54 protein-coding genes (1 of these 54 only partly in view) are annotated in these 56,283 nt (G+C 61.2%); 25 read left to right on the top strand and 29 right to left on the bottom strand.

The genetic code is table 11. The features are described from left to right. The 3 genes from CAF73_RS27360 to CAF73_RS27350 all read right to left on the bottom strand — a co-directional run. Positions 1–225, bottom strand: the 5' portion of a protein-coding gene (locus tag CAF73_RS27360; protein ID WP_085705057.1) for an NAD(P)-dependent oxidoreductase. 600 nt of this gene lie to the left of the window's left edge; the window shows 225 of its 825 coding nt (coding positions 1–225); the start codon lies at positions 223–225; the stop codon falls past the left edge of the window. A gap of 149 nt (positions 226–374) precedes the next feature. Next, positions 375–1,670 carry an OprD family porin gene (locus CAF73_RS27355; protein ID WP_085705055.1) on the bottom strand — a complete coding sequence of 432 codons (1,296 nt, stop codon included), beginning with the start codon at positions 1,668–1,670 and terminating at the stop codon, positions 375–377. Positions 1,671–1,842: 172 nt separating this feature from the next. Next, positions 1,843–2,793 (bottom strand): polysaccharide deacetylase family protein, encoded by a 951-nt coding sequence (locus CAF73_RS27350; RefSeq protein ID WP_085705053.1) that lies wholly within the window; start codon positions 2,791–2,793, stop codon positions 1,843–1,845. A gap of 200 nt (positions 2,794–2,993) precedes the next feature. Here CAF73_RS27350 and CAF73_RS27345 point away from each other — a divergent pair, with 200 nt between their 5' ends. Both CAF73_RS27345 and CAF73_RS27340 read left to right on the top strand, forming a co-directional pair. Beyond that, positions 2,994–4,649 carry an MFS transporter gene (locus tag CAF73_RS27345; RefSeq protein ID WP_085687569.1) on the top strand — a complete coding sequence of 552 codons (1,656 nt, stop codon included), beginning with the start codon at positions 2,994–2,996 and terminating at the stop codon, positions 4,647–4,649. Next, entirely contained in the window at positions 4,646–5,788 is a 1,143-nt protein-coding gene (locus tag CAF73_RS27340) for an HlyD family secretion protein (protein ID WP_085698153.1), read from the top strand. Before CAF73_RS27345 ends, CAF73_RS27340 begins: the two co-directional genes overlap by 4 nt. Positions 5,789–5,790: 2 nt before the next feature. Here CAF73_RS27340 and copD read toward each other — a convergent pair whose 3' ends face one another. The 3 genes from copD to CAF73_RS27325 are packed head-to-tail and all read right to left on the bottom strand — an operon-like array spanning position 5,791 to position 7,496. Beyond that, positions 5,791–6,648: a copper homeostasis membrane protein CopD gene (gene copD / locus CAF73_RS27335; RefSeq protein ID WP_085705052.1), complete on the bottom strand. Its 858-nt coding sequence runs from the start codon at positions 6,646–6,648 to the stop codon at positions 5,791–5,793. 3 nt (positions 6,649–6,651) lie between these two features. Continuing rightward, complete coding sequence (copC, locus tag CAF73_RS27330; RefSeq protein WP_085698155.1) at positions 6,652–7,014, bottom strand: copper homeostasis periplasmic binding protein CopC; 363 nt, start codon at positions 7,012–7,014, stop codon at positions 6,652–6,654. 47 nt (positions 7,015–7,061) lie between these two features. Beyond that, positions 7,062–7,496: a GNAT family N-acetyltransferase gene (locus CAF73_RS27325; protein ID WP_085698156.1), complete on the bottom strand. Its 435-nt coding sequence runs from the start codon at positions 7,494–7,496 to the stop codon at positions 7,062–7,064. 147 nt (positions 7,497–7,643) lie between these two features. Between CAF73_RS27325 and CAF73_RS27320 the strand changes: the two genes are divergently transcribed. Further along, complete coding sequence (locus tag CAF73_RS27320) at positions 7,644–8,264, top strand: TetR/AcrR family transcriptional regulator (protein WP_007952885.1); 621 nt, start codon at positions 7,644–7,646, stop codon at positions 8,262–8,264. Positions 8,265–8,400: 136 nt separating this feature from the next. On the opposite strand, the gene preA is transcribed toward CAF73_RS27320, so the two are convergent. The 3 genes from preA to hydA all read right to left on the bottom strand — a co-directional run bounded on the left by preA (position 8,401) and on the right by hydA (position 12,668). Then, positions 8,401–9,675, bottom strand: a complete 1,275-nt coding sequence (gene preA / locus CAF73_RS27315) for an NAD-dependent dihydropyrimidine dehydrogenase subunit PreA (protein WP_085705050.1) — start codon at positions 9,673–9,675, stop codon at positions 8,401–8,403. Next, positions 9,676–11,043: an NAD(P)-dependent oxidoreductase gene (locus CAF73_RS27310; protein WP_085705048.1), complete on the bottom strand. Its 1,368-nt coding sequence runs from the start codon at positions 11,041–11,043 to the stop codon at positions 9,676–9,678. 185 nt (positions 11,044–11,228) lie between these two features. Continuing rightward, positions 11,229–12,668: a dihydropyrimidinase gene (gene hydA, locus CAF73_RS27305; protein ID WP_085705046.1), complete on the bottom strand. Its 1,440-nt coding sequence runs from the start codon at positions 12,666–12,668 to the stop codon at positions 11,229–11,231. 621 nt (positions 12,669–13,289) lie between these two features. Between hydA and CAF73_RS27300 the strand changes: the two genes are divergently transcribed. Continuing rightward, entirely contained in the window at positions 13,290–14,774 is a 1,485-nt protein-coding gene (locus CAF73_RS27300; protein ID WP_085705044.1) for an NCS1 family nucleobase:cation symporter-1, read from the top strand. 155 nt (positions 14,775–14,929) lie between these two features. Further along, positions 14,930–16,213, top strand: a complete 1,284-nt coding sequence (locus tag CAF73_RS27295) for a Zn-dependent hydrolase (protein WP_085705042.1) — start codon at positions 14,930–14,932, stop codon at positions 16,211–16,213. 93 nt (positions 16,214–16,306) lie between these two features. Here CAF73_RS27295 and CAF73_RS27290 read toward each other — a convergent pair whose 3' ends face one another. Beyond that, positions 16,307–16,516 carry a hypothetical protein gene (locus tag CAF73_RS27290; RefSeq protein ID WP_085698163.1) on the bottom strand — a complete coding sequence of 70 codons (210 nt, stop codon included), beginning with the start codon at positions 16,514–16,516 and terminating at the stop codon, positions 16,307–16,309. A 348-nt stretch (positions 16,517–16,864) separates the two neighbouring features. On the opposite strand from CAF73_RS27290, the gene CAF73_RS27285 reads away from it, so the two are divergent. The 3 genes from CAF73_RS27285 to CAF73_RS27275 all read left to right on the top strand — a co-directional run bounded on the left by CAF73_RS27285 (position 16,865) and on the right by CAF73_RS27275 (position 20,005). Further along, positions 16,865–18,355, top strand: a complete 1,491-nt coding sequence (locus CAF73_RS27285) for a helix-turn-helix transcriptional regulator (RefSeq protein ID WP_085698175.1) — start codon at positions 16,865–16,867, stop codon at positions 18,353–18,355. Between the two features lie 186 nt (positions 18,356–18,541). Then, on the top strand, positions 18,542–18,784 hold the full coding sequence (locus CAF73_RS27280) for a DUF1652 domain-containing protein (RefSeq protein ID WP_085698176.1): 243 nt from the start codon (positions 18,542–18,544) through the stop codon (positions 18,782–18,784). Positions 18,785–19,351: 567 nt separating this feature from the next. Beyond that, positions 19,352–20,005, top strand: coding sequence for a trimeric intracellular cation channel family protein (locus tag CAF73_RS27275; RefSeq protein WP_256574816.1), 654 nt, complete (start codon positions 19,352–19,354; stop codon positions 20,003–20,005). Between the two features lie 45 nt (positions 20,006–20,050). Here CAF73_RS27275 and CAF73_RS27270 read toward each other — a convergent pair whose 3' ends face one another. The 4 genes from CAF73_RS27270 to CAF73_RS27255 all read right to left on the bottom strand — a co-directional run bounded on the left by CAF73_RS27270 (position 20,051) and on the right by CAF73_RS27255 (position 23,663). Then, on the bottom strand, positions 20,051–20,818 hold the full coding sequence (locus CAF73_RS27270) for an SDR family oxidoreductase (RefSeq protein WP_085687598.1): 768 nt from the start codon (positions 20,816–20,818) through the stop codon (positions 20,051–20,053). 38 nt (positions 20,819–20,856) lie between these two features. Continuing rightward, a complete protein-coding gene (locus CAF73_RS27265) occupies positions 20,857–21,924 on the bottom strand; it encodes a phosphotransferase family protein (RefSeq protein WP_085698178.1) in 1,068 nt (355 codons plus the stop codon). A gap of 217 nt (positions 21,925–22,141) precedes the next feature. Next, positions 22,142–23,110: a 2-hydroxyacid dehydrogenase gene (locus CAF73_RS27260; protein WP_085705038.1), complete on the bottom strand. Its 969-nt coding sequence runs from the start codon at positions 23,108–23,110 to the stop codon at positions 22,142–22,144. A 169-nt stretch (positions 23,111–23,279) separates the two neighbouring features. Next, positions 23,280–23,663, bottom strand: a complete 384-nt coding sequence (locus CAF73_RS27255) for a tautomerase family protein (RefSeq protein ID WP_085705036.1) — start codon at positions 23,661–23,663, stop codon at positions 23,280–23,282. A 271-nt stretch (positions 23,664–23,934) separates the two neighbouring features. Between CAF73_RS27255 and CAF73_RS27250 the strand changes: the two genes are divergently transcribed. From CAF73_RS27250 to CAF73_RS27245, 3 genes are all read left to right on the top strand, one after another. Next, positions 23,935–24,129 (top strand): hypothetical protein, encoded by a 195-nt coding sequence (locus tag CAF73_RS27250; RefSeq protein ID WP_085705034.1) that lies wholly within the window; start codon positions 23,935–23,937, stop codon positions 24,127–24,129. Positions 24,130–24,179: 50 nt separating this feature from the next. Further along, positions 24,180–24,350 (top strand): hypothetical protein, encoded by a 171-nt coding sequence (locus CAF73_RS30320; protein ID WP_170929732.1) that lies wholly within the window; start codon positions 24,180–24,182, stop codon positions 24,348–24,350. Positions 24,351–24,605: 255 nt separating this feature from the next. Further along, complete coding sequence (locus tag CAF73_RS27245; protein WP_085705032.1) at positions 24,606–25,886, top strand: serine/threonine transporter; 1,281 nt, start codon at positions 24,606–24,608, stop codon at positions 25,884–25,886. Positions 25,887–26,176: 290 nt separating this feature from the next. On the opposite strand, the gene acnB is transcribed toward CAF73_RS27245, so the two are convergent. Continuing rightward, the gene (gene acnB / locus CAF73_RS27240; protein WP_085705030.1) at positions 26,177–28,786 is read right to left on the bottom strand and encodes a bifunctional aconitate hydratase 2/2-methylisocitrate dehydratase; all 2,610 of its coding nucleotides are present in this window, start codon (positions 28,784–28,786) and stop codon (positions 26,177–26,179) included. Between the two features lie 468 nt (positions 28,787–29,254). On the opposite strand from acnB, the gene CAF73_RS27235 reads away from it, so the two are divergent. Then, positions 29,255–29,725, top strand: coding sequence for a DUF1289 domain-containing protein (locus tag CAF73_RS27235; RefSeq protein WP_085610662.1), 471 nt, complete (start codon positions 29,255–29,257; stop codon positions 29,723–29,725). A gap of 125 nt (positions 29,726–29,850) precedes the next feature. On the opposite strand, the gene CAF73_RS27230 is transcribed toward CAF73_RS27235, so the two are convergent. Continuing rightward, positions 29,851–30,714 (bottom strand): universal stress protein, encoded by an 864-nt coding sequence (locus CAF73_RS27230; protein ID WP_085705028.1) that lies wholly within the window; start codon positions 30,712–30,714, stop codon positions 29,851–29,853. Between the two features lie 159 nt (positions 30,715–30,873). On the opposite strand from CAF73_RS27230, the gene CAF73_RS27225 reads away from it, so the two are divergent. From CAF73_RS27225 to CAF73_RS27215, 3 genes are all read left to right on the top strand, one after another. Next, complete coding sequence (locus CAF73_RS27225; RefSeq protein WP_085698185.1) at positions 30,874–31,482, top strand: tRNA-(ms[2]io[6]A)-hydroxylase; 609 nt, start codon at positions 30,874–30,876, stop codon at positions 31,480–31,482. Positions 31,483–31,622: 140 nt separating this feature from the next. Further along, a complete protein-coding gene (locus CAF73_RS27220) occupies positions 31,623–32,330 on the top strand; it encodes a winged helix-turn-helix domain-containing protein (protein WP_085705026.1) in 708 nt (235 codons plus the stop codon). Beyond that, a complete protein-coding gene (locus CAF73_RS27215) occupies positions 32,331–33,617 on the top strand; it encodes an ATP-binding protein (RefSeq protein ID WP_085698187.1) in 1,287 nt (428 codons plus the stop codon). 49 nt (positions 33,618–33,666) lie between these two features. Here CAF73_RS27215 and CAF73_RS27210 read toward each other — a convergent pair whose 3' ends face one another. Next, positions 33,667–34,566: a bestrophin family protein gene (locus CAF73_RS27210; RefSeq protein WP_085705024.1), complete on the bottom strand. Its 900-nt coding sequence runs from the start codon at positions 34,564–34,566 to the stop codon at positions 33,667–33,669. A gap of 29 nt (positions 34,567–34,595) precedes the next feature. Continuing rightward, positions 34,596–35,594, bottom strand: a complete 999-nt coding sequence (moaA, locus tag CAF73_RS27205; RefSeq protein ID WP_085705022.1) for a GTP 3',8-cyclase MoaA — start codon at positions 35,592–35,594, stop codon at positions 34,596–34,598. Between the two features lie 356 nt (positions 35,595–35,950). Here moaA and CAF73_RS27200 point away from each other — a divergent pair, with 356 nt between their 5' ends. From CAF73_RS27200 to CAF73_RS27185, 4 genes are all read left to right on the top strand, one after another. After that, entirely contained in the window at positions 35,951–38,275 is a 2,325-nt protein-coding gene (locus CAF73_RS27200; RefSeq protein WP_085705020.1) for an FdhF/YdeP family oxidoreductase, read from the top strand. Positions 38,276–38,384: 109 nt separating this feature from the next. Then, positions 38,385–39,800, top strand: coding sequence for a cytochrome ubiquinol oxidase subunit I (locus CAF73_RS27195; protein WP_085705088.1), 1,416 nt, complete (start codon positions 38,385–38,387; stop codon positions 39,798–39,800). A gap of 17 nt (positions 39,801–39,817) precedes the next feature. After that, positions 39,818–40,834, top strand: coding sequence for a cytochrome d ubiquinol oxidase subunit II (cydB, locus tag CAF73_RS27190; protein WP_085705018.1), 1,017 nt, complete (start codon positions 39,818–39,820; stop codon positions 40,832–40,834). Beyond that, entirely contained in the window at positions 40,821–40,976 is a 156-nt protein-coding gene (locus CAF73_RS27185; protein ID WP_085698192.1) for a DUF2474 domain-containing protein, read from the top strand. The genes cydB and CAF73_RS27185 overlap by 14 nt, the downstream gene beginning before the upstream one ends. An 81-nt stretch (positions 40,977–41,057) precedes the next feature. Here the strand turns inward: CAF73_RS27185 and CAF73_RS27180 are convergent, their stop codons facing one another. After that, on the bottom strand, positions 41,058–41,909 hold the full coding sequence (locus CAF73_RS27180; protein ID WP_085705016.1) for a CAP domain-containing protein: 852 nt from the start codon (positions 41,907–41,909) through the stop codon (positions 41,058–41,060). A gap of 200 nt (positions 41,910–42,109) precedes the next feature. On the opposite strand from CAF73_RS27180, the gene CAF73_RS27175 reads away from it, so the two are divergent. After that, positions 42,110–42,730: a cell wall hydrolase gene (locus CAF73_RS27175; RefSeq protein ID WP_085698194.1), complete on the top strand. Its 621-nt coding sequence runs from the start codon at positions 42,110–42,112 to the stop codon at positions 42,728–42,730. Here the strand turns inward: CAF73_RS27175 and CAF73_RS27170 are convergent. Beyond that, complete coding sequence (locus tag CAF73_RS27170; RefSeq protein ID WP_085705014.1) at positions 42,727–43,614, bottom strand: LysR family transcriptional regulator; 888 nt, start codon at positions 43,612–43,614, stop codon at positions 42,727–42,729. The genes CAF73_RS27175 and CAF73_RS27170 overlap by 4 nt on opposite strands. A 103-nt stretch (positions 43,615–43,717) precedes the next feature. Here CAF73_RS27170 and CAF73_RS27165 point away from each other — a divergent pair, with 103 nt between their 5' ends. Further along, a complete protein-coding gene (locus CAF73_RS27165) occupies positions 43,718–45,118 on the top strand; it encodes an MFS transporter (RefSeq protein WP_085705011.1) in 1,401 nt (466 codons plus the stop codon). Here CAF73_RS27165 and CAF73_RS27160 read toward each other — a convergent pair. The 4 genes from CAF73_RS27160 to CAF73_RS27145 form a co-directional block, all read right to left on the bottom strand. After that, positions 45,063–46,478, bottom strand: a complete 1,416-nt coding sequence (locus CAF73_RS27160) for a heavy metal sensor histidine kinase (RefSeq protein ID WP_085705009.1) — start codon at positions 46,476–46,478, stop codon at positions 45,063–45,065. The genes CAF73_RS27165 and CAF73_RS27160 overlap by 56 nt on opposite strands. Then, positions 46,475–47,146 carry a heavy metal response regulator transcription factor gene (locus CAF73_RS27155; RefSeq protein ID WP_085698198.1) on the bottom strand — a complete coding sequence of 224 codons (672 nt, stop codon included), beginning with the start codon at positions 47,144–47,146 and terminating at the stop codon, positions 46,475–46,477. The genes CAF73_RS27160 and CAF73_RS27155 overlap by 4 nt, the downstream gene beginning before the upstream one ends. Positions 47,147–47,158: 12 nt before the next feature. Beyond that, entirely contained in the window at positions 47,159–47,416 is a 258-nt protein-coding gene (locus CAF73_RS27150) for a DUF2790 domain-containing protein (protein ID WP_085698199.1), read from the bottom strand. Positions 47,417–47,563: 147 nt separating this feature from the next. Continuing rightward, positions 47,564–48,277 (bottom strand): murein L,D-transpeptidase catalytic domain family protein, encoded by a 714-nt coding sequence (locus tag CAF73_RS27145; RefSeq protein ID WP_007950579.1) that lies wholly within the window; start codon positions 48,275–48,277, stop codon positions 47,564–47,566. 151 nt (positions 48,278–48,428) lie between these two features. Here CAF73_RS27145 and CAF73_RS27140 point away from each other — a divergent pair, with 151 nt between their 5' ends. Beyond that, the gene (locus CAF73_RS27140) at positions 48,429–50,042 is read left to right on the top strand and encodes a murein L,D-transpeptidase (protein ID WP_085705007.1); all 1,614 of its coding nucleotides are present in this window, start codon (positions 48,429–48,431) and stop codon (positions 50,040–50,042) included. 3 nt (positions 50,043–50,045) lie between these two features. On the opposite strand, the gene CAF73_RS27135 is transcribed toward CAF73_RS27140, so the two are convergent. Both CAF73_RS27135 and CAF73_RS27130 read right to left on the bottom strand, forming a co-directional pair. Further along, positions 50,046–50,561 carry a DoxX family protein gene (locus CAF73_RS27135; RefSeq protein WP_085705005.1) on the bottom strand — a complete coding sequence of 172 codons (516 nt, stop codon included), beginning with the start codon at positions 50,559–50,561 and terminating at the stop codon, positions 50,046–50,048. A 57-nt stretch (positions 50,562–50,618) separates the two neighbouring features. Next, on the bottom strand, positions 50,619–50,822 hold the full coding sequence (locus CAF73_RS27130; protein WP_007950576.1) for a hypothetical protein: 204 nt from the start codon (positions 50,820–50,822) through the stop codon (positions 50,619–50,621). A gap of 362 nt (positions 50,823–51,184) precedes the next feature. Between CAF73_RS27130 and glsB the strand changes: the two genes are divergently transcribed. Then, positions 51,185–52,093 (top strand): glutaminase B, encoded by a 909-nt coding sequence (gene glsB, locus CAF73_RS27125; RefSeq protein WP_064379522.1) that lies wholly within the window; start codon positions 51,185–51,187, stop codon positions 52,091–52,093. Positions 52,094–52,162: 69 nt separating this feature from the next. Then, on the top strand, positions 52,163–53,665 hold the full coding sequence (locus tag CAF73_RS27120; RefSeq protein ID WP_085705003.1) for an aldehyde dehydrogenase family protein: 1,503 nt from the start codon (positions 52,163–52,165) through the stop codon (positions 53,663–53,665). A gap of 48 nt (positions 53,666–53,713) precedes the next feature. Here CAF73_RS27120 and CAF73_RS27115 read toward each other — a convergent pair whose 3' ends face one another. The 3 genes from CAF73_RS27115 to cynS form a co-directional block, all read right to left on the bottom strand. Continuing rightward, complete coding sequence (locus tag CAF73_RS27115; RefSeq protein WP_085698204.1) at positions 53,714–54,373, bottom strand: carbonic anhydrase; 660 nt, start codon at positions 54,371–54,373, stop codon at positions 53,714–53,716. A gap of 12 nt (positions 54,374–54,385) precedes the next feature. After that, positions 54,386–54,622: a DUF2790 domain-containing protein gene (locus tag CAF73_RS27110; protein ID WP_085687643.1), complete on the bottom strand. Its 237-nt coding sequence runs from the start codon at positions 54,620–54,622 to the stop codon at positions 54,386–54,388. Between the two features lie 84 nt (positions 54,623–54,706). Beyond that, the gene (gene cynS, locus CAF73_RS27105) at positions 54,707–55,171 is read right to left on the bottom strand and encodes a cyanase (RefSeq protein ID WP_085698205.1); all 465 of its coding nucleotides are present in this window, start codon (positions 55,169–55,171) and stop codon (positions 54,707–54,709) included. Positions 55,172–55,291: 120 nt separating this feature from the next. Between cynS and cynR the strand changes: the two genes are divergently transcribed. Continuing rightward, the gene (gene cynR / locus CAF73_RS27100; protein WP_085705001.1) at positions 55,292–56,170 is read left to right on the top strand and encodes a transcriptional regulator CynR; all 879 of its coding nucleotides are present in this window, start codon (positions 55,292–55,294) and stop codon (positions 56,168–56,170) included. The last annotated feature ends 113 nt before the right edge of the window (positions 56,171–56,283 follow it).

Genomic DNA, 56,283 nt, shown 5'->3' with positions numbered 1-56,283 from the left:
ATCCACGCCTTCGACCAGTTGATGCACGGCGGTTTTGTCGGCGAGGTCGCAGAGCACGATTTCTTCCCGGTCATCGATGGCCGGGGCGAGGGCGGCGATGTCCGACAGGCGCAGCACGTTGGCATACGGGCGCAGGCGTTCACGCAAGACTTTGCCCAGGCCACCGGCGGCGCCGGTCAGCAGCAGGCGATTGAACGGAGTTGGGGCGGTGGAGGTGGGCGTCATGGCAATCCCTTACGCGTTGTTATTAGGGTTGTTGTAGGTTGTCGTATGACTGCGCTGAAGTATCGGTAGGGTTTCCGGAACTTGTCAACGCGACTTTCGGTGTAAGTGACAGAAGGCGGATGCACTCTCCGTTCACGCCATGCCGCTGTTTACAACAACGAAATCGGGTAACTGATGAAGATCCGGTTCTCATCGAATTCATTGGTGCTGAAGTCCCGGCGAATCGTCGCGTTGCGCCATTTGACGTTGAGATTCTTCAGCGGACCGCTCTGAACGGTGTAGGCCAGTTCCGACTCGCGACCCCATTCCTTGCCATCGGTGATGGTGCCGGTGTGCACGTTGTCACCGCTGATGTAGCGGTTCATCAACGTCAGCCCGGGGACGCCGAGAACAACGAAGTTGTAGTCGTGGCGAATCTGCCAGGAGCGCTCCTTCGCGTTGTCGTAACTGGCGTTGTAGCTGTCGTTGGCCAGAGTGCCGCCACTGGTGCCGTTGACGCGCATCCAGGCATCGTCGCCACTGAGCTTTTGCAGGCCTATGTAGAACGTGTTGCCGCCGTACCTGGCCGAAAGCAGGGCGAACGCGGTTTTGTTGTCGAGATCGCCGGCCTGAGCGCTGCCGTCTTCCTTGCCGGTGAAAAAGCCGAGGTTGGCGCCCAGTGTCCAGTCGCCCAGGGGCTGGCTGTGGCTGAGGTTGAAATACTGCTGCTGGTAGATGTCGCTGAGTTCGGCGTACCACACACCGACAAGCGTGCGTTTGTCGTTGAAGGTGTATTCGCCGCCGCCGAAGTTGAAGCGGTCGGAGGTAAATGCGCCTCGGCCGTTCATCGACATGTCTTCCATGCTTGCATCGTTGCGCGGACTGTTGCCGCGGAACTGGCCGCCGTAAAAGGTCAAGCCATTGATTTCGGTAGACGTGACCTGGCCACCGCGAAAGGTCTGCGGCAGGGAGCGGCCATCGTCCGAGCGCAGGATGGGCAGTACCGGCATCCATTCACCGACCTTCAATTCGGTCTTCGACACTTTGGCCTTGAGTGCCACGCCCAGGCGCCCGAAATTGTCCGCCGGGCGGCCATCATCGTGGATCGGCAATAACTGCGTACCTCCGGTACCTTTGCCGCCATCGAGTTTCTGCGAGTACAGCCCCAGTACATCCAGGCCAAAGCCGACAGTGCCCTGCGTGAAGCCGGATTTGGCGTCGAGAATGAAGTTCTGTGTCCACTCTTCAGCCTTGCCTTGCGGATAGTCCGGGTTGACGAAATTGCGATTGAAGTAGGCGTTACGCAGGTTCAGCGTGGCTTTGCTGTCTTCGATGAAGCCCTCGGCATCGGCGCTCATCGGCAAGATGAGGGCCAGACCGCTGCAGCCGATCAAACTCAGGGTGGAACGCGGGCGGGGGACAGAAAAACGGGACGTGCGGACGGAATTGCGGACGAGTGTGCTCACTGTGACGCTCCCTGTTTCGTTTGTTGTTTTTATTATTTGTTATACGTCGTCGTACAACATGGTTGCGGATATTTGCGAGGTTTTCCGGAAATGTCAACAGGTCGTTGTACGATGACTTTGCGTGAGCGGGCAGCCCTCCAAACGCTGTGAGGAGGGCTGCTTTCGACCGTTTTTACTGGTTGTAGAGCGCTTCAGTGTTATCGATCAGTGGGTTTTTTTCGGTCAGCACGATTTGCGCGATCTGATCCTTGCGCATGAAACTCACCTTCGGATGCGATTGGGCGTACCGGATAAAACGCTCCATGGCCTCAACCATCGCCGGCGTGCCGCCAATCCGGTCGTGCAGACTCACCGACATCATCCGCCGCTTGCTCGCGCCTTCGGCGTAGAGGCGATCGAATTCCAGCACCAGTTGCTGGTAGAACTGCTCGGCGGAGAAGTGCCGACCTTCGACCAGCACGATGTCGTTGTTGCGCAGGGTGTACGGCACTACGGCGAATTTGCGCCCGCGTACCATCGTCACGAACGGCTCGTCACGGCTGACATCGTCGATGTGATAGGTGAAGTTCAGGTCCTGCAACACCTTCAGCGTATTGGGGCTGCGCCGTAGCCAGTTGGCGTTGTAGCCGACCGAGCGCTGGCCGGTGATTTTTTCCACCGCCGCGACACCGTCGCCGATGAATTGTTTTTCCTGGGCGTAATTCATGTTGTACGAATCGGCCCAGCGCATGCCGTGGGCCGCCAGCTCATGACCGCGCTCGGCGATCGCCTTGGCCAGTTCCGGGTGCTTGAGCGCCGCTTCGCCGACCACGTGGGAAGTGACTTTGATACCGGTGCGATCCCACAGATCGAGCATGCGCCACAGACCTTCCTTGTAGCCGTAATCGAACCAGGTCTGGGCCGGCAGATCCGGGTAGCCTTTCGGCAGTGGTGTACCGGAGAACGGACTTTCAGCGCCTTCGGGCTGGCCGCCGGTTTCGAATTGCATCGACACCGAAATCACCAGTTGCGAGCCATCCGGCCATGGGCGTTCCTGAGCGAAGGCGAGGGCGGGCAGTAACAGCGCGGCGGCCAGCAGGTTTTTCAGCAGACGGGGGGAGCGTTGCGAGCGGGGAGTGGTCATATCGGGCACCTTGCAGGTTGAGAAGTGCTGCAAGGTTGGCATCCGCTACGCTTGGGAAAAATCGGCTGCGGGCGAGATGTCTTTTAAACAGAATTTACGAATCCACCCAAAATCCCTTTGTGGCAGCGAGCTCCCACAGTGGATAGGTGTTTGGCCAGGATTTGCGGCACACTTAAGCGACTACCAGACAAGGCCTTTCAATGGATCAATACGCCCCGCGCAACTGGCAGCCGCACGAGAAGCCCAGTCTGCCCGGTTCCCCTTCGACGCCGCTGCACTCCAACCCCAAGCGCCTGGCCTATGCGCTGGTCGGGTTGCTGGTGGCATTGACCGGCGGGTTGGGCAATTCGCTGGTGGTCGCCAACCTGCCTTATCTGCAAGGCGCGCTCGGGGCGACCACAGCGGAGATGGCCTGGCTGCCGGCGGCGTATGTGATGACCAACGTATCGATGAACCTGCTGCTGGTGAAGTTTCGCCAGCAGTTCGGTTTGCGGGCGTTCACCGAGGTGTTTCTGGTGCTGTACGCGCTGGTGACCTTCGGCCATCTGTTCGTCAATGACCTGAATTCGGCGGTCGCTGTGCGTGCGGCCCACGGCATGGTCGGTGCGGCGCTCAGTTCGCTGGGCCTGTATTACATGGTGCAGGCGTTCCCGGCCAAATGGCGGATGAAGGCGCTGGTGCTGGGGCTTGGCACTTCGCAACTGGCTTTGCCGCTGGCACGACTGTTTTCCGAGGATCTGTTGCAGATCGCCGAATGGCGTGGTCTGTACCTGTTCGAATTGGGCATGGCGCTGCTGTCGCTGGGTTGCGTGTTGATGCTCAAGCTGCCGCCGGGTGACCGGTTCAAGACCTTCGAGCCTCTCGATTTCCTCACCTTCGCGATCCTTGCCAGTGGCGTGGCGCTGCTGTGTGCCGTGTTGTCCCTGGGCAGGATCGACTGGTGGCTGGAAGCCGACTGGATCGGCATCGCCCTGGCCGCTTCAATTGTCCTGATTCTCGCGGGGCTGGCGATCGAACATAACCGCAGCAACCCGATGTTGATGACCCGCTGGCTCGGCAGTGGGGTGATGATCCGCCTGGCGCTGGCGGTGATCCTGATTCGCATGGTTATCTCGGAGCAGTCCACCGGCGCCGTGGGCTTCATGCAAAACCTGAACATGAGCAGCCAGCAGCTTCATAGCCTGTACGTGGTGATGCTGATCGGCAGCGTCGCCGGGCTGCTGACCAGTGCGCTGACCATCGACCCGAAACACCTGCTGATGCCGCTGATCGTCTCGCTGGCGTTGATGGCCACCGGCTCGATCATGGACAGCTCATCGAACAACCTGACCCGCCCCGGCAACCTGTATTTCAGCCAGTTCCTGCTGGCGTTCGGCAGTACGTTCTTCCTCGGCCCGACCATGGTGCTGGGTACGCGCAACGTGCTGACCAATCCGCGCAACCTTGTGAGTTTTTCGGTGTTGTTCGGGATCTGCAACAACCTCGGTGGCCTGATCGGCGCAGCGTTGCTGGGGACGTTCCAGATCGTGCGCGAGAAATTTCATTCCAGCCACATCGTCGAGCAACTGGTGATGTCCGACCCGCGCGTCGCCGCCCGGGTTCAGAGCGGCGGTTCGGCGGTCGGTTCCGTGATTGCCGACCCAAGCCTGCGCAACCTGCAAGGCATTCGCAGCCTGGCCAACGCGGCCACCCGCGAAGCCAACGTGCTGGCCTATAACGATGTGTTCATGCTGATCGCGGTGATCGCGATCCTGACCATGATCTGGATTTCCATCCGTGCGCTGTGGCTGATCAGCACCACCAGAACCGTCGCCCCGACACCTTCCGTACCTTCCAGCGGTGCCACTTCTTCATGACCGAACCGACTACCACGACCACCAATGCCATCGCCGCCACCCCTGAAGGCGTGGCGCCACCGTCATCACCGAACACCGAGCCGCGCTCGTTGCGGGTGCGGATCATCTCGTCGCTGGGCTTCGCCGCGATTGCCATCGTCGGTGTGTTGATCGTGCTGTATGCCTGGCAGTTGCCGCCGTTCAGCAGCGCGGTCGAGACCACCGAAAACGCCCTGGTGCGCGGGCAGGTGACGATCATCGGGCCGCAGCTCAGTGGTTACGTGTTCGAGGTGCCGGTGCAGGACTTCCAGTTTGTGAAGGCGGGCGATTTGCTGGTGCGCCTCGATGACCGGATCTATCAGCAGCGTCTGGATCAGTCGCTGGCGCAGCTGGCGGTGCAAAAGGCCTCGCTGGCCAACGTGGTGCAGCAGCGCAACAGCGCCGAAGCCACGATCAAGCTGCGGCAGGCGGTGGTGGCCGATAGCGAAGCGCAGTTGCGTAAAAGCGAGGCGGATCTGCGGCGCAACAAGGCGTTGGTCAATGACGGCTCCGTGTCCAGGCGCGAGATGGACGTGGCGCTGGCCGCCAACGCGCAGAGCATTGCGGCGCTGGCGCAGGCCAAGGCCAATCTGGAAATCGCCCGGCAGGATCTGCAAACGGTGATCGTCAATCGCGGCTCTCTGGAAGCGGCGGTGGCCAGTGCCGAAGCGGCGGTGCAACTGGCGCGGATCGACTTGTCCAACACGCGGATCATCGCTCCGCGTGACGGTCAGCTCGGGCAGATTGGCGTGCGTCTGGGCGCTTACGTCAACTCCGGGGCGCAGTTGATGGCGCTGGTGCCGGATCAAAAATGGGTGATCGCCAACATGAAGGAAACCCAGATGGATAACGTGCGGGTCGGGCAACCGGTGAGCTTCACCGTCGATGCGCTGAACCACCGCAAATTCACCGGCCACGTGCAGCACATCTCGCCGGGCACCGGTTCCGAATTCGCGTTGTTGCAGGCCGATAACGCCACCGGCAACTTCGTGAAAATCGCCCAGCGGGTGCCGGTGCGCATCACCATCGATCCGGATCAGCAGGAGAGCGAACGCTTGCGGCCGGGGATGTCGGTGGTGGTCAGCATTGACACGGCGGCGGGCGACACCCAGAAACATTGACCTCAGGCGGCGATCATCGGCGGCAGGGTGCCAAGCACCGAAACCGCCGCCACGGCGCCGATCCCCAGCAGCCATTCGAGCATGACGCTGCGCTTGAGGGTGTCGATCCGCTGTTCGCAGTCAAGGATGCGCAAGCGGTTGAACAGCGCCAGCCCCAACATCCCGAGCACCAGCAAGGCTTTGATCAGCAGGATCAGGGCAAATCCCGAGAACAGCGGCGTCGGCCACCACTGGCCGGTGAGGACGCGCACATTGATCAAACCGGTGATCAGCAGACCGGCAACCAACACGTAGCCGACCCCGCTGAAGCGCTGCAAGACGTAGCGCACCGTTTCGCCGGACTGGCGCAGGATCATCACCAGCATCAACAGCCCGCCGAGCCAGGCACCGACGCAGGTCAGGTGAATCACTTGATTGAGGATCAACATCTGGCCGCTGAAACCGTCGAGCATCGCCCCGTGTCCGACGGGTGCCAGCGTCATCAGCAGCAGCGCACTCAGGCCCAGCGGCAACGGCCGGTTCGAACGCCACGGCGTAAACAGCACTGCCAGCAGCAAGGCATTGACCAACAGATGCCAGCGCCAGACCTGGCCGAAAAATGTATGACCGAGGACCAGCTCGACAGTGGCCGGATCAAACGCCGCAGCCGCCGAACCGGCCATGCTGGCGGTAATCAGCAATGCCCAGACAACGCCGCTAACCAGCGCGATCGCCACCAGCCAACGAGCCATCCGCGCCAGATGCCGGTCCAGTGCCGGTGCTTCACCCTTGAGCAGAAGCGGCCTGAACAGCCAGGCCCCGAACAGCATCAACACCACGATGAAATGCAGGAACCGGCACAGCACCAGCGCTTCACTCATGAATTACTGGCCAACCTTGAACTGATAGGCGCCTTCGCTCTTGTGCGTGTCGACCGACACCGCGTGCCATTCGACCTTGTATTCGCCCGCGGTCAGCGGTGCTTCGGGGGTGACGATCAGGGTTTTCTTGTCGCCTTCGGTGGTCAGCGGTTTGACCGCCACCGGCTTGCCGTCGTGGGTCACGGTGACTTTGGTGAAGCTGGCTTCGACGCCTTCGGAAAACACCAGACGCAGATCCGCCGGTGCCGCGACGGTGCTGTCGGCGGCCGGGGTCTGACTTTTCAGATGGGCGTGGGCGAAAGCCTGAGAAGTGACAATCAGCGAAGCCAGCAGCGCGCCAGCGGTGAACAGGTTTTTCATCGACATGGAAAGATTCCCTTCAGTGAAATGGCGGGCTGAGTATAGAACCTGGATCACAAGGCTTTCAGGCGCATGTGAATGACCGGAAACGGCCGGCCTTCGCCGTCGAGTGCCGAGCGGCCGATGTCTTCGAATCCGTAGTGCTGGTAGAAGCCGTGGGCCTGCGGGTTCTGTTCGTTGACATCGACCTTCAGCAGCGGGCGGCGGACATGGTCGAGCAAGCGCCGGCCGATCCCCTGACCACGCTGAGCCGGGTCGATGAACAGCATCTGCACGGTGTCGTCGTCGGTGGCGATGAAGCCTGCCGGGGAGTGGTCGGGGTTCTCGAAAACCTGCACGTCCAGGGCTGGCAGGTAGGTGTCACGCACCAGCGGGAACAGCCGGTGGATGTCGTCTTCCGGGAGGAAATCGTGGGTGGCGCGGACCGAGCGCTCCCATAGCGCGGCGAGTTGCGGATCATCCGCAGCGATGCGCTTTCGAATGGTCATGGGCAGGATCCTTCAGTGTCTGACGGGAAGAAGGAGGGCGATCCTAAACCAGAAAAAAGCCCAAGTGTGTGAAGAATCGTTCTCGGCTGTCGCCCCTTGCCCAGAGCGGATGCTAGTCTTCAACAACGTTGTCTTCAGGGAGCCCTCATGGGCAATCACAAGATCGAAATCCGCCGCACCAACGTCGACAAGATTCTGCTGGCGGCGGAAAAAGTCTTCGCCGAAAAAGGTTTCGGTGGCACCGCCATGGCGGACATCGCTGCTGAAGTGCAGCTGCCGCGATCCAACCTGCATTACTACTTTTCAACCAAGAGCGAGTTGTACAGCGCCGTGCTGTTCGACCTGCTGGAGGTGTGGAAGCAGGACGCGCTGTGCTTCGAGATGTTCGACGATCCGCGCGTGGTGCTCAGCAGCTACATCCGCGCCAAGATGAACCACTCGCGCAGCCGGCCCTACGGCTCGAAAGTCTGGGCCAACGAAATCATTCACGGCGCCCCGACCCTTGGCGAGGCGCTGGATGTGAGCCTGTATGACTGGGCAAAGATGAAAGAGGCGAAGATCCGGCAGTGGGTCGAGGACAAGCGGATTCTGCCGGTCGAGCCGTCGAGCCTGCTGTACATGATCTGGGCGTCGACCCAGCACTATGCCGACTTTGATCATCAGGTGAATATCCTGAATGAGCATCAGCCGTTGTCGGATATGCAGTTCGAGCGGGCGGTACAGACGGTGACGAGTGTGATTTTGCGGGGGATTGGATTAGAGCCTTGAGCCATGTGCTGATCGTTCCCACGCTCTGCGTGGGAATGCCTCAAGGGACGCTCCGCGTTCCAGTGGGACGCAGAGCGTCCCGGGCTGCATTCCCACGCGGAGCGTGGGAACGATCTTCCAGCGTGGGAACGATCATTCAAGGGCTGACGTGATACGGGTTCCTCGGATCATGATTCCAGTCCAGAAACGGTTTGCCCGTCTCCATCGGCACCATCTCGATGCAGTTCGCCACCGGGCAGGTGATCTGGCACAGATTGCACCCCACACACTCATCATCGATGACTTCATATTTATGCGTGCCATCGGCCTGTTTCAGACTGCTGATCGCCTGATGTGACGTGTCCTCGCAGGCAATGTGGCAACGCCCGCAACCGATGCACGCCTCCTGGTCGATCTTCGCGATGACCTGATAGTTGATGTCCAGGTACTTCCAATCAGTCGTGTTGCCCACCGCACGCCCGGAGAACTCGGCGATGCTGGCGTAACCCTGACTGTCCATCCACCGCGACAAGCCATCCTTCAGTTCATCGACAATTCGGAAACCATGCAGCATCGCCGCCGTGCACACCTGCACCGCGCCGCTGCCCAGGGCGATGAACTCCGCTGCATCACGCCAGCTGCCAATGCCGCCGATGCCGCAGATCGGCAGGCCCTGGGTCTGCGGATCACGGGCGATTTCCGCGACCATGTTCAGCGCGATCGGCTTGACTGCCGAGCCGCAATAACCACCGTGAGTACTTTTGCTGCCGACGGTGGGCAGGGCGACCATGTGTTCGAGGTCGACGCTGGTGATCGAGTTGATGGTGTTGATCAACGACACCGCATCGGCGCCGCCCCGGTGCGCAGCGCGGGCGGCGACGCGGATGTCGGTGATGTTTGGCGTCAGTTTGACGATCACCGGCAGCGAGCAATAGGTCTTGCACCAGCGCGTGACTTGCTCGACGTACTCCGGCACCTGACCGACCGCCGCGCCCATCCCGCGTTCGGGCATGCCGTGGGGGCAACCGAAGTTCAGCTCGATGCCGTCGGCGCCGGTGGCTTCCACCAGTGGCAGGATGTGTTTCCACGACTCTTCGACGCAGGGCACCATCAGCGACACGATCAGCGCGCGATCCGGCCAGTCCTTTTTCACCTGAGTGATTTCCCGCAGGTTGATCTCCAGCGAGCGGTCGGTGATCAGTTCGATGTTGTTGATGCCCAGCACTTCGCGGTTGTTGCCGTAATGCGCCGAGTAGCGCGAGGACACGTTGACCGCCGCCGGGTCCTCACCCAGGGTTTTCCAGACCACGCCGCCCCAGCCCGCCTCGAAGGCGCGCACCACGTTGTAGGCCTTGTCGGTCGGCGGCGCGGAGGCCAACCAGAACGGGTTGGGGGCTTTGATTCCGGCGAAGACAATCGAAAGATCGGCCATTTACGCAGCCTCCACGTTGAGCATCAGTTGAGCGTTGATCGCCTCGGCAGCGCGTTTGCCGTGTTGCACCGCTTGCACGGCCAGGTCCTGATCGAGGCTGATGCAGTCGCCGCCGGCATACACGCCGGGAATGCTGGTGCGCAGGTTTTCATCGACCTGGATGCGTTCGCCCTGACGCTTGAGTTCGCGGGCCAGCGGGTCGGCGAGGGCGCTGCCGTCGAAGGCCTGACCGATGGCTTTGAAGATGGCATCGGCGGCCAGTTCGAAAGTCTCGCCGGTGGTTTGCAGGCGACCTTCCACCAGATGCGTGCGGGCGAAGCGCATGCCGCGCACCTTGCCTTGAGCATTGAGCAGCACTTCGTCCGGTTGCGCCCAGGTCAGCAACCGCACCTGATTGGCCTTGGCGATGTCCTGCTCATGGCCGGTGGCGCCCATGTCCGCCGCGCCACGGCGATAGACCAGATTGACGTCGCGCGCACCGAGACGGGCCATTTGCACGGCCATGTCGATGGCGGTGTTGCCGGCGCCGAGGACAATGCAGTGTTCGGCCAGCGGCAGTTGCGACAGGTCATCGGCCTGACGCAGCTCGCGGATGTAGTCGGTGGCGGCGAGCAGGCCGGGGGCGTCTTCGTGGGCCAGGCCGAGTTGTTTGCTCGCATTGAGGCCGAGACCGAGGAACACCGCGTCGAATTGCTGATGCAGTTCGCTCAAGGTCAGGTTTTCACCGAGTTTCTGGCTATGGCGGATTTCGATGCCGCCGATTTGCAGGAGGAAATCCAGCTCCTTCTGCGCGTAGTCGTCGACCAGTTTGTACTTGGCGATCCCGTATTCGTTGAGGCCGCCGGCCTTCTCCCTGGCTTCGAAAATCACCACGTCATGCCCGTGCATGGCGCTGCGATGCGCGCAGGACAAACCCGCCGGGCCGGCACCGACCACGGCGATGCGTTTGCCGGTGGCGGCGGCGCGCTGGAACGGGTGCTCGGTGAAGTGCGCGTTGTCTACAGCGTAGCGTTGCAGCAGGCCGATCAGCACCGGCGCGCATTCGTGGGCGTTGTTGCGCACGCAGGCTTGCTGGCAGAGGATTTCGGTCGGGCAGACCCGGGCGCAACTGCCGCCGAGGATGTTTGCCGAGAGGATTTTCTGCGCCGCACCCTGCACGTTGTCCTGATGGATATTGCGGATGAACGACGGGATGTCGATTTCGCTCGGGCACGCATTCACGCATGGTGCGTCGTAGCAATACAGGCAGCGCGAGGCTTCCAGATGCGCCTGACGGTCGTTGAGCGGCGGCGCCAGATCGCTGAAATGGCCGGCGAGGGCGGCCGCACTTTCGTGCGGATGCGGAAGATGGTTCAGGGTCTCGATCACGGTTTTTGCCTCACGGTTATTTGAGGTTTTCTGCCTCTGTCGGGCAGTGGTTTTGTGTGTTGTGTTTGATCGTTCCCACGCTCCGCGTGGGAATGCAGCCCGTGACGCTCCGCGTCACTGGACGCAGAGCGTCCCTTGAGGCATTCCCACGCAGAGCGTGGGAACGATCATCGGCAATCAGGGAATCAGCGCTTGACGGCCACAGGCCTATGCAACTCAGCCCGCTTGCTCAGCAAATCAAACACCGCCGGATACGCCGGACGCTCGATATACCGGCCCGCCCCGCGCTCGGCGCGCAGGTCGCCATCGGCCCAGACCACTTTCCCCTGGCTGACGGTATGGCTCGGCACGCCTGTTACGGTCTTGCCTTCGAAGATGTTGAAGTCCACCTGCTGATGGTGGGTCTTGGCGGAGATGGTGCGGGTGCCTTGCGGATCCCACAGCACCAGGTCGGCATCGGCGCCGACGCGGATCGCGCCTTTGCGCGGGTAGAGGTTGAAGATCTTGGCGGTGTGGGTGGAGGTGAGGGCGACGAAGTCCTGCATCGACAACCGCCCGGTGTTCACCCCTTCATCCCACAACACCGCCATGCGGTCTTCGATGCCGGCGGTACCGTTGGGGATCTTGCTGAAATCGTCGCGGCCGGCGGCTTTCTGCTCGGCGCAGAAACAGCAATGGTCGGTGGCGGTGGTGTGCAGATTGCCGCTCTGCAGCCCATGCCACAGTGCCTCTTGATGCCCGCGCGGACGGAACGGCGGGCTCATCACGTAACCGGCGGCGGTCTGCCAGTCCGGGTGCTGGTAGACGCTGTCGTCCAGCAGCAGGTGCCCGGCCAGCACCTCACCGTAGACCGGTTGACCCTTGCTGCGGGCATAGGTGATTTCGTCGAGGGCTTCTTTGGTCGAGACGTGCACCAGGTACAGCGGCGTGCCGATGGTTTCAGCAATTCGGATCGCGCGGCTCGCGGCTTCGCCTTCAACCTGCGACGGACGTGACAGTGGGTGCGCTTCCGGCCCGGTGATGCCCTGGGCCATCAACTTGCGTTGCAGGTGATAGACCAGCTCGCCGTTTTCCGCATGCACGGTCGGCACCGCGCCAAGTTCCAGGCAGCGCTCGAAGCTCGCCACCAGCGTGTCGTCGGCGGCCATGATCGCGTTCTTGTAAGCCATGAAATGCTTGAAGCTGTTGATCCCGTGATGGCTGACCAGCTCGGCCATTTCCTCGCGGACCTGCTCGCTCCACCAAGTGATCGCGACGTGGAAGCCGTAGTCGGACGCGGACTTTTCCGCCCAGCCACGCCACTGGTGAAACGCTTCGAGCAGCGATTGCTGCGGATTGGGAATCACGAAATCGATGATTGAGGTGGTGCCACCGGCCAGTCCTGCGGCAGTGCCGCTGTAGAAGTCTTCGCTGGCCACGGTGCCCATGAACGGGAGTTGCATGTGGGTGTGCGGATCGATGCCGCCGGGCATCAGGAATTGACCGCTGCCATCGAGCACTTCGGCGCCGGCGGGAATATCCAGGTTTTCACCAATGGCTTTGATCACGCCGTCAGCGCAATAGACATCGGCGCGGTAACTTTCATCATGGGTAACAACGGTGGCGCCACGGATCAACAGAGACATTCCGAGTTCCTCGCAGGCATGACCGACTTGTGCCGGTTCTAGATGTTTTATTGTTTGCAGCGTGAAATGCGTAATCTTGTCAGCGCTGTCAGGAATAGACGCTAGTCGCAGTTCTGCAATTGATCAAGATTATTTTTTATAAGCTTATGTATGTTTTAACTTGCTGAAAAATAACGATAAAAATGAAAAATCACCAAAATGGTGAGGCGCTTCACCATTTTGACGCACTTGACAGGTTGGAAATATGAGCAAGATTTCCTATGTGAAATCAGCCGCTCGAAGTTGAGCTGCGGGTGATGCGTTCTGAAGAAAAATATTGCAGTGCACCAGATTGAGTCCTGACAGTTCGGACAACTTGCCTGGCATTTGGCCTGAGTGTTCAGTCAAGTTTTCGCGGCCTCACCCGGTGAATAATTAAAACTGTTAAACATCAGTAAGTTGCAGGAAATAGAAAGCACGGCCCTGGCGCCAGGCGGTTCCCCCGGCACGTTTATTGATGCCGCCGCTGACACCATGGCCGGTGCATGAAAGTTGTCAGTTCCTCCGGCCATCGTCCGGCTCGCACCCGCGTGTGCAGCCGCCTGATGAGCAAAAAATAATCAGAAGAACAGTGGAGCGGCCATGCAACAGAACAGATCGCAAGTGACCGAGCGCGACGGCTTGTTCGAACTCGAAGCCGGCAGCGACGTCCTCGACAGTCCCCGTTACAACCACGACATGGCACCGACCAGGGTGCGCGAACGAACCTGGAACAAATGGCACATCACCGCGCTGTGGGTCGGCATGTCGATCTGCGTGCCGACCTACACTTTGGGCGGCGTGCTCACCGCCTATTTCGGTTTGACCGTCGGCGAGGCGCTGCTGGCGATTCTGTTCGCCAACATCATCGTTCTCATCCCGCTGACGCTGAATGCGTTTCCCGGCACCAAATACGGCATTCCGTTTCCGGTGCTGCTGCGCTCGTCGTTCGGGATCCTCGGCTCCAACGTGCCGTGCCTGATCCGCGCGCTGGTGGCCTGCGGCTGGTTCGGCATCCAGACCATGTTCGGCGGGCTGGCGATTCATCTGTTTCTCGGCTCGGTGTTCGAGGGCTGGAAATCCCTCGGCGGGACGGGGGAGGTGATCGGTTTCATGATCTTCTGGACGCTGAACCTCTGGGTGGTGATCCGTGGCGCCGAGTCGATCAAGTGGCTGGAAACCCTGTCGGCGCCGCTGCTGGTGGCAGTCGGTATCGGGTTGCTGGTGTGGGCCATGCCCAATGTGTCGATGACTGAACTGCTGGCGATTGCGCCGAAGCGTCCCGAAGGCGCGAGCGTGGTCAGTTACTTCGCTGCGGGACTGACGGCGATGGTCGGTTTCTGGGCCACATTGTCGTTGAATATTCCCGATTTCAGCCGCTATGCCCGCAGCCAGAAGGATCAGATCCTCGGGCAGATTTTCGGCCTGCCGCTGACCATGTTCCTGTTCGCCGCGCTGGGCGTGGTGATGACTGCGGCATCGGTGAAACTGGTGGGCGTCAGCGTTTCCGATCCGGTGACTCTGATCGGCCATATCCAGAGCCCGGTGTGGGTCGCGGTAGCCATGGCGCTGATCATCATCGCCACGCTGTCGACCAACACCGCCGCCAATATCGTTTCGCCAACCAACGATTTCCAGAACATCGCGCCCAAGGTCATCAACCGCACAAAAGCGGTGATCCTCACCGGGTTCGTCGGCTTGGCCTTGATGGGGCATGAACTGCTGAAAAAGCTCGGCTGGATCGTCTCCGATGTCAGCCTGGAAACCGTGTATTCGAACTGGCTGCTGGGCTATTCCAGCCTGCTCGGGCCGATTGCCGGGATCATGGTGGTCGACTATTTCCTGATCAAGAAACAGCAACTGGACCTGGCCGGCCTGTATCGCGACGACGTGTACCCGGCGTGGAACTGGTCCGGGTTCATCGCGTTCGGCGTGCCGGTGGCGCTGACCCTGCTGTCGCTGGGCAGCAGCGCATTCAGCTGGTTCTACAGCTACGGCTGGTTCACCGGCTCGGCGCTGGGCGGGTTGATCTATTACGGGTTGTGCGCGATGCGTACGACGCCTTCGGTAGTGAAATCACCGGTGTAGCAGATGATCGTTCCCACGCTCTGCGTGGGAATGCAGCCCGGGACGCTCCGCGTCCCCAAAGCGGACGCAGAGCGTCCATGGATGAATTCCCACGCAAACGGTTCGACGCCTCGACGTGGGAACTATCGATAAGAAAACTGCCTGAGGAGATCCCCATGAACGCAGCCGTAGACGTTCTGCAATCGACCCATCAGCACATCAACCGCGATCGCCTGTGGGCGTCGCTCATGGAGCTGGCGAAGCTTGGCGCCACGGTCAAGGGCGGGGTCTGTCGCCTGGCCCTGACCGACCTCGACCGCCAGGCCCGCGACCTGTTCGTGCAGTGGTGCAAGGACGCCGGTTGCAGCGTCACGATCGATGAAGTCGGCAACATCTTCGCCCGTCGGCCCGGTCGCAATCCGAACCTGCCGCCGGTGATGACCGGCAGTCACATCGACACCCAGCCCACCGGCGGCAAGTTCGACGGTTGCTTCGGCGTGCTGGCGGGGGTCGAAGTGTTGCGCACCCTCAACGACCTTGGCGTGGAAACCGAGGCGCCGCTGGAAGTGGTGGTCTGGACCAACGAAGAAGGCTCGCGTTTCGCCCCGTGCATGATGGGCTCCGGGGTGTTCGCGGAAAAATTCACCCTCGAAGAAACCCTGGCCAAAGTCGATGCCGACGGCGTTACGGTCGGCGAAGCGCTGAACGCCATTGGCTACGCCGGGTCACGCAAGGTCAGCGGACACAAGGTCGGTGCCTATTTCGAGGCGCACATCGAGCAAGGTCCGATCCTTGAGGATGAACAAAAAACCATCGGCGTAGTGCTCGGCGCACTGGGGCAGAAGTGGTTCGACCTGAAACTGCGCGGCGTCGAAGCCCACGCCGGTCCGACCCCGATGCACCTGCGCAAGGATGCTCTGGTCGGCGCCTCGGTCATCGTCGGCGCGGTCAATCGCGCGGCCCTCGGCCATCAACCCCACGCCTGCGGCACGGTCGGTTGCCTGCAAGCCTATCCCGGCTCTCGCAACGTGATTCCCGGCGAAGTGCGCATGACCCTCGACTTCCGGCATCTTGAACCGGCGCGCCTCGACTCGATGATCGCCGAGGTCAAGCAAGTCATCGAAACCACCTGCGAAGAACACGGCCTGACCTATGAACTGACCCCGACCGCCGACTTCCCGCCGCTGTATTTCGAAAAAGGTTGCGTCGAAGCCGTGCGCGGCGCAGCCAAGGGGCTGGGCCTGTCGCACATGGACATCGTCAGCGGCGCCGGCCACGACGCGATTTTCCTCGCCGAACTCGGTCCGGCCGGGATGATCTTCGTGCCGTGCGAAGGCGGCATCAGCCACAACGAAATCGAAAACGCCGCGCCGGATGATCTGGCAGCCGGTTGTGCGGTGTTGTTGCGAGCGATGCTGGCGGCTTCGGCGGCAGTGGCAAAAGGACAACGGGCGGCGTAAACACAGGGCGCTGGATGAATCGGCACAACATTCAATAGCCAGGCAAGGTTTTACCTGTGGGAGCGATTTTGCTCCCACAGATTCCGTACACGATTACCCAGGCCTTTGGTTGTTGTTTGCCGAACCTCTGCGACGGTTACTGCCATTCGGATTGCCAACGTCCAGCAATCGTCTTTCCACCAGCACATTCTCAAGCGCCTGACGTTCGGCCGGCGCCATCTCGTGTTCGCGCTTTTTCAGCTCCAGCAGGATGGGGCTGGACCAGGTGCGATAGGTCTGTTCGATGAGGCGGTTGGATGTCATCAGTCTCTCCTTGATCAAGAGCCCGGTGTCGCTGGCAGTGGCTCAATCCGATGAGGTACTGACTTTAGTCGACAAAATCGCAGGGCGCTAATGCCGCCGGTGGGAGCTGACGAGGCGAATCGTCGCACCGCCGCTGCCCAGCCGGGCGTTGCTTACCGGGCAGTGGGAGCCGGTGCCGTTGTATGCAACGTATCGGGCCGACGATGCCTCGCCGGTGCTCAAGCTGTTTCTCGATACGCTGCGCGAGCTGGTCGATCACAACTCTCGGTAATCAGGAGCAAAATTGCCCGGCACGATCACAACGGCCAGCGGTCGTAATCTTCACATGCGTTCACTTGTGGAGAGCCAATGAGCCGGGACGTCCTGACCACCGAAACCAATCGCCGTCAGTTGCAGCAGATCATCGCCGGTCTGTCCGACGGAGTGATTCTGCTGGAACTCGATCAGACCATTCTCTGGGCCAACGAAGCCGCGCTGGCGATGCATGGCGTCAGTCGCATCGGCGAGTTGGGCAACAATGCCGGGGAATATGCCGAGCGCTTCAACCTGCGTTATCGCAACAACCACACGCTGACACCGGAGCAGTACCCGATCAGCCGAGTGGCCGCCGGCGAAACCTTCAGCGACGTGCTGGTCGAAGTCACCCCGAACAGTGACGAGGAACGCACCTGGGTGCACAGCGTGCGCAGCATGGTGCTGACCGATCGAGACGGCGACATCGAATCGCTGGTGCTGATCATGAGCGACGTCACCGATTGGGCCAACGCCGAACAGCGTTTCGAAAAAACCTTCAATGCCAACCCGGCGCCCGCGGTGATCTGCCGTCTCAGTGACCTGCGTTATATCAAGGTCAATCCGGGGTTCCTGGAGATGACCGGTTACACCCGCGATCAGGTGATCGGCGCTTCCACTTATGAGCTGGACATTCTCGAACAGGCCGAGCGCAAGGATCTGGCGATCCAGCGACTGCGTGATGTCGCGACCATTCCGCAGATGCAGGCTGAGTTGCGTCTGCCGGATGGCGGCAGCAAGCAGGTGATCGTCGCCGGCCAGCCGCTGGTGCTCAACGACGAAGACTGCATGCTGTTTTCGTTCGTCGACATGGAGCTGCGGCACAAGGCCGAGGTCGCCCTGCGTCAGAGTGAGGAACGGTTCGCCAAGGCCTTTCGCCTGACCCCGGTGCCGATTTTGATTTGCAGCGCCGACGAACAGCGGTTGATCGATGTCAATCAAGCCTTCCTCGATACCCTGGCTTACGACAGCGACGAAGTGCTGGGCAACACCATCGCGCAACTGAACTTCATCGATGAACCGGCGGAGCGCTCGCGCTTGCTGGCGGCGCTGGAGAAGACCGGCCGGGTTGATCGCGTCGACATGCGGATCCGCAGGAAAGACGCCGAGTTGCTGGAGTGCGCAGTGTCCGCTGACACCGTCAACATTCAGGACACGGTGTGCTATCTGCTGGTGCTGATGGACATTACCGAGCGCAAGCGTACCGAGCTTGAACTGGTGGCGGCGATTGAAGAGGTGATGAAGGATGCGTCGTGGTTCAGCCGTACGCTGATCGAAAAACTGGCCAATGTGAAGAAGGTCAATTCGCCGCAACTTCCAAGTGTGTCGTTTACCGACCTGACGGCTCGCGAGCGAGACGTGCTGGGGCTGATCTGTGAAGGGCTGGCGGACAAGGAGATTGCGGCCCGGTTGAAGCTGGCGCCGAACACCGTGCGCAATCATGTGGCGACGGTGTATTCCAAACTCGACGTGCACAGTCGCAGTGAGGCGATTGTCTGGGCTCGCGAGCGCGGACTGTTCTCGGGCGGCGGCAAGGGGCAACGATAAGGTGCAAATGCACTAGTCAATGAGGTGCAAATTAGGGTGTCTGGTGAGGCGGGCTGTTCTTAGTCTGGCGACATGCGATGCGTTTTCGTGATCGTGTCCCTTTCGTCGTAACTCAAGGATCAGCCCCATGAATGTATTGCTTGTCATTGAACCGGGCGTAGCGCGCCGTCTTCCGGAGCACGCGCGGTGATGTATCTGGCACAGTTGCGGGCTCAGCTTGAGCGCAGTTTTTCGCCGTTGGCCTGCGAGTGCGTGGTGGATGGGGATCATTCACTGACGGTGAAGCTGTATCACCGGGTTTCCGGGGAGGTTGATCTGGTCATCAGCGGATTGAGCCTCGATGCCTTGCGCACGCCGGAAGCGGTGGAGGCCTTGATTGATGAATTGCGGTATGAACTTGAGAGTAATTCCTTGCGCTCTCCGGGGTGAGCGTGGCGGCCTCCGGGCCGACCAGGTTCATGGTTTTTTGGGTGAATATCCGTTAATGCCGGCCCAGCCAACAGGAACCAAAAGGTCTGTGCCCTGACGTTCGGCACCTCGCTTTGGCTCTGCGTCCCAATCTGACGGTCACCTGTGGGTACTGGTTTGTCAGCGGGGGCGGCCGATCGGTCGACTCATTGAATTGATAGCTACTCATCCCGAAAATCGACAGTAAATATCACCTGTTCTCCCCATTTCACTGGCACTCACCCCCCACTGGTCTATAAGGAATGAGTGGTTCGGTTTCCATAACCGGGTATTTGCACGCTCGGCGACGGGAGTTTGTCTTCCATTCATCGCGGGTCATCCTATGAAAAATCCTGGGAAACGCGTGTGTTCTTCGCTGTTGTCGGCTTTCGGTCTGGTGCTGCTGAGCGGCTGTGCCAGTCCTCCACCCCCTCCGCCGGCAGCGCCGCCTCCGCCACCGGAGCGCACTTGTCAGGTCATGGAAAATACCGAGGTTGCCGGTGATGCGTATGCCGACGGGCAAGTGACCCGACACATCACCAAGACCCGTTGCGTCACTCAATAGCCCTGGCGCCATCGAAGGCGCGGGTCGAGCGGATTGTGCTGGTGGCCGATCTGGTCGGCACCGCCGTGTTTGCCGTTGAAGGCGCCATTGCGGCGATGCACGCTCGACTCGATCTGCTCGGGGTGATGGTGATTGCGTTCATCGTTGCACTGGGCGGCGGGGTGACCCGTGACCTGCTGATCGGCGCTACGCCGCCCAAGGCTGTGGCTGACTGGCGTTATCCCGCGCTGGCGTTTGCCATGGGCGGGGTGGCGTTTGTTTTTCATGAGCGGGTGCTGGGCTGGTCCGGTTCGACCTTGATCGTGCTGGATGCGGCGGGGTTGGCGCTGTTTGCAGTGGCCGGGGCACAGAAGGCGTTGAATTTCGGGATTTCGCCGTTTGTGGCCATGTTGATGGGCACGATTACCGGTGTCGGTGGCGGGGTGCTGCGTGACATCGTGCTGGCGCGGGTGCCGCTGGTGTTGCAGGCGGACTTGTATGCCAGTTCGGCGTTTGTCGGTGCGGCGGTGTTGATCGTCGGGCGCAGGCTGGGCGTTTCGCCTGTGGCGGCCGCATTGCTGGCAGGCGCGGCGTGTTTGTTGCTGCGGTTGTTGTCGGTGCATTTCGGCTGGCAGTTGCCGAAGGTTCTGGAAGCATGAAAAAGGCAGCCCTTGGGCTGCCTTTTCGCTTGCGTCAGCGGCGGATCAGGACAGGAAACCACCGTCCACATTCAGCGACACGCCGGTGGTGTAGCTCGACGCATCGCTCGCCAGGTAAAGCACGGCGCCGGCCATTTCGCTTGGGTCGGCTACGCGCTTGAGCGGGATCTGCGTCAGCGCTTGCTTCAGGATCGCGTCGTTCTTCACCAGGGCCGAGGCGAATTTGGTGTCGGTCAGGCCCGGCAGCAGGGCGTTGCAGCGGATGCCGAATTGCGCGCATTCCTTGGCGAAGACTTTGGTCATGTTGATCACCGCGGCCTTGGTTACCGAGTAGATGCCCTGGAAGATCCCCGGCGAAATGCCGTTGATCGAGGCCACGTTGATGATGCTGCCGCCGCCGTTTTCGCGCATCAGCTTGCCGGCTTCCACCGACATGAAGAAGTAGCCACGGATGTTCACGTCGACGGTTTTCTGGAAGGCGCCGAGGTCGGTGTCCAGCACGTTGCAGAATTGCGGGTTGGTCGCGGCGTTGTTGACCAGGATGTCCAGACGGCCGAACTGTTCCTTGATCCCGGCGAAGACCTGGCTGATCTGTTCCATTTCGCCGATATGGCAGGCGACCGCTGTGGCTTTGCCGCCAGCGGCGATGATGGCGTCGGCCACGTGTTGGCAGCCTTCGAGTTTACGGCTCGAAACGATGACGTGGGCGCCTTGCTGGGCCAGCAGTTTGGCGATGGCTTCACCGATGCCGCGGCTGGCGCCGGAGACGAAAGCGATTTTGCCGTCGAGGTCGAACAACTGAGTCTTGGACATGGGATTCCCTTGTAGTAAGCCTTGTTATAACGCCGTCATCAGAGGCTGGATTTGGCAATGACCTGCAGGCTCATCTGCTCCAGCAGTTTGTTCATGTGAATGAACTGCGCGAAGCGTTTGTCCTGGGTCTGGCCATGGAAGAAGCGGTAGTAGATCTGCTGCACGATGCCGGCCAGGCGGAACAGGCCGTAGGTGTAGTAGAAGTCGAAATTGTCGATCTGGATGCCCGAGCGTTCGGCGTAGTAGTCGACGAATTCGCGGCGGGTGAGCATGCCCGGTGCGTGGCTTGGCTGGCGGCGCATCAGTTGCACCGGCGCCGGGTCGTCGGCCTGGATCCAGTAGGCGAGGGTGTTGCCCAGGTCCATCAACGGATCGCCGAGGGTGGTCAGCTCCCAGTCGAGCACGCCGATGATCTGCATCGGGTTGGTCGGGTCGAGGATGACGTTGTCGAAGCGGTAGTCGTTGTGCACGATGCTGGAGGTCGGGTGGTCGGCCGGCATCTTGTCGTTGAGCCAGGCTTTGACCTGTTCCCAGTGCGGTGCGTCCGGGGTCAGGGCTTTTTCGTAGCGCTCGCTCCAGCCCTTGATCTGGCGGGCGACGTAGCCTTCAGGCTTACCGAGGTCGCCGAGGCCGCAGGCGTTGTAATCGACCCGGTGCAGCTCGACGAAACGGTCGATGAAGCTCTTGCACAGGGCTTCGGTTTTGGCTGAGTCCAGGCCCAGTTCCGGCGGCAGGTCGGAGCGCAGGATGATCCCCTTGACCCGTTCCATCACGTAGAACTCGGCGCCGATCACCGAATCGTCGGTGCAGTGCACGTAGGCTTTCGGGCAATACGGGAAGCCGTCGCGCAACTGGTTGAGAATGCGGAATTCGCGGCCCATGTCGTGGGCGGACTTGGCCTTGTGGCCGAACGGTGGACGGCGCAGGACGAACTCCTGGTCCGGGTATTCAAGCAGGTAGGTCAGGTTCGACGCGCCGCCGGGAAACTGGCTGATCCGGGGCGTGCCGGTCAGGCCCGGAATGTGCGCCTTGAGGTACGGATCGATCAGGCTGGCATCGAGTTCTTCGCCAGAGCGGATACGGGTGGACTGGTCAGTAAGCGCCATGCTTATCCCTTCTGCTTATTTTGGAGGCCAGACATCATTGGCTAATCTAATGGCGCGCTCGGGTCGTCACAAGCGCGGCTCGGTCTTATAGGTTAGCGTGTTGGACGGTAATCAACTTTGGAAATGGACGTGGCGTGCCGCAGCCCGACGCCGGCACGTCCGGGATGATTTCGGCAGACGCCGAAGCCCGGCGTCTGTGGACTCTGCCCGGCGTGCTTTAGTGCACGCGCTGGTTGTTCAGCTTTGGCGGCAACTGGAGCGGTGTCAGCACCGGTTGGCCGGAGAAGAACGCCACCAGATTCTTGCCCACCAGCTCAACGGTGCCCTGGGTGGCTTCCGGTGACAGCCCGGCGACGTGCGGGGTCAGAAGTACATTGCTCAGGCTCTTCAGCGCATCGGGCACTTGCGGCTCGTGATCGAACACATCCAGCGCTGCGCCGGCGATTCGACGCTGTTCCAGCGCGCTGATCAGGTCGGCGGTGGCGATCACGCTGGCGCGGGCAATGTTGACGATAAAGCCGTTGGGCCCCAAGGCATCGAGCACCGGACGGGTCACCAGATGCTGGCTGCCGATGCCGCCAGGCGTGGCGACCACCAGAAAGTCCGAGGCCCGGGCCAGTTCGGTCGGGGTCGAGCAGAACGCGTAAGGCACGTCGCTGCGCACCTGACGGTTGTGGTAGCTGATCTCCATGTCAAAGCCCAGACCGGCGCGCTTGGCAATCGCCATCCCCACCGCGCCCAGGCCGAGAATTCCCAGGCGCTTGCCGGCCAGCGACGGGCGCATGATTTTCGGCCACTCGCCCCGACGTACTGCCGCATCGCAGCGCGGAATGTCCCGCACCAGCGCCAACAGCATGGCCATGGCGTGGTCGGCCACCGATGACGCGTTGACGCCGGCGCCGTTGGTCACGGTCAGCCCACGGTCACTGGCGGCTTGCAGATCGACCTGCTCGTAACCGGCGCCGATCACGCAGATGATTTTCAGCGCGGGCAATGCGGCGATTTCTTCCGCGTACAAACCCAGCGGGCCACGGGTCAGCACCGCGTCGATCCGTGCCCCGTGAGTGGCGATGGCTTGCGCGCGTTCGGCAGGAGTCGGCGCGAGAATCAGGTGAAATCCCTGACGTTCGAGAATCGGCAAATAGTCATTGATGGTTTCAACCAGTACCAGAACGGTGGCGGGCATTGCTCGGCTCCTGTGATCGTCGGTCTTCGGGCGCAAAAGTCGATTCAGAGTGCTGATTCCAGAGCGGTTTGGCAACGGCTGGCGCGGCCCCGCATCAGGCAGTGTAGGAGCTGATGCAGGGATCGCGCGGGTGCTTCGTCAGGTGATGTCGGCGCTGGTGGTTACAGGATCAGGTCACGTACTGGGCGATGCCGTTGCCGAACGACCAGTTCTCTTTTTTCACTTCCACCAGGTTGATGAACACGTCCTCCTGACGCACGGCCAGTTGCTGATTCAGATTGCGCGCGATGGTCTGGAACAACCGTTGCTTCATCTCCACGGTGCGGCCTTCGCTGATGGTCAACTGGATGAACACGATGCCGTCGCTGCGCTGGATCCCCAGGTATTGCGGGTCATAGACGAAATGCTGGTCGTCGTGCTCGGCCAGCACCTGGAAATTGTCGTGTTCCGGCACATTGATCTCGCTGCGCAGGGCGGTGTAGATCACTTCGCCAATGCGTTTGGCGAACGTCGGATCCGGGTTTTTCTTGATGTCGACGCGAACGAGGGGCATGGGAAGGCTCCACAGGCGAGGGGACTGGACGGGGATGTCAGTCGATTCGCCATTGGGTATAGCCGAAAAATGCCAGTCGGTGAGGTTGTTTAAAAACGGTAGGAAATGGATGCACCGTCCTGCGGGATTTACGGATGTTGCCTACGGTGTCCGGCGGAATCGTCCGCTATACCGTGGGATTGGAAACGCGGAAACATACAGGGGCAACGCGGGATGCTCTCAGGATGGAGCGGCAGCCTGTGCGGGAATTGCCATCAGCCAAGGAAGGCCAATGCTTCAGAACGATCGTGAAAGTCTGGAACTCGACAGGCTAATGAATGAATCACGCAAGCTGAGGGCTGAAAGGCAAAAGCTTTTGGCGGAAGTAAAGAAACTCAACAGGGAGACTAATCTGTACCCGCTCGCGGTATTGGGAGCGGTGGTAACCGCAATCACCGCAGTAGCAGGTGTCTATTTCAAGTTTTGAGCATGTGTGCGTCACACAGTCAGCCCCATGACCCCAAAAAGGACATCTACATGAGCACGTTCGACCGTAAAGCGATAATGGAAGAAGCAGATCGAGAGCACGAGGAGTGGGTCGAGAAAATGCGAATCCAGGATAAAAACGATATGTACCCAGTCTGGGGCATGCTGGGTTTCGGCATTTTTTGCATGTCCCTCGGCTTCATGTTGGGCCGATCGATTTGATCGGGTTTTGCCCTGTCACATCCGGCACCGAAACATGCCATAAAACGACATGTGGCGTATCCGTTGCCGACATGTTTTTTCCCAAAAGCGACAAGTCTTCGATCTGCTCCGCACAACCATTCCTCAGCTAAGTCTTTGCTTCTGCTCATTTATCGCGGAGAATCGCGCCCCTGTTTCGGCCGGGGCATGTCTGTCGGTTTTTTCCGACGCGTCCCGACCGAGTGGCAAGTGACCGGAATGCGGAGATCCGACCGGATGAATGATCAGGCCAATAGCGTCGAACAACGCTTTGAAGCGGCAGCACCAGCTGAACTGTCGAGCTGGAATCGCCATGACACTACCTGGATGTTGGGACTGTTTGGGACGGCCATCGGCGCCGGTACCCTGTTTTTGCCGATCAACGCAGGTCTGGGTGGTTTCTGGCCGCTGGTGATCCTCGCGCTGCTGGCCTTCCCGATGACGTTCTACGCACACCGCGGTCTGACCCGCTTCGTGCTTTCCGGTCGCGAAGGAGCCGACATCACGGACGTGGTGGAACAGCATTTCGGCATCAAGGCCGGTGCACTGATCACTCTGCTGTACTTCTTCGCGATCTTCCCGATCCTGCTGATCTACAGCGTCGGCCTGACCAACACGGTCGCCAGTTTCCTTGAACACCAATTGCACATCACGCCGCCACCACGCGCGGTGTTGTCGTTCGTGCTGATCCTCGGCCTGCTGGTCGTGGTGCGCTGCGGCGAGCAAGTGATCGTCAAGGCCATGAGCCTGATGGTGTATCCGTTCATCGTCGCGCTGCTGTTCCTGGCGGTGTACCTGATTCCGCACTGGAACGGCGGCATCCTGACCACCGCCTCGCAAGTGCCGGCACCGTCGGCGCTGCTGCACACGCTGTGGCTGGCGATTCCGGTGATGGTGTTCTCGTTCAACCACTCGCCGATCATCTCGGCGTTTGCGGTGGATCAGAAGCGTCGTTACGGTGTTCACGCCGACGAGCGCAGCTCGCAGATCCTGTCTCGCGCCCACCTGTTGATGGTGCTGATGGTGCTGTTCTTCGTGTTCAGCTGCGTACTGACCCTGTCGCCGGAACAACTGGCGCAAGCCAAGGCGCAGAACCTGTCGATCCTGTCTTACCTGGCCAACCACTTCAGCAACCCGACCATCGCGTTCGCCGCGCCGCTGATTGCGTTCGTGGCGATCTCCAAGTCGTTCCTCGGCCACTACATCGGAGCCAGCGAAGGCCTGAAGGGCTTGATCGTCAAAAGCGGCAAGCGTCCAGGTGCCAAGGCTCTGGATCGCATCGTGGCGGCGTTCATGCTGGTGGTGTGCTGGATCGTGGCGACCCTGAATCCGAGCATCCTCGGCATGATTGAAACCATCGGTGGCCCGGTCATCGCGGCGATCCTGTTCCTGATGCCGATGTACGCGATCCGCAAAGTGCCGGCGATGGCCCGTTATCGTGGGCAGATGTCGAACGTGTTTGTCACCGCAGTGGGTCTGGTGGCGATTTCGGCGTTGATCTATTCGCTGACTGCTTGAGGTTCAGCAGCAAGGTCGCATTTGACCTTGTGAAACACAAAGGCCGACCTGCATCGCAGGTCGGCCTTTTTTGTGCCTGTATGGTTTGTAATTGATCGTTCCCTCGTCGAGGCGTAGAACCGTCTGCGTGGGAATGCCTCTTGTGACGCTCTGCGTCACGGTTCAGGACGCAGAGCGTCCTTGGCTGCATTCCCACGCGGAGCGAGGGAACGATCAGCACCAGCCGTCAGCAGGCATAAAAAAACGCCGCTCATCTCGCGATGGGCGGCGTTTTTCATTGCGTTGCAGCGTCAGGCTTGAACGACAGGGATCTTGGCGTTCGCAGCAGCTTCACGGAACTCGGCAATCTGGTCGAAGGACAGGTAGCGGTAAACGTCGGCCGCCATGCTGTCGATCTTGCCAGCGTATTCCATGTACTCCTCGACGGTCGGCAGGCGACCCAGGATCGAAGCAACGGACGCCAGCTCAGCCGAAGCCAGGTAGACGTTCGCGCCGTCGCCCAGACGGTTCGGGAAGTTACGGGTCGACGTCGACACCACGGTGCTGTTCGGCTCAACGCGTGCCTGGTTACCCATGCACAGCGAGCAGCCTGGCATTTCCATGCGGGCGCCGGCCTTGCCGTAGATGCCGTAGTAGCCTTCTTCGGTCAGCTGGTGAGCGTCCATCTTGGTCGGCGGCGACAGCCACAGACGGGTTGGCAGTTGACCCTTGACCTGATCCAGCAGCTTGCCGGCAGCGCGGAAGTGACCGATGTTGGTCATGCACGAACCGATGAACACTTCGTCGATCTTCTCGCCAGCAACGCTGGACAGCAGACGGGCATCGTCCGGGTCGTTCGGCGCGCACAGTACAGGCTCGTTGATGTCGGCCAGATCGATTTCGATGACTTCGGCGTATTCGGCGTCGGCATCGGCTTCCATCAGTTGCGGGTTGGCGATCCAGGCTTCCATCGCTTGAGCACGACGTTCCAGGGTACGCGCATCACCGTAGCCTTCGCCGATCATCCAGCGCAGCAGGGTGACGTTGGACTGCAGGTACTCGGTGATCGACTCTTTCGACAGCTTGATGGTGCAACCGGCAGCCGAACGTTCGGCCGAGGCGTCGGACAGTTCGAACGCCTGCTCCAGGGTCAGACCTTCCAGGCCTTCGATTTCCAGGATGCGGCCGGAGAAGGCGTTTTTCTTGCCTTTCTTCTCGACGGTCAGCAGACCGTTCTGGATGGCGAAGTAAGGAATGGCATGAACCAGGTCACGCAGGGTGATGCCAGGTTTCATTTTGCCTTTGAAACGCACCAGGATCGATTCCGGCATGTCCAGCGGCATGACGCCGGTGGCGGCGGCGAACGCGACCAGACCGGAACCGGCCGGGAACGAGATGCCCATCGGGAAACGGGTGTGCGAGTCGCCACCGGTACCGACGGTGTCCGGCAGCAGCATGCGGTTCAGCCACGAGTGGATGATGCCGTCGCCCGGACGCAGGGAAACGCCGCCGCGGGTCATGATGAAGTCAGGCAGGGTGTGGTGGGTGGTCACGTCGATCGGCTTTGGATAAGCCGCGGTGTGGCAGAAGGACTGCATCACCAGATCAGCGGAGAAGCCCAGGCACGCCAGGTCTTTCAGTTCGTCACGGGTCATCGGACCGGTGGTGTCCTGAGAACCTACGGTGGTCATCTTCGGTTCGCAGTAGGTGCCAGGACGGATGCCTTTGCCTTCTGCCAGACCGCAGGCCTTGCCGACCATTTTCTGCGCCAGGGTGTAACCCTTGGTGCTTTCGGCCGGTGCTTCAGGTTTCTTGAACAGGTCGAACGCTGGCAGACCCAGCTCGGCGCGAGCCTTCTCGGTCAGGCCACGGCCGATGATCAGCGGGATACGGCCGCCGGCGCGGACTTCGTCCAGCAGGACCGGGGTCTTCATTTCGAAGGTGGTGATGACTTCGTCGGTACCGTGCTTGCAGACTTTGCCAGCGTGCGGGTACAGGTCGATCACGTCGCCCATGTTCATGTTCGACACGTCGAACTCGATTGGCAGTGCGCCGGCATCTTCCATGGTGTTGTAGAAGATCGGAGCGATTTTGCTGCCGAAGCAGAAACCGCCAGCGCGCTTGTTCGGCACGTAAGGGATGTCGTCGCCGAAGAACCACAGAACCGAGTTGGTCGCCGATTTACGCGAGGAACCGGTACCGACCACGTCACCGACGTAGGCGATAGGGAAGCCCTGGCCGCGCATTTCTTCGATCTGCTTCATCGGGCCGGTCTTGCCTTGCTCGTCCGGAACGATGCCGTCACGGGCCATTTTCAGCATGGCCAGAGCGTGCAGCGGGATGTCTGGACGCGACCAGGCGTCAGGAGCAGGGGACAGGTCGTCGGTGTTGGTTTCGCCGGTCACCTTGAAGACGCGCAGGCTGATCTTGTCGGCCAGCACAGGGCGCTTCTTGAACCACTCGCCGTCAGCCCAGGATTGCAGCACGGCCTTGGCGTGAACGTTGCCGTTCTTGGCTTTTTCAGCCACGTCGTGGAAGGCATCGAACATCAGCAGGGTGTGCTTGAGTTCTTGGGCGGCCACTGGCGCCAGTTCGGCGTTGTCCAGCAGTTCAACCAGAGTCACGATGTTGTAGCCGCCCTGCATGGTGCCGAGCAGTTCTACAGCGCGCTTTTTGTCCAGCAGAGGGGAGGAGACTTCGCCCTTGGCCAGTGCGGAGAGGAAACCGGCCTTGACGTAGGCGGCTTCGTCCACTCCTGGTGGTACGCGATTGGTGATCAGGTCAACGAGGAAAGCTTCTTCGCCAGCCGGAGGATTCTTCAGCAGCTCGACCAGGCCTGCAGTTTGTTCGGCGTTAAGCGGCTGGGGAACGATACCCAGGGCTGCACGCTCTTCGATATGTTTGCGGTAGGCTTCAAGCACAGTTATTACCCTCATCAGTGGTCCCAAATGGGTGTCCGGGACGCTCATCCCGAAATTGCCGTACTCATGCTCCTCACGACGTTGTGGGTCGTTCGGCCAGAATTACCGGCAATTCCTTACAGAAGCTGCTTTCAAAGTTTTACGCCTGCAGAACGGGGAGCTGATGAGGGTTGGCGTACGGCTTTTCCCCGCTGGAAAAACCTTACGCCAACACCGCTCTGAAGGAACGACTGTGCTCGTGACGCTTTGAAAACAGCTTCTAACGGACATTGGCGCCTAAAAAGGCTGGCTGATTCTACGGCAAAAAAAATTTAAAGGTAAGTCGCGCTCTATTGGACTTTGGTGGCGTTGTGCGCCATCGGGCCAAACCCCGATCCAGCGCTTGCCCCTGACGTTTGAGGGGTGATGAATGGCGGACAAAGGGCTAACATGCCGACCTGTTCCGCGTTTCAAGTGTTTTGCCCATTTATGCCCAATCAGACCATCAAGACCCCCTGCGTCGGCCTCTGCTCTACCGTTTACGGTGATCTGGTGTGCCGTGGCTGCAAGCGTTTCCACCACGAAGTGATCCACTGGAACGGTTACAACGAGGAAGAAAAGCGCGCGGTCTGGCTGCGTCTCGAGCAATTGCTGTCACAAGTGATGGCCAGCAAGGTCGAGGTCTTCGATCCGGCGCGCCTGCGCCATCAGCTGGAACAGCGCAAGATCCGCTTCGTGCCGCATCAGTCGGAATATTGCTGGGCTTATCAACTGATCGCCCGGGGCGCGCGGGTGATCATTAATCTGGAAGCCTACGGGATGGTATTGCTGCCGGAGTTTCGCGACTGGAACCTGCCGGAACTGCGCGATGCCATTGATCGGGAATTTTTCCTGCTGTCGGAAGCGCACTATCAGCGCTATATCGCGCCAGGTTTTCTCAAAGACGCCCTCGGCGACTGAAGTTCAAAAGCTTCGCGAGCAAGCTGCTCCCACATTGGGTTAATGTCGTTCACAAAACCACTGCGGGAGCGACGGTGCGACGATTCGACTTGCTCGCGAAGGGGCCGGTTCAGGCACCGAAGGCCTTAATGCTTGACCGCCAACTCGACCAAATGGTCTTCAACCTCCTGCGGCTTGAGCACCAGTACATCACTCTCCAGCTGATCCAGCACCTGTTCGGCCGTGTTGCCGATCAACGCCCCGGATACCCCGCTGCGCGCCACGGTGCCAATCACGGTCACCGCCGCCTGCAGCTTGTGCGCCATGAACGGAATCAGCACATCCGCCGGTCCTTCCTCGACGTGCAGGTGAGCGTCATCAATGTCGAATTCAGCCTGAAACGCCCGGCATTGCTCACGATAGCGCGCCTCGATGCTTTCCTTGAGCTGGAAGGTCGGGTCGGCCGCCGACAGCATCGGTGACGGATGGGCGGTAATCACGTGCAGATGCCCTTTGGCCAGACTGGCGATGTCATAACCGTGGTCGATGATGGTGGTGTGCAGGTGGCGGTGTTCGCCATCGGCATTGCCTACATCGACAGCGGCCAGAATCACTCGGTCTTTCCAGGAGGCGGAGGTTTTCACCAGCAGCACCGGAGTCGGGCAGTGGCGCAGGAGTTTCCAGTCTGCCGGGGTCAGCAGGGCCTTTTTCAGCGAACTGTCGGGGAAGTGCTGTTTGATCACCAGCCCGCAGCCTTCGGCCTGCTGCACGTCGATGATGGTTTCGTGCAGGCTCTCGTTCCACGCCTGTTCGGTGGTGACGCTGTAGCCATCCGCCAACAGCGCGGCCTTGAGCACGCTGAGCATGCCGGCGTGATCGTGCTTCTTGTCGCAGACCAGCAGGTGCAAATGGGCCTGGGTCACCCCGGCGATCAGCTTGGCGCGCTTGAGCGCCAGGCTTTCCGCGTGTTCGGGTTCGATGACCACCAGAATGCTGCGAATGGCTTGCATGAGTGAGTCTCCAGCAATGAAAAGGCACGGCGTTGCACAACTATAGTTGCTGCGCATCCGTCTGCGACTTGATGCATATCAACGCAGGCCGCTGGTGGTCTGCGGGCAGGCCGGTATAATCGGCGCCCTTCGCTCGAACACCTTTTGACCGTGAGCCCCATGATCCTTCCCGAAATCCACGAATTCCTTGGTTGCCGCACGCCTGACGCCTGGGTCCAGGCCGCGCTGGCCGATCAGGAAACCCTGCTGATCGACCACAAGAACTGCGAGTTCAAGGCCGCCAGCACCGCGTTGAGCCTGATCGCCAAGTACCATTCCCATGTCGATCTGATCAACATGATGTCGCGTCTGGCCCGGGAAGAGCTGGTGCACCACGAGCAGGTGATGCGCATCATGAAGCGGCGCAAGATCGAACTGCGTCAGCTGCATGCCGGCCGTTATGCTTCCAGCCTGCGCAAAGTGGTGCGCAGCCACGAACCGGTCAAACTGGTCGACACCCTGGTGGTCGGCGCCTTCATCGAAGCGCGCAGTTGCGAGCGTTTCGAAGCGCTGGTGCCGCATCTGGACGAAGAACTCGGCAAGTTCTACTTCGGCCTGCTGAAAAGCGAGGCCCGGCATTTCCAGGGTTACCTGAAACTGGCCTACCAGTACGGCGACGCCGGGGACATCGCTCAAGTGATCGAAAAAGTCCGCGCCGCCGAGCAGGATCTGATCGAGTCCCCGGACGAAGAATTCCGTTTCCACAGCGGCGTACCCGTCGCGGCATGAATTGTTAAAAACTCTTAAGAGTATGAAACATCAACGAAAACCGGCCCCAGAGGCCGGTTTTTGCTGCCTGGCGTAAACGACTCGCCATTGAATGCCCGCATAATGTCGCCCACTTCACAAAGCGGTTGGCGGCGGTCGTTATGGATAACCTGGGTTTTGGCAGAGTCCTGCTGGTGGAAGACGATGAGCGGCTGGCCGCGCTGATCGCCCACTTTCTCGAACAATACGGCTTTGATGTGCGCACGGTGCATCGCGGCGATCTGGCCGTGGCCGCGTTTCTTGAATTCAGGCCCAAAGTCGTGGTGCTCGACCTGATGCTGCCGGGGCAGAGTGGTCTGCACGTGTGCCGGGAAATCCGCAGCGTGTCGGACACGCCGATCGTCATCCTGACCGCCAAGGAGGATGACGTCGACCATATTCTGGGCCTGGAGTCTGGCGCCGATGACTATGTGATCAAACCGATCAAACCGCCTGTTCTGCTCGCACGCCTGCGGGCCCTGCAACGCCGGCAAGTACCGGAAAGCGGTGTGGTCAGCTCGCTGGAGTTCGGCAACCTGATCATCGACCGCAGTTGCCGTGAAGTGCGTCTGGCGGGCGAGCCGATCGAACTGACCACCATGGAATTCGAACTGCTTTGGTTGCTGGCCAGTGCCGCCGGCAACATCCTGTCACGCGATGACATTCTCAACCGCATGCGCGGCATCGCCTTCGATGGCCTCAATCGCAGCGTCGACGTGTACATCAGCAAGTTGCGCAACAAACTCAAGGACAACCCGCGTGAACCGGTGTGCATCAAGACCGTGTGGGGCAAGGGTTATCTGTTCAACCCGTTCGCGTGGGAGTTGTAGATGCTGCGGTTATTTCTCGGGCTGTTTTTGGTGATGACCGTCGGGCTGGTGGCGGCGCTGCAAACCGTCGAACACACCTTCAACGCGTTGCTCGACAACCAGATGCAGGCCTACAACCGCGAGGCGGTACGCGGTCAGGCATGGTCGCTGGTCGAACACATGCGCGACCAGCAGGGCGTTGCGCGCGAGGCGCAACTGGAGGCATTGCGGCCACACTATGGGCTGACGTTGAGTCTGGTCGAGGCTGACCAGTTGAACCTCAACGATCAGGAAAAAGCCGAGCTGGCCAAGGATCTGCTGGTGATTCGCGACGATTACACCCAGTTCATCAGCAACATCGACGGTGGTTCACAACTGCTCAGCATCAAATTGCCGCCCGAGCCGAGCCTGATGCCGTTCTATATTGCCGGGGCCTACATGATGCTGGCGGTGCTGCTCGGCATCGTTTTGTACTTCTGGGTGCGCCCGCACTGGCGCGATCTGGAAAAACTGCGACTGGCCGCCGAGCGCTTCGGCGACAACGACCTTTCGGTACGGATCCAGCTGTCCAAACGCTCGAACATCCGCGACCTGGCCGGCCACTTCAACCTGATGGCGGCGCGTATCGAAGGCTTGATAGCCAATCAGCGCGAACTGACCAACGCGGTCTCCCACGAACTGCGCACGCCGATTGCCCGGTTGTCGTTCGAACTCGATCAGCTCAAGCAGCAACCGGACGCCAGCCAGAACCGCGAACTGATCGCCGACATGTACGCCGACCTTGGCGAGCTGGAGGAAATGGTCTCCGAACTGCTGACCTACGCCAGCCTTGAACGCGGAGCGACGGTAATCACCCGCGAGAATATTCAAGCGGCCAACTGGCTCGACAGCGTGGTCGGCAGTGTGGCGCTGGAAGCCGAGGCGGCCGGGGTTCAGCTGTTGATCGTTGATTGCCGGGTTGATGAAGTGCGGATCGAACCGCGCTTCATGGCGCGGGCGGTGATCAATCTGCTGCGCAACGCCATTCGTTATGCCGAGCAGCGGGTCGAGGTGTCGCTGGTGCGCGTCGGCGATCAATACGAAGTGCAGGTCAATGACGACGGACCGGGCGTGCCGCTGGCAGGTCGGGAGAAAATCTTCGAACCGTTCTCGCGCCTGGACGCCAGCCGCGACCGCCGCACGGGCGGCTTCGGCCTTGGTCTGGCGCTGGTGCGGCGAGTGTCGCAATCCCATGGCGGGCAGGTCGAGGTCGGCGATTCACCGTGGGGTGGCGCGTCGTTCCGCATGACCTGGGCGCATCTGGATTAACCAAAGGCCGCCCTTTGAACACCCTCAATCCCACAGGATCGGAGTTCCGTCAGCTGAGTACATAGTCGACGGGCTTCAGCGCTGGCGGCAAAGGCTCCGTCCCGAGTTCCGCCAGAATATCGCGCTCGATGCTGCGCACCAGTGCATCGGTCGGCAAATCGTTTTCATCCCGGCCGAACGGGTCCTCCAGCTCATCGGCAATCGCATCCAGGCCGAAGAAGGTGTAGCTGACAATCGCCGTGAACAGCGGCGTCAGCCAGCCCAGCGGTTCGGCCATGGCGAACGGCAGCAGGATGCAGAACAGGTAAATCGTGCGGTGCAGCAGCAAGGTGTAGGGGAAGGGCAGCGGCGTGTTCTTGATCCGCTCGCACACCGCCTGCGCCTGGGTCAGGCTGGTCAGGTGATTGGCCAGCAGCATGTAGCGCCATTCGCTGAGATCGCCTGTTTGATGCAAATCGGAACATTGCTGGCCGACGGTTTGCAGGATGCGTCCGCTGTAGTCCGGTACCTGTGCGTCGTGTTGCGGCGTGATCCATTCGGCACTGGCGGCAGCTTCGTTTTCCCGGCGCAGCCGAGCATTCAAGGCGTGGGCAAAACCGCAGAGGTTGAGCAACAGCAAGCGGCGTTGCGCCGATTCGCGGATCACATGGGTTTCGCGAATCACCGAGCGCACATGCACGATCACTTCGCCCCAGGCCTTGCGCGCTTCGTACCAGCGGTCGTAACAGGCGTTGTTGCGAAAGTTCATGAAGATCGACAGCGACAGACCGAGCAAGGTAAATGGCGTAGCGTTGACCTTGGTGAAGTTGCTCGGGTGGAGCATTTCCACCAGCACGATGGCCGACGCCAGCAGCGTGACCATCAGGGTGCGCAGGGCGATGCGCTTGGCGATCGAGCCTTTGAGGGTGAAGAGAATGGCGAATTGATTGACCTTGGGTCGGATGATCATGCGGCTCTCTGCCTTGAAAACGTGGCGGATCAGCCGCCGGTCATGTTCATGAAACGCACCACTTGCACGTCGTCGTTCACTTCAAAGTTGTGCCGGTAAGGTTTGAGCTTCATCGCTTCGATGATGGCTTTCTCCAGCCGTTGCGGTTGACCCGGATGGGCCCGCAGCACCGCTTTCAAGTCCACCGAATGCTCGTTCCCCAGACACAGTAGCAAACGCCCCTCGACGGTCAGCCGCACCCGGTTGCAAGTGCCGCAGAAGTTGTGGCTGTGGGGCGAGATGAACCCCAGCCGGATGTGCGGCGCTTCGGCCAGCCGCCAGTAGCGCGACGGGCCCTGGGTCGACTCGGCGGAGTCGATCAGGGTGTAACGCTCGGCGATCTTTTCACGCACCTGGGTGCTGGAGAAGAACGACTCGGCACGGCTGTGTTCGCTGATGATGCCCAGCGGCATTTCCTCGATGAAGGAAATGTCCAGATCCCGCTCGATGGCGAACTGCACCAGATCGTTGATCTCGTGATCGTTACGGCCCTGCATCACCACGCAGTTGAGTTTAGTGCGGGTAAAACCGGCGGCGCGCGCGGCGTCGATGCCGTCGATCACCTGGGCCAGGTCGCCGGTACGGGTCATCTGCTTGAAGCGTTCGGCATCGAGGCTGTCGAGGCTGACGTTGAGGCGTTTGACCCCGGCGTCGAACAGCGGACTGGCGAGTTTGCCGAGCTGCGAACCGTTGGTGGTCAGGCACAGTTCGCGCAGGCCGGGCAGGGCGGCGATCTGCTGGCACAAACCGACGACGCCGGGACGAATCAGCGGCTCGCCCCCGGTCAGGCGAATCTTGCGGGTGCCCAACGCGACAAAGCTCTGCGCCAGTTGATAGATCTCCTCCAGCGTCAGCACCCGTTGGCGCGGCAGAAACTGCATGTCTTCAGCCATGCAGTACACGCAGCGAAAGTCGCAGCGGTCGGTGACGGACATGCGCAGGTAGTCGACGCGGCGGTTGTAACCATCGATCAAGACGCGCTCTGACATGACAGCCTCGCTTGGGTGAAATCCGCTATTGAAGGAATTGGGTCGGTGCAGGTTATGAGCAACTTGAGACAACGTCCAATCACTCTTAATGACCGGCCGATTGATACTGTCGATGATGAAATAATTCTTCCGGTTTTATCTCTGCCTGTTTTTGCAAGTGACTGTATTTAAAGGGTTTAAAGCCGTGATAGATGCTTTCGATAACGCGGTCATTAATAGCGATTAGACAAGTTTTTGCAGCGGTTTCTATCCTTGGCCCCGTCAAACGAAACGACCGCTTTTTTAACTTCAAGTCAGTCGTCGCTGTTTAAACCCGATCAGGTTTTTGCCTGTGTGCATCGTCATGGAGAAGTCCCATGTCACAAGTCGACCGTTACAAACCCTACAAGGGCGCCGCTGCGGGTTGGGGTGCTGTGATCAGCCTCACCAGGAATTGGCTGGGCAGTGAAAACGCCCTGAAAAACATCCGCGCCATGCTCAAGACCAACCAGAACGGCGGCTTTGACTGCCCCGGTTGCGCCTGGGGTGAAGCACCCGGCGCGAGCATGCTGAAGTTCTGCGAGAACGGCGCCAAAGCGGTGAACTGGGAAGCCACCGGCCGCCTGGTCGATCCGGCGTTCTTCAACAAGTACACAGTTTCGACCCTGGCCGAGCAAAGCGATTACTGGCTCGAGTATCAGGGGCGGATCACCCATCCGATGCGCTACGACGCGCGGGTCGACCGCTATGTGGAAACTACCTGGGACGACGCTTTCGCGCTGATCGCCAAACACCTCAAAGGCCTGAAATCGCCCCACGAGGCCGAGTTCTACACCTCGGGACGTGCCAGCAACGAAGCAGCGTTTCTCTACCAGTTGTTCGTCCGCGCCTACGGCACCAACAACTTCCCGGACTGCTCGAACATGTGCCACGAAGCCAGTGCGGTAAGCATGGGCGAGAGCCTGGGTGTCGGCAAAGGCACGGTGGTCTATGACGACCTGCACCACGCCGACGCGATTTTCGTGATCGGCCAGAACCCCGGCACCAACCACCCGCGCATGCTCGAACCGCTGCGTGAAGCGGTGAAGCGTGGCGCGCAAGTGGTGTGCATCAACCCGCTCAAGGAGCGTGGGCTGGAGCGTTTCCAGAACCCGCAAAACCCGATCGAGATGCTGAGTAACGGCTGGGAAGCGACCAATACTGCGTACTTCCGTCCAGCCTTGGGCGGTGACATGGCGATGATTCGCGGCATGGCCAAATTCCTGCTGGAGTGGGAGCGTGAAGCCCAGGCCACCGGCGGCGAACCGGTGTTCGATCACGCGTTCATTGCCGAACACACGTCGGGTCTCGACAGCTATCTGGCCGAAGTCGATGCCACCCGTTGGGAGCACATCGTCGAGCAATCCGGCGTGCCGCTGCATGACATCGAACTGGCCGCGCGCATGTATGCCCGCGCCAGGAGCGTGATCATGTGTTGGGCCATGGGCCTGACCCAGCACGTGCACTCGGTGCCGACCCTGCAGGAAGTCATCAATCTGCAACTGCTGCGCGGCAACGTCGGCCGTCCGGGCGCCGGGCTGTCGCCGGTGCGTGGCCACAGTAATGTGCAGGGCGACCGCACGATGGGCATCAACGAATTGGCCCCGACCGAGCTGATGGACGCCCTGGAAAAACGCTTCAACTTCAAGGTGCCGCGCATGCACGGCCACAACACGGTGATGGCGATTGGTGCCATGGAACGTGGCGAAGCCAAGGTGTTTATCGGTCTGGGCGGCAATTTCGCCCAAGCCACGCCGGACACTCCGCGCACCCACGCGGCGATGCGCAAACTCGACCTGAGCGTGCACATCTCGACCAAGCTCAACCGCAGCCATCTGGTGACCGGGCGTGATGCGTTGATCCTGCCGTGCCTGGGCCGTACCGACATCGACGTCCAGGCCGAAGGCCCGCAAGGCGTGACGGTGGAAGACACTTTCAGCATGGTGCACTTGTCGTTTGGTCAGTTGAAACCGAAGTCAGCGCACCTGAAATCCGAGCCGGCGATCATTGCCGGGATCGCCGCCGCCACCTTGGGCAAGCATCCGATCGACTGGGAATGGGCAGTGGGCGACTACGGTCGCATCCGCAACCTGATCGCGGACGTGATTCCGGGCTTCGAAAATTTCAACGAGAAGTTGTTGATCCCCGGTGGTTTCCACCTTGGCAACAACGCGTCCGACCGGGTCTGGAAAACCGAAACCGGCAAGGCCCAGTTCACCCCGTGCGTGCTGCCGGAGCATCTGATCAGCGAAGGCGTGCGCAACCTGCCGGTCAAACCGCATCTGATTCTGCAAACCATGCGGTCCCACGATCAGTACAACACCACGCTGTACGGCCTCGACGACCGTTATCGCGGGGTCTACGGCATGCGCGACGTGGTGTTCGCCAACGAGCAGGACATCCGCCGACTCGGTTTCGAACCGGGGCAAAAGGTCGATCTGGTAGCGCTGTGGGGCGACGAACGCGAGCGTCGGGTCAGCGGTTTCACATTGATCGCCTACGACATTCCAGCGGGTCAGGCTGCCGCGTACTACCCGGAAACCAACCCGCTGGTGCCGCTGGAAAGCTACGGTGATCGCACCTATACACCGACCTCCAAGTTCGTGGCGATCCGTCTCGAAGCCGCCGAGGCGAGCAACCTGATCCCGTCGTCGGTGGCGTAGCCGACCCACGCGATCCAACCCTTCTGCATTTTGACTGGCTGCAGGCGTTCGCGCCTGGCGGTGGCCCGGCCGTGTGCTGCCGCTTTTCAGCCTGGATGAGGACATCATCATGTTCAACCTGGAGGCACTGGACCTGGCGCGAATTCAATTCGCGTTCACGGTTTCGTTCCACATCATTTTCCCGGCGATCACCATTGGCCTGGCGAGCTTCCTGGCGGTGCTCGAAGGCCTGTGGCTGAAAACCCGTAACGACACTTACCGCGATCTCTACCATTTCTGGTCGAAGATCTTCGCCGTCAACTTCGGCATGGGCGTGGTCTCCGGTCTGGTCATGGCGTACCAGTTCGGTACCAACTGGAGCGGGTTCTCTGATTTTGCCGGCAGCGTCACCGGGCCGTTGCTGACCTATGAGGTGCTGACCGCGTTCTTCCTCGAGGCCGGGTTCCTCGGGGTGATGCTGTTCGGCTGGAATCGCGTCGGCCGTGGCCTGCACTTCTTCGCCACGGTGATGGTCGCCATCGGTACGCTGATTTCGACCTTCTGGATTCTCGCCTCCAACAGCTGGATGCAGACTCCGCAAGGTTTCGAAATCGTCGACGGCCGGGTGATGCCGGTCGACTGGCTGGCCATCGTGTTCAACCCGTCGTTCCCGTTCCGGCTGGCGCACATGGCGATTGCCGCGTTCGTTGCCACGGCGTTCTTCGTCGGCGCTTCGGCAGCCTGGCATTTGCTGCGCGGCAACGACAGCAAACCGGTGCGCAAGATGTTTTCCATGGCGTTGTGGATGGCGCTTATCGTCGCGCCGATTCAAGCGGTGGTCGGTGACGCCCATGGCTTGAACACGCTGGAGCACCAACCGGCAAAAATCGCCGCCATCGAGGGCCACTGGGAAAACGCTGACAACGAGCCGACCCCGCTGGTGTTGTTCGGCATCCCGGACATGCAGGCGGAGAAAACCAAGTACGCGATCGAGATTCCGTACCTCGGCAGCCTGATCCTCACCCACAGCCTCGACAAGCAGATTCCGGCGCTCAAGAGCTTCCCGAAAGAAGACCGGCCGAACTCGACCGTGATCTTCTGGAGCTTCCGCGTGATGGCCGGGCTGGGCATGTTGATGATTCTGGTCGGTGTGCTGGGCCTGGCGCTGCGGCGCAACGGCAAGGTCTACCGGCATCGCGGCTTCCAGCAGCTGGTGCTGTTGATGGGGCCGAGTGGTCTGATCGCGTTGCTGGCAGGCTGGATCACCACCGAAGTCGGGCGGCAGCCGTGGGTGGTGTATGGCCTGATGCGCACCCATGACGCCGCGTCCCACCACTCGGTAGCGCAGATGAGCACCTCGCTGGCGCTGTTCGTTGTCATCTACTGCTCGGTGTTCACCGTGGGCATCGGCTACATGATGAAACTGGTGAGCAAAGGCCCGCAGCCGCACCACGAACACCCGCCTGAGGGCACTCAGGTCCAGACCCCGCGCCGGCCACTGTCGGCGGTCACCGACAACCTCGAATCCGCGAGCCGGATCCACTGAAAAAGGAGCGTTGAGTCATGGGTATCCAAGGTATCGATCTCTCGTTGATCTGGGGTGTGATCATTGCCTTCGGGGTGATGATGTACGTGATCATGGACGGCTTCGATCTGGGCCTCGGGATCCTGTTCCCGATGATCAGCGACGAGCGGGAACGCGACGTGATGATGAACACCGTCGCACCGGTGTGGGACGGCAATGAAACCTGGCTGGTGCTCGGCGGCGCGGCGTTGTACGGCGCGTTTCCGCTGGCTTACGGAGTGATTCTGGAGGCGCTGTATCTGCCGCTGATCTTCATGCTCGCGGGTTTGATTTTCCGCGGTGTGGCGTTCGAGTTTCGCTTCAAGGCACCGGCTGAAAAACGTCATCTGTGGGACTGGGCGTTCATTGGCGGTTCGCTGTTGGCGACGTTCTCCCAAGGCGTGGTGATTGGCGCGTATGTGGCGGGAATTCCGGTCGTGGATCGGCAGTTCGCCGGTGGCGGTCTGGACTGGCTGGCGCCGTTCCCGCTGGTCTGCGGCGTCGGTCTGGTGATTGCTTATGCCTTGCTCGGCAGCACCTGGCTGCTGGTCAAGACCGAAGGCATGCTGGAGTCGCGGATGCGTCACTACAGCCGTCCGCTGGCGTGGCTGTTGCTGGCGATGGTGGTGGTGATCGGCGCGTGGACGCTGCAACTGCACCCGGAACTGGCCACTCGCTGGTTCAATCATGCGCACCTGACCGTGTTCGCCGGGCTGGTGGTGCTGGCGGTACTGGCGCTGTTCGGGCTGTTGCGTTCGCTACGTCAGCGACACACCCACTGGCCGTTCGTGTTCACCCTGGTGCTGATGTTCCTCGGTTACATCGGGCTGGCGCTGAGCATCTGGCCGAACATTATTCCGCCGTCGGTCAGCCTGTGGGCGGCGGCCTCACCGGCCACCAGTCAGCTGTTCGCCCTGATCGGCGCGCTGTTCATCCTGCCGGTGATCCTGATGTACACCTTCTGGAGCTACTACGTGTTCCGCGGCAAAGTGAGGATTGGCGATGGCTATCATTGATTCGCGTGAGGTGAAATCCAGCCCCTGGTACAAGCGCCTGGGCTGGCTGCTGCTGATCTGGTTTGGCAGCGTGGTATCGCTGGCCGTAGTGGCGAGTCTGTTGAAACTGGCGATGTATGCGGCGGGGATGAGGACTCACTGAGCATAAAAAACCGGAGCCTGGCTCCGGTTTTTTATTGCCCAAATCTGAGTCCACCACTGAGTCCTGTGGTGGTTTTAATATTTACTCGCCACCAAACATCGCGGTCCAGTAAATGCCGGCGCTGCTCTTCGGATCGACTGCGTAAGCAGCACCCATTTCGCGGTACTGCGGGTTCATCAGGTTGGCGCAATGGCCGGGGCTGGCGAGCCAGCCGGCAACGACTTTCTGCACCGTGTCCTGCCCGGCGGCGATGTTCTCGCCGACCTGCTGGCCGCTGTAGCCGGCCAGTTCGGCGCGGTCGCCGGGAGTGCCGCCGTTGCGGTCCTTGTGGTCGAAATAATTGTTGTTGGCCATCTCGCGGCTGTGTTCCTGGGCGACGCCGCCGAGCACGGCATTCCATGCCAGCGGCGCAGTCGCTGCGAATGCCTGACCGCCGCACTGGCGCGGTTGGGCGCGGGCGGCGTTGAGTTGTTCGAGAAGATTCTGGCCTTCAGCCTGACCGTCGCCGAGGCGGGCAGACAGCAGGGGCCGGGCCAGAGTGATGCGCCAGTCACGGTCGGCGCGGCTGACGCCGATATCGACGAACTGCGGATCCAGCACCACCTGACAGAAGCTCTCCTGAATCGCCTTCATCGCCGACGCCGCATCCCGTGGCCCGTTCAGGGTGATCGCCTGCACGTTGACCATCGGGTAGCGAGCGCTGGACATTGCCTGTTGCAAATCCACTACGCCGCTTGCCGGCAGAATCAGGCGCGGATCGGCCGACAGTGGCGGCAATTCGCTGGATGCCTGGCTGCCACAACGCTGCGGCTGGCTGCGGTAGCTGTTGATCGATTCGATCAATTGCGACTCGTCGGCGGCCATGGCCGAAGTGGCCAACGCCAGGCCCACGGACAACGCGGCGAGTCGCAGAACGGATGGCATGAAGCGCATGGAAATCTCCCTTGGGCTGAGTGCGCACATCATGCGCGAAAGGGCCCCGGTTCGTGCAATGTCTTTTTCTTCACCGCGCGGAATTTTCTACCGAACGATTCCGTGCAATTTGCCGTCTACACTCTGCGAAGACCCCGCAAACCGGGCGTCTCAACCACGTAACAGTTTGCCCGCGACGGGCGCTTTCGGAAGAATCGATCATGCGATTGAACGGGTTGCTTTGCTGTCTTGCGTTGACCCTCCTGAGCGGCGCGGCACTGGCCACTGATCAGGCGCCGATCAAGGAAAAGGCCGAAGCGAAAGCCGAGGTACTGGAAGAGAAGGCCGCCGACAAACCCGACGCGCCCCCGGCACCCAAATCCGAAGCCATCACCCCGACCGAGGCTCAGGCGGTCGACCCCGCCGGAGCCGCACCGCTGGACGACCCGATCACCTGTCTGGCACGCAGCATCTATTGGGAAGCCAAGGGCAAGGACAATGCCGACATGGAAGGCGTGGCGAGCGTGGTGATGAATCGCCTCGGGCATGACGGCTTTCCAGGCACGGTGTGCGAGGTGGTCAAGCAGGGCTCGGAAAGCAAGAGTTGCCAGTTCTCTTGGTGGTGCGACGGGCGTCCGGACCAGGTCAAGGAAGATGCCGAGTATGCGCTGGCCAAGGAAATCGCCGGCAAGGCCCTGAACCGTCAGCTCACCGACCGCACCCACGGCGCGCTGTATTTCCACGATCGCAACGTTCATCCGGGCTGGGCCAAGGAATACATCAGGACCGCCGAGACCAGGAAATTCCTGTTTTATAAACCCACTGGCGGGGATGCGCGTTAGGCGCAGACTTCGCGCACACAATTGCGCAGCCAGCGGTGCGCCGGGTCGGCGTCCATGCGCGGGTGCCAGAGCATCGACACGCTGATGTCCGGCATCCGGAATGGCAGGGCGAAACTGTGCAGGCCCGTTCGCAGTTTGCTGGTGTGACGTTCCGGGACGGTGGCGATCAGGTCTGATTCACGGACCAGCGTCAGCGCCGCTGAAAACCCGCCGAACGAGGTGACGATATCCCGCGTCAGGCCGAAAGCGAGCAATGCTTCGTCCACCGGGCCGCCGCTGCGCCCGCGTCGCGACACCAGAATGTGCTGGCCTGCGGCAAATCGTTTGGCGCTGACCTTGCCGATGCTCAACGGATGCCCCTCACGCACCACACCGATCCACTGATCGCGGAACAGGATGCGGCTGTGCAGCGTCGGGTCGGTGCTGTCGTCGACCACGCCGGTTTCCAGGTCCACCCGGCCTGCGCGCAATAGCGTGCTGTCCTTGTCGGCCTTTTGCACAAAGCGCAGACGCACGTTGGGTGCCTCTTCGGCGATGCGGGCAAGCAGGGCGGCGGCAAAGGTTTCGACAAAACCGTCGGTGTTGCGCAGGGTGAACGTGCGCCGCAATTGACCGGGATCGAGCACTTCTGCCGGCCGCAAAACCGCTTCGGCCTCCTGCACCAGATAACTGACCCGGTCGCGCAGCTCCAGCGCGCGTGGGGTCGGCACCAGTCCTCGGCCGGCGCGCACCAGCAGCGGATCTCCGGTAGTTTCGCGCAGCCGGGCCAGCGCGCGGCTCATGGCTGACGGACTCAAACGCAGGCGCTCGGCGGCGCGGGCGACGCTGCCTTCGCTCAGCAACACGTCGAGGGTGATCAACAGGTTCAGATCCGGTGCATTCATGACATGGCGTTCCATGCAGGTATCAAGTGCAAAGCATGCGTCTTGCGCCTTGTATTGTCGAGGCTCAGGCTATGCCGCATGACTTCTGCCCTGTGAGCCTCCCATGCACCGAGAACCCCTGAACCCCTCAGCCCGCTGGGCGCTGACCAGTCTGGCGCTGTCGATGTTGATGCCGTCACTCGACACCAGCATCGCCAACGCCGGACTGCCCACGCTGGCGGCAGCGTTCGATGCGACCTTTCAGCAAGTGCAATGGATCGTGCTGGCCTATCTGCTGGCGGTCACCACGTTGATTGTCAGCGTCGGGCGACTGGGGGACGGCTTCGGGCGGCGACGCTTGCTGTTGATCGGTATCGGCATCTTTACCGCCGCCTCGCTGGCCTGCGCACTGGCACCGAGCCTCGCATGGCTGATCGGTGCGCGGGCGATGCAAGGCCTTGGCGCGGCGATCATGTTCGCGCTGACGGTGGCGCTGGTGGCCGATGCGGTGCCCAAGTCCCGGGCCGGCAGTGCGATGGGGTTGCTGGCCACGATGTCCGCCACCGGCACCACCCTCGGACCGTCGCTCGGTGGGCTGTTGATGGCGCATGTCGGCTGGCAGTCGATCTTCGTGATCAACGTACCGCTGGGCTTGCTCAACGCATGGTTGGTGTATCGCTATTTGCCGAAGGACCGGATCGTGCGCTCGGGAGTTGCATTTGATTATCCCGGCACCGCCGTACTGATGCTGACGCTGGCGGCCTATGCACTGGCGATGACGATTGAAGGCCTCACCCCGACGTTGCTGTTGCTCAGTCTGTTGGGCGTGGGGTTGTTCATCCTGGTCGAGCAACGGAGCAAGGCGCCGCTGATTCACCTGTCATTGTTCACCGACACGCGAATCAGCAGCAGTCTGGCGCTGACGTTGCTGGTCACGACAGTGATGATGACCACGCTGGTGGTCGGGCCGTTTTACCTGAGCCGAGGACTGGGTCTTTCCAGCACTCAGGTCGGTCTGGTGTTGTCGATCGGGCCGTTGCTGGCGGCGTTCAGCGGCGTACCGGCGGGGCGGCTGGTGGATCGTTTCGGGGCGCGGCGGATGGTGCCGGGTGCGTTGCTCGGACTGGCCTGTGGATGTGGTCTGTTGGCGCTGTTGCCGATGAGTTTCGGGGTGCTTGCCTATGTGCTGCCGATCACGGTGGTGGCTTTGAGTTATGCGCTGTTCCAGGCCGCCAACAACACCGGGTTGATGTCCGGGGTTGCTCAGGATCAGCGTGGCGTGGTCTCGGCCATGCTCGGACTGTCGCGCAATCTGGGCTTGATCACCGGGGCGGCAGCGATGGGCGCGGTGTTCGCCCTGGCCACGGATGATCCGACCCAGGCGCCGGCCGCGGTCATCGCGGGCGGCTTGCACATGACCTTCGGTGTGGCCACGGCGTTGATGTTCGCGGCGCTTGTCCTTGGCGCCTTCACACACTTGCGTCTCGCGTCTCCCGTGCCGGAAAGAACAGTTCAAAGCAGGTGACGCCATCAGCGCTGCTGACGCTGTAGCGGCCCTGATGCAACTGCATGATGGTCGCCACGATCGACAGGCCCAGTCCGTTGGATTGGGCCGAGCGTTCGCGGGACGGATCGACGCGGTAGAAGCGTTCGAACAGTCGCGACAGGTGTTCGGGCGCAATGGTCGCGCCCTGATTGCGCACTCGCAGATAGCTGCCGTCCGCTTCGGCGATGGCTTCGACTTGCAACGTCGAGTCCGCCGCGCCGTACTTGATCGCGTTGGCGCACAGATTGGCCAGGGCCCGACGCAGCAGCATCGGCTCGGCCCAGATCACGCCGCTGCCACGGGCCTCGATGGTGACACCGACATCGGCGGCCAGGCCTTCGAAGTAATCGGCGATGCGCTGCATCTCGTCGCAGGCGTCCAGCTCCTGACGCTGGCTCAGCGCGCTGGCCGGGTCGGTGCGGGCGAGAAACAGCATGTTGTCGAGCATCCGCGCCAGCCGTTCGAGTTCCTCGACGTTGGAGGCGAGCAACTGCTGATAGGCGTCCACGCTGCGGTTCTGTTGCAGGGCGACCTGGGTTTCTCCGAGCAGGTTGTTGATCGGCGTGCGCAGTTCGTGGGCCATGTCGGTGGAAACCTGACTGAGTTGCGCAACCCCTCGGTCGAGCCGGTCCAGCATCGCATTGAAAGACTCGATCATTGGCTGCAATTCCCGGGGCGTACCTTGGCGGTCGAGGCGTTCGCCGAGGTTGGCGATGCCGATCCCGTGGGCATGCCGGGCAATCCGCCGCAACGGCAGCAAGCCGCGATACACCAACAGGCAACCGACCAGCGCCAGCACAATCGCCGCCAGTGAGGCGAGGCCGTACACGCTGAGCCGGTAATTGGCGAGCATCGCCGTACGTTCGCTCATCACCTTGGCGATGAGCACCTGCAGATTGCCCTGGTCGCCGGAGTCGATACTGGCCGCCACTGCCGAGAACGGCACGCCGTTGATGCTCGGCAGATGCTGCACGTCGTTGAGCGCCATGACATGGTCGATCGGTACGGCGGGCACGCTTGGCAGTGCCAGGTCGCCGGGGTTGACCACGAACAGGGGCGGTTGCCCCGGCGCACCGATGGTCAGCAGCGCTTCGCGGTTGCCCAGCATGTTCTGGAACAGCGCCGGTTTGGTCTTGATCAGCTCGAGCGTGTTGCTGTCGTTGAGGATGGTGCGCAACTGATCGATGCGGCTGACCAACTGGATGTCGTCGCGGCGAGTCAGTTGCTCTTCGAGCTGGTTGTACAGCGCCGCGCCGAGGCCCGCCAGCGCGGCGAAGGCGAGCACCGCGAAGACCAGCGCCAGGCGTAACGTCAGCGAATACGTGCCGGCGATTTTCATGGCTGGGTATCGAAGCGGTAGCCGATGCCGCGCACGCTGTGGATCAGCTTGAGCGGGAACGGATCGTCGATCTTCGCCCGCAGGCGGCGCACGGCGACATCGACCACATTGGTGTCGCTGTCGAAATTCATGTCCCACACCCGCGAGGCAATCAGCGAACGCGACAGCACTTGCCCGGTGTGGGTGGCGAACAGTTGCAGCAAGGCGAATTCCTTGTTGGTCAGGGTGATCCGGTTGCCGGCGCGGCTGACTCGGCGTTTGAGTACGTCGATCTGCAGATCGGCCACCTGCAAATGCTCTTCTTCATGGATCGGCCCGCGTCGGGTCAGGGTGCGCAGGCGCGCCACCAGTTCGGCGAAGGAAAACGGCTTGATCAGGTAATCGTCAGCGCCCAGTTCCAGGCCTTTGACCCGGTCGGCGATGTCGTCGCGGGCGGTCAGGAACAGCACCGGCGTGTCGGCTTCCTTGCGCAGCCGGCGCAGGACTTCCCAGCCATCCATTTTCGGCATCATCACGTCCAGCACGATCACGTCGAAGTCGAACTCCAGCGCCAGGTGCAGACCGTCGGCGCCGTCCCGGGCCAGGCTCACGCTGTAGCCCAGTTCCTGCAAGCCGTTGAGCAAGTAATTGCCGGCCTTGGGTTCGTCTTCGACAACAAGGATATTCATGGGCACTGTGCCTCAATGGTCGTTGGTGCAGCCGCTGCCCTGCACTTGATAGTCCAGCACATGTTCACGGCCCTGGTGGTCGAGGTATTTGAGTTGCGCGGGGATCACGCCGCAAGCCTGGGAAATATCGGTGCTGGAGATGACTTTGTCGACATCCAGGTGCACGAAGAATCCGGTTTTGTCATGAATGACGGCGGCGTCCGGTGCAGGCGCGGCGAACACGGAACCGGTGGCGAGGAGGGCAGTGAAGGCGAGGATCAGGGTTTTCATGATGGGTCACTCGAGTCGTTGAAGTTGATCGGCGTTCTGGCCGGGACAACTTCAAGCTACCGGGCGATCCGCTCGGCAAACCGACAACTCGATGACAAATCTGTAATAAAACGAACCTGTGGGAGCCAGCGCACTCCCACAGAGTATTCAGCTGGCGTGGGTGCTGAGAATGCTCGCGATCTGTTGCGGCTGGCAGTTGAGATACGGCGAGGATTTCAGCCACTGCTGATCCGGGTACCAGGAGAACATGAATTGGCCATTCTTCAGACTGTCGATCACCCGTTTGGCGACTTGCGGTCGTACGGCCGGGCAACCCTGGCTGCGGCCCAGACGACCGGTGCGTTTGCTCCAGAACGGGTTCACATAGTCGGCGGCGTGGATCACGATGGCGCGGTCGCGGGCCATGTCGTTGACGCCCGGCTCCAGACCGTCCATGCGCAGCGAGTAACCGTGAGTGCCCTGGTAACTTTCCTGGGTACGGAACAGGCCGAGGCTGGACTGAAAGCTGCCTTCACGGTTGGAGAACCGGGTGGCAAAGTTTTCCCCGGAATTCGAGCCGTGGGCGACCAGATCACGCAACACCAGTTTTTTCCGGGTCAGGTCGAAGATCCACAACCGACGCTCGGTGGACGGCTGCGAATAGTCGATGATCGCCAGGTGACGGGACTGCTTCGCGCCGTTGTTGATCGCACATTGCATGGCGTTCAAGGCACCTTTGAGCGCCTGGGGATTGAGTTCCGGAGCGGCGTGCGCGAGGCTGGTGTACAGAACCGGCGAAGAGGTGCCGGCGGCAAAGGCTGGACTGGTCAGCACGCCAATGGCGGTGGCAGTCAGCAGAAGTCGGCGCAAAAACGTCAACATTTAACGTGAGTCTCCACTTGCTACTTGTTTGGCACTTAGGCTCCTGACGTCCAGTCGTTCCCGGCAAGCCCGCGAATCGGGCCTGACTGTTCACCGCACCTGAGGTAAGGTTGACCGTCAATCAGGACGGCCATGGATTGGAGTAAAGCAGTTGTTCAAAAAGTACGCATGCTACTTGAGCATTTGTTTGCTCGCTGCGCCGTTTGTCGCTTGTGCCGAAGAGCCGTTGCCGGGGCTCCCGACGCTACCGCCCGTACCGACGCAAATGCCTGTCGAGCCGCAGAGCCCGTTGCAGGCTGCGCTGATCAGCCTGCCGCAGGCGTGCCCGACGATCGGCACCAGCCTCAATGGTCCGGCGCTGGATCAATTGCGCGCGTTCTACCAGCAGCAGGACTGGCTGCCGGTGTGGGCCGATGGCGGGCAATTGCCCGCCTTGCATGCGCAATTGCAGCTGTTGGCCGACGATGGCCTGAACCCGAAACGCTATCCGGTGGCGCTCAGCGCCCCGCAGGACGGCGAACTGTGCGCCGACATCCAGATCAGCCGTTACTACCTGCAAGCCCTGCAGGATCTGCATTACGGTCTCCTGTTGCAATCGCACTTCGAACCCCTGTGGCATTCCGACGAAACGCCACGCGACCGTCAGGCCGAATTGCTTGCCATCGCCGTTCCGGGCGTGCACAACGTTGCGGCCGCCTTCGATCTGGCACGCCCGCAACTGGCGCAGTACCAGAACCTGCGTCATCTCTACGCCGCTCAACGCCTGAAAGCCTTGCCCCAATGGACGTCAGTGGGCAACGGCCCGTTGCTGCGTCCGGACATGGAAGACAAACGCGTACCGGAACTGGCCCGGCGGCTCTACAGCGAAGGCTACCTGAGCAGCCTGGTCGGCACGCCGGACAACGCTTATCACGGCGTATTGGTCGAGGCGGTGAAGAGCTTTCAGGCCAACCATTCGTTGCAGGCCGACGGGGTGGTCGGGCCGGGAACGATTGCCGAGCTCAACATCAGTCCGCTGACCCGTCGCGAACAGTTGCGGGTCAACCTTGAACGTTTCCGCTGGATGGCCCAGGACATGGAGCCGGACGGTTTGCTGGTCAATGTCGCCGCTGCCGAACTGACGCTTTATCAGGGTGGCCTGCCGGTGTGGCACACCCGCACCCAGGTCGGGCGCGCCGAACGCCAGACCCCGCTGCTCAAATCCCGGGTCACGCGCCTGACCCTGAACCCGACCTGGACCGTGCCGCCGACCATCTGGAAGGAAGACAAACTGCCGGAAATCCGCAAGGACCAGACCTTCCTCAGCCGCCAGAATCTGCAAGTGCTCGACGCCAATGGCCAGCCGCTGGCCGCCGCCGACATCGACTGGGACAACCCCGGCAACATCCTCCTGCGTCAGGACGCCGGGCCGCGCAACCCGCTGGGGCAAATGGTCATTCGTTTCCCCAATCCGTTTTCGGTGTACCTGCACGACACGCCGAGCAAGGCGCTGTTCGACAAGGGGCCACGGGCGTTCAGTTCCGGCTGCGTGCGGGTCGAGCATCCGATGAAGCTGCGCGACTTCCTGCTCAGCCCGGCGGAGAAGGCGCGCACCGATACCTTGCTCGCTACCGGAACCACCCATGAATTCCGCCTGAGCAATCCGGTGCCGATCCTCATGACTTACTGGACGGCCCAGGCCGACGACCATGGTCGCGTGCTCTACGCACCGGACATCTACAGCCGGGACAGCGCGCTGCTGGCCGGGCTGGACCGGGCGCATTGATCCTCAGCGGCTGGCGCGTTTCCAGAACAAGCGCGCCAGCCAGGCATCCACGCTCAACTTGCCGGCCCCGGCAAACACCAGCGGCATTAATGCGGCAAGGTAGATCGCCGGCAGCTTGAAGTTGCCGAAGCCCTTGTTGGTGATCGCGTACCCCTGAGCCAGTTCACTCAACGATGACCAGTCCGCCGGCCAGTGCACGGCCGCGGTGGCGACGACGGTCACGACCATCAGCGAAATCGCCGAAATCCGCGTGCCGAATCCGATCAGGATCGCCAAGGCGCAGATCAGCTCGGCCCACATCGACAGCTCCCAGTTCAGCGTCGCCGGCAAGTGATCGAAGGGAAACGGGAAACGCTCCTGAATGTCTTCGAACCAGTTCTGGCCGTTGAATTTCTCCAGCCCCGATTCGAAGAATTCCCAGGCGATGAACAGGCGCAAGGTCAGCGGTGCGAGCCACTGGCCGGCGCGGTCGAGGTTCAAATGCAGGCCTTTGACGGCCGACGAGAGAGCTGTGGTCATGGCAAGGCTCCATTCATTCAAAGGGAAACGGGGCACCGACGTACCCCGTGCAAAGGGTTATTCGCCGGCGCCGCACTTGCCTTCGCCGCATTTGCCTTCCGAGGTTTTTTCCGCCGAGTCGGCCTTGGCCTGGGTCTGGCTGTAGCCGTGATCCAGTTGCTTGACGCTGAACGCTTCGGAAGCCGAAGCGGCGTTGGACAGGGCCAGGCCACCGGCAAGCAGCAGGCCCAGCGTCAGGGAAGTTTTCGAAAGTTTGGTCATGGTGAATCTCCGATGCGAGGTGTGAGTTCAAAGGCTTGATCGGGGCTGCCGATCGACAGGTTCATTTGAACGCCGGGCTGTATCGCTGATGTGTCGCGAAGGGCCGGATTTGTGCGCGGGATGTGTCGGGCATCGAGCCGTACACACTGCGATACACAGACTGCTCAAAAATTGTGGGAGCGAGCTTGCTCGCGATGGCGGTGGCTCAGGCGCCGAGGATGCTGGCTGTCCTGGCCTCATCGCGAGCAAGCTCGCTCCCACAATGGATCTCCAATTATTCCGAATGTGTGATTTGCCTCAGCCCCGCAGCGTCTAGCCACGGTGTCCCCGCAATCCCATGGGGCGAGACTTCGAGACCCGGCATGCAAGCGCTGTTGAACGAGATCCTTGACGCTGTCCGGCCCCTGATCGGGCAGGGCAAGGTGGCTGACTACATTCCCGCCCTCGGCACCGTGCCGGCCAATCAACTGGGCATCGCCGTGTATGGCAACGACGGCGAGATGTATTGCGCCGGCGACGCCGAGACGCCGTTCTCGGTGCAGAGTATTTCCAAGGTGTTCAGCCTGGTGCAGGCCATCGAACATTCCGGCGAGGCAATCTGGGAACGCCTGGGCCACGAGCCGTCCGGCCAGCCGTTCAACTCGCTGGTGCAACTGGAGTTCGAACGCGGCCGTCCGCGTAATCCATTCATCAATGCCGGGGCACTGGTGATCTGCGACATCAATCAGTCGCGCTTTGCCGCACCGGCCTTGTCGATGCGCGACTTCGTCCGGCGGCTGTCGGGCAACCCGCAGGTGATGGTCGACGGCAAGGTCGCCGACTCCGAGTACCAGCACCGCGCGCGCAACGCGGCGATGGCGTATCTGATGCAATCCTTCGGCAATTTCCACAACGACGTTGAGGCGGTGCTGCGCAGCTACTTCAGCCATTGCGCGCTGCGCATGAGCTGTATCGACCTGGCTCGGGCGTTCTGCTTCCTGGCCAACGACGGCTTCTGCAAACACAGCGGCGAGCAGATTCTGAGCCGGCGCCAGACCCAGCAAGTCAACTCGATCATGGCCACCAGCGGCCTCTACGACGAGGCCGGTAACTTTGCCTATCGCGTTGGTCTGCCGGGCAAGAGCGGCGTCGGTGGCGGCATCGTCGCGGTGGTGCCGGGGCAGTTCACGGTGTGCGTGTGGTCGCCGGAACTGAACACGGCGGGCAACTCGCTGGCGGGGATGGCGGCGCTGGAAATGCTCAGTTCGCGGATTGGCTGGTCGGTGTTCTGAGCCCGTGTTGCTTTGAGGGAGGCCAACCTATACATTTTCCGGCCGCCCTCAATATGGTGAATCTGCTCCATGTCTCTCGCGCTCGAACGTCTCGTCGCTGGCACGCCTATCCCTTTCGCCGGTAACCGCGTCACCGTGGTCAGCCCCGAACTGGCCGAGCGTTTCCGACCCGGCGATCACCTGTTGGTGGAGCAGGTGAGCGGCGAGCTGTTGCTGATTCCGGTGGTGGATCAGCAGGCCGCGTCGGTGGCGATCGAGCGTGCAGCGGCGGCGTTTACTGCGTTGTCCGCGGTGTCGGATGAGGCCATCAGCCGCTTCTTCGATCTGTTCGCCCAACGCCTGGAAAACCCGGACGCCTGGGCACTGATCGAAGCCGCCAACCTCGCCGACATCGAACGGGCCAAGGTTCGCGGCCGTTCCACTACCCGGTTGCTCGCCGACGAGCGCATGCGCCGCGACATGATCGCCGGCCTGCGTGCCTGGCGTGATGCGCCGGCCACCCGCGGCAAAGTCATCAGCAGCGTCGAGCATGAGGGCTGGAAGGTCGAGCAGGTCGTGTCGCCGCTGGGCATCGTCGCGTTCGTGTTCGAGGGCCGGCCAAACGTCTTCGCCGACGCCGCTGGCGTACTGCGCACCGGCAACACGGCGGTGCTGCGCATTGGCAGCGATGCATTGGGCACCGCGCAAGCCATCGTTACCCATGCCTTGAATCCGGCGCTGGCCGATGCCGGTCTGCCGGCGGGTGCGGTGTCGCTGGTGGAGAGCGTCAACCACGCCGCCGGTTGGGCGATGTTCGCCGATCGGCGTCTGTCGCTGGCCGTGGCCCGTGGTTCGGGCCGCGCGGTCAGTCAGCTGGGCAGCATCGCCCAGCAGGCCGGCACCGCCGTCAGTCTGCACGGCACGGGTGGCGCGTGGCTGATCGCCGATCGCGATGCCGACGCCAGGCGCTTTGCCGCGGTGGTGCGCAACTCGCTGGATCGCAAGGTTTGCAACACGCTGAACGTCTGCCTGATCCAGCGCGAGCGTGCTGCCGAACTGGTGCCGCTGTTCCTCGACGCCTTGCAGCAGGCCGGTGCTGCGCGTGGTCAGGGTTGCAAACTGCACATCGTCGAAGGCAGCGAAAGCTACCTGCCGAGCGACTGGCAGAACGCGACGGTCGAGGTCTATCGCGCCGAGGGTTACCAGACCGAAGCGCTGGCTGAACCGCTGCCGCAAGCGCAATTGGGTCGCGAGTGGGAATGGGAAGAAACCCCGGAAACCAGCCTGATGATCGTCGACGATCTGGATCAGGCCATCGCGCTGTTCAATCGCTACAGCCCGCAATTCACGGTGTCGTTGATCAGCGAAGATGCAGCGGTTCAGGAGCGCTTCTACAGCGCGGTCAACGCGCCGTTCGTGGGTAACGGGATCACCCGATGGGTCGATGGCCAATACGCACTGAACAAGCCGGAACTGGGCCTTTCGAACTGGGAAAGCGGCCGCCTGTTTGCCCGCAGCGCGATCCTCTCCGGCGACGGTGTGTTCACCGTACGCAGCCGCATGACGCAAATCGATCTGGGCGTAAAACGCTGAACAGAACAACGCCGCGCCCGTCGCAATGAGGGGCGCGGTGTTGTGTTTTCAAGCAGCATCGACTGCCTGACCGTAGACCGCACACGTCGACGGGTGCTCGGCCAGTGAGACGAAGGTGCGGCGGTCTTCGCTCAAGGCATCGATGGAGCCGGTCTCGATGTCGTAGACCCAGCCATGCAGATTCAGCAGGCCTTTCTCCTGGGCCAGGCGCACGCTTGGGTGAGTCTGGATGTTCGCCAGTTGGGCGATCACGTTTTCCCGCACCATTGAACTCAGCTTGGCCGCGTCATTGGCGTGTGGCCGTGATTCGTTGACCACTTTCGCCGACTCGGCGTGTTGCAGCCAGCCGCTGACGGCGGGCAGATGATCCATGCATTTGCACTGGGCGATGGCGGTCATGGCGCCGCAATCGGAGTGGCCGCAGATCACGATGTCGGTCACGCCGAGCACAGCCACCGCGTATTCCACTGTCGCCGAAACCCCGCCCGGATGCGGGCTGTAGGAGGGCACGATATTGCCGGCGTTGCGGATCACGAACAGCTCGCCGGGTTCTTGCTGGGTCAGCAGTTCCGGGACGACGCGGCTGTCGGAGCAAGTGATGAAAAGCGTGCCCGGGGTTTGGGTAGTCGCCAGGTGTTTGAACAGTTCGGTGCGTTGTGGAAACGCTTCGTTCTGGAACTTCAGGAAGCCTTCGATCAGGTTTTTCATGGTGTAGTCCTCTCAGTTCGAACAGCCGGTGCCGAATTCGCTGTATTGAAGAATGTGTTTTGCGCCGTGGCTGTCGAGGTACGTCATCTCGACCGGCACCACGCCGCAGATGTCGGCGACCGGGGTGATGCTCACGACTTCAGCGATGTCCAAAGACATGCCGTAGCGGTAGGCGACGGCCTCTTCATCAGCCTGAGCCTGGGCGGCAAGGCCGGCGAGCAGGGCCAGGGTCAACAGAATTTTTTGCATGGGGCAGCCTCCAGACAGATGTGGTGACGACTTGGTAATTCAGGTTTTGGATGGGCCCGCACGCGATGGGCGGGCCCGGAGGAATCAGAACGGACGCAGCGGAAGGAACTTGCCGTCGAGGGTGACCACGGCGCGGGAACCGCCTTCAGGGTCTTCGACTTTCTTGATGTCGAGCTTGAAGTTGATCGCGCTGATGATGCCGTCGCCGAACTGCTCGTGAACCAGGGCTTTGAGGGTGGTGCCGTAGATCTGGATCATCTCGTGGAAACGGTAGATGGTCGGGTCGGTCGGCACACCGTCGAGGCTGCCGCGCAGCGGGATGATTTGCAGGGCGGCGACGTCTTCGGCGCTCAGCTCAAGCTTGTCGCCAACCACTTCGGCAGCGTTTTTTGGCAGCGGGTGCTGGCCGAGGAGGGCGGCGGTGACATAGGCCAGGCTCAGGCCGGTGCCGTCGGCCAGATCCTGCCACGAGAGGTTCTTCTGTGCCTTGGCATCCAGGGTGCGGGTGGTCAGGGCGATGCGGCTGTCGTTGTAGGCTTGGGATTGCATGGTGCTTCTCCTTTCGGGGTTGGCTTGCTGTGTGGGATTCATCTTCTGCCGATTGATCCATAGCGTCCAAGACCGATATACAATGCAAAGCATAAGTACTGCCTATAGATGGAGCGTCCCATGCTGTTGCGACATTTGCGATACCTGCTGGCCGTGGCCGATCACGGCGGTTTCACTCGGGCAGCCGAAGCGCTGCACGTGTCGCAGCCCACCCTGTCGCAACAGATCCGCCAACTGGAAGAAAGCCTCGGGGTGGATCTGTTTGATCGCACCTCGCGTTCGGTCAAACCCACTGACGCCGGTCAGGCCTATATCGAATGCGCGCGACGGGTGCTGGTGGAGCTGGAGGCGGGCAAGCGCGCGTTGCATGACGTGAAGGATCTTTCCCGGGGCTCGCTGCGGCTGGCCATGACGCCGACATTCATGGCGTATCTGGTCGGGCCGTTGGTGCGCGACTACGTGGCGCGGTATCCGGGGATTCACCTGGAGATTTTCGAGTTGTCGATGGACGACATCGAGGCCGGGCTGGCGGATGACTCACTGGATATCGCGATTGCTTTCACGCCGGTGCGCAACCCTGACATCGAATGCATCCCGGCGTTTGTCGAGACGTTGGGCGTGATGGTCGGGCGAGAGCATCCGTTGTATGACAGCGCTTCGGTGCTGACGCCGGGTGAGATTGCGCAACTGGATTTCGCTCTGTTGGCACCGGACTTCATCACGCGGTTATCGATTGACGAGTATTTCCGTCAGCACGGCATCACGCCCAAGGTGCAGATCGAGGTGAATTCGGTGAGCACGTTGCTGGAAGTGATCCGGCATGCGCCGATTGCGACCATGTTGCCAGAGGCGATTGCGACCGATGACCGGGCATTGCGCCGGTTGCATGTCCAGAGCGAGGCGCCGCAGCGGGGAGCGGCGTTGTTGCGGCGCCAGAACAACTATCACAGTGCGGCATCGGTGGCGTTCATGGAGATGGTGCTGGAACCCCGTTCATGAGCATTGTTTGCGAGTGTCTAGTCCTGAAATAGGTTTACACCTGTTTCAGCCTCAAAACGCCCGATGCACCGCATCGGGTGTTTTGTATTTCAGCGACAGATGAGGCCGCTCGT

This window comes from Pseudomonas sp. B15(2017), assembly GCF_002113215.1.
Lineage (GTDB): Bacteria > Pseudomonadota > Gammaproteobacteria > Pseudomonadales > Pseudomonadaceae > Aquipseudomonas.
Note: the sequence above shows the minus strand (reverse complement) of the source record. Positions and strands in the feature narration are given on the sequence as shown.

Bases quoted from the DNA above. Each gene is read 5' to 3' on its own strand.
- CAF73_RS27350 (WP_085705053.1), bottom strand. From the start codon at position 2,793: ATGACCACTCCCCGCTCGCAACGCTCCCCCCGTCTGCTGAAAAACCTG.
- CAF73_RS27345 (WP_085687569.1), top strand. From the start codon at position 2,994: ATGGATCAATACGCCCCGCGCAACTGGCAGCCGCACGAGAAGCCCAGT.
- CAF73_RS27340 (WP_085698153.1), top strand. From the start codon at position 4,646: ATGACCGAACCGACTACCACGACCACCAATGCCATCGCCGCCACCCCT.
- copD (WP_085705052.1), bottom strand. From the start codon at position 6,648: ATGAGTGAAGCGCTGGTGCTGTGCCGGTTCCTGCATTTCATCGTGGTG.
- copC (WP_085698155.1), bottom strand. From the start codon at position 7,014: ATGTCGATGAAAAACCTGTTCACCGCTGGCGCGCTGCTGGCTTCGCTG.
- CAF73_RS27325 (WP_085698156.1), bottom strand. From the start codon at position 7,496: ATGACCATTCGAAAGCGCATCGCTGCGGATGATCCGCAACTCGCCGCG.
- CAF73_RS27320 (WP_007952885.1), top strand. From the start codon at position 7,644: ATGGGCAATCACAAGATCGAAATCCGCCGCACCAACGTCGACAAGATT.
- preA (WP_085705050.1), bottom strand. From the start codon at position 9,675: ATGGCCGATCTTTCGATTGTCTTCGCCGGAATCAAAGCCCCCAACCCG.
- hydA (WP_085705046.1), bottom strand. From the start codon at position 12,668: ATGTCTCTGTTGATCCGTGGCGCCACCGTTGTTACCCATGATGAAAGT.
- CAF73_RS27300 (WP_085705044.1), top strand. From the start codon at position 13,290: ATGCAACAGAACAGATCGCAAGTGACCGAGCGCGACGGCTTGTTCGAA.
- CAF73_RS27295 (WP_085705042.1), top strand. From the start codon at position 14,930: ATGAACGCAGCCGTAGACGTTCTGCAATCGACCCATCAGCACATCAAC.
- CAF73_RS27290 (WP_085698163.1), bottom strand. From the start codon at position 16,516: ATGACATCCAACCGCCTCATCGAACAGACCTATCGCACCTGGTCCAGC.
- CAF73_RS27285 (WP_085698175.1), top strand. From the start codon at position 16,865: ATGAGCCGGGACGTCCTGACCACCGAAACCAATCGCCGTCAGTTGCAG.
- CAF73_RS27270 (WP_085687598.1), bottom strand. From the start codon at position 20,818: ATGTCCAAGACTCAGTTGTTCGACCTCGACGGCAAAATCGCTTTCGTC.
- CAF73_RS27265 (WP_085698178.1), bottom strand. From the start codon at position 21,924: ATGGCGCTTACTGACCAGTCCACCCGTATCCGCTCTGGCGAAGAACTC.
- CAF73_RS27260 (WP_085705038.1), bottom strand. From the start codon at position 23,110: ATGCCCGCCACCGTTCTGGTACTGGTTGAAACCATCAATGACTATTTG.
- CAF73_RS27255 (WP_085705036.1), bottom strand. From the start codon at position 23,663: ATGCCCCTCGTTCGCGTCGACATCAAGAAAAACCCGGATCCGACGTTC.
- CAF73_RS27250 (WP_085705034.1), top strand. From the start codon at position 23,935: ATGCTTCAGAACGATCGTGAAAGTCTGGAACTCGACAGGCTAATGAAT.
- CAF73_RS30320 (WP_170929732.1), top strand. From the start codon at position 24,180: ATGAGCACGTTCGACCGTAAAGCGATAATGGAAGAAGCAGATCGAGAG.
- CAF73_RS27245 (WP_085705032.1), top strand. From the start codon at position 24,606: ATGAATGATCAGGCCAATAGCGTCGAACAACGCTTTGAAGCGGCAGCA.
- CAF73_RS27235 (WP_085610662.1), top strand. From the start codon at position 29,255: ATGCCCAATCAGACCATCAAGACCCCCTGCGTCGGCCTCTGCTCTACC.
- CAF73_RS27230 (WP_085705028.1), bottom strand. From the start codon at position 30,714: ATGCAAGCCATTCGCAGCATTCTGGTGGTCATCGAACCCGAACACGCG.
- CAF73_RS27225 (WP_085698185.1), top strand. From the start codon at position 30,874: ATGATCCTTCCCGAAATCCACGAATTCCTTGGTTGCCGCACGCCTGAC.
- CAF73_RS27220 (WP_085705026.1), top strand. From the start codon at position 31,623: ATGGATAACCTGGGTTTTGGCAGAGTCCTGCTGGTGGAAGACGATGAG.
- CAF73_RS27215 (WP_085698187.1), top strand. From the start codon at position 32,331: ATGCTGCGGTTATTTCTCGGGCTGTTTTTGGTGATGACCGTCGGGCTG.
- CAF73_RS27210 (WP_085705024.1), bottom strand. From the start codon at position 34,566: ATGATCATCCGACCCAAGGTCAATCAATTCGCCATTCTCTTCACCCTC.
- moaA (WP_085705022.1), bottom strand. From the start codon at position 35,594: ATGTCAGAGCGCGTCTTGATCGATGGTTACAACCGCCGCGTCGACTAC.
- CAF73_RS27200 (WP_085705020.1), top strand. From the start codon at position 35,951: ATGTCACAAGTCGACCGTTACAAACCCTACAAGGGCGCCGCTGCGGGT.
- CAF73_RS27195 (WP_085705088.1), top strand. From the start codon at position 38,385: ATGTTCAACCTGGAGGCACTGGACCTGGCGCGAATTCAATTCGCGTTC.
- cydB (WP_085705018.1), top strand. From the start codon at position 39,818: ATGGGTATCCAAGGTATCGATCTCTCGTTGATCTGGGGTGTGATCATT.
- CAF73_RS27185 (WP_085698192.1), top strand. From the start codon at position 40,821: ATGGCTATCATTGATTCGCGTGAGGTGAAATCCAGCCCCTGGTACAAG.
- CAF73_RS27180 (WP_085705016.1), bottom strand. From the start codon at position 41,909: ATGCGCTTCATGCCATCCGTTCTGCGACTCGCCGCGTTGTCCGTGGGC.
- CAF73_RS27175 (WP_085698194.1), top strand. From the start codon at position 42,110: ATGCGATTGAACGGGTTGCTTTGCTGTCTTGCGTTGACCCTCCTGAGC.
- CAF73_RS27170 (WP_085705014.1), bottom strand. From the start codon at position 43,614: ATGAATGCACCGGATCTGAACCTGTTGATCACCCTCGACGTGTTGCTG.
- CAF73_RS27165 (WP_085705011.1), top strand. From the start codon at position 43,718: ATGCACCGAGAACCCCTGAACCCCTCAGCCCGCTGGGCGCTGACCAGT.
- CAF73_RS27160 (WP_085705009.1), bottom strand. From the start codon at position 46,478: ATGAAAATCGCCGGCACGTATTCGCTGACGTTACGCCTGGCGCTGGTC.
- CAF73_RS27155 (WP_085698198.1), bottom strand. From the start codon at position 47,146: ATGAATATCCTTGTTGTCGAAGACGAACCCAAGGCCGGCAATTACTTG.
- CAF73_RS27150 (WP_085698199.1), bottom strand. From the start codon at position 47,416: ATGAAAACCCTGATCCTCGCCTTCACTGCCCTCCTCGCCACCGGTTCC.
- CAF73_RS27145 (WP_007950579.1), bottom strand. From the start codon at position 48,277: ATGTTGACGTTTTTGCGCCGACTTCTGCTGACTGCCACCGCCATTGGC.
- CAF73_RS27135 (WP_085705005.1), bottom strand. From the start codon at position 50,561: ATGACCACAGCTCTCTCGTCGGCCGTCAAAGGCCTGCATTTGAACCTC.
- CAF73_RS27130 (WP_007950576.1), bottom strand. From the start codon at position 50,822: ATGACCAAACTTTCGAAAACTTCCCTGACGCTGGGCCTGCTGCTTGCC.
- glsB (WP_064379522.1), top strand. From the start codon at position 51,185: ATGCAAGCGCTGTTGAACGAGATCCTTGACGCTGTCCGGCCCCTGATC.
- CAF73_RS27120 (WP_085705003.1), top strand. From the start codon at position 52,163: ATGTCTCTCGCGCTCGAACGTCTCGTCGCTGGCACGCCTATCCCTTTC.
- CAF73_RS27115 (WP_085698204.1), bottom strand. From the start codon at position 54,373: ATGAAAAACCTGATCGAAGGCTTCCTGAAGTTCCAGAACGAAGCGTTT.
- CAF73_RS27110 (WP_085687643.1), bottom strand. From the start codon at position 54,622: ATGCAAAAAATTCTGTTGACCCTGGCCCTGCTCGCCGGCCTTGCCGCC.
- cynS (WP_085698205.1), bottom strand. From the start codon at position 55,171: ATGCAATCCCAAGCCTACAACGACAGCCGCATCGCCCTGACCACCCGC.
- cynR (WP_085705001.1), top strand. From the start codon at position 55,292: ATGCTGTTGCGACATTTGCGATACCTGCTGGCCGTGGCCGATCACGGC.